The organism is Variovorax sp. CCNWLW186 (assembly GCF_037203865.1).
Lineage (GTDB): Bacteria > Pseudomonadota > Gammaproteobacteria > Burkholderiales > Burkholderiaceae_C > Variovorax.
In genome coordinates, this window is the sequence record NZ_JBBCBO010000006.1 from 167,993 (window position 1) to 225,663 (window position 57,671).

The 57,671-nt window shown below is 65.9% G+C and carries 46 protein-coding genes and 1 tRNA gene (2 of these 47 running past the window's edge); 20 read left to right on the forward strand and 27 right to left on the reverse strand.

Annotated features, from left to right (window positions below; genetic code table 11):
• Both V9K97_RS09990 and V9K97_RS09995 read right to left on the reverse strand, forming a co-directional pair.
• A protein-coding gene (locus tag V9K97_RS09990) for an amino acid adenylation domain-containing protein (protein WP_337317799.1) crosses the window boundary here: on the reverse strand, positions 1-2,202 show its 5' end (the start). The gene continues 2,808 nt to the left of window position 1, outside the view; only the first 2,202 of its 5,010 coding nucleotides appear in the window; the start codon lies at positions 2,200-2,202; its stop codon lies beyond the left edge, outside the window.
• Positions 2,199-9,512: an amino acid adenylation domain-containing protein gene (locus V9K97_RS09995; protein WP_337317801.1), complete on the reverse strand. Its 7,314-nt coding sequence runs from the start codon at positions 9,510-9,512 to the stop codon at positions 2,199-2,201. Before V9K97_RS09995 ends, V9K97_RS09990 begins: the two co-directional genes overlap by 4 nt.
• Before the next feature lie 821 nt (positions 9,513-10,333).
• Between V9K97_RS09995 and V9K97_RS10000 the strand changes: the two genes are divergently transcribed.
• A complete protein-coding gene (locus tag V9K97_RS10000) occupies positions 10,334-11,221 on the forward strand; it encodes a class I SAM-dependent methyltransferase (RefSeq protein ID WP_258507285.1) in 888 nt (295 codons plus the stop codon).
• A 35-nt stretch (positions 11,222-11,256) separates the two neighbouring features.
• Positions 11,257-12,024 carry a TIGR04325 family methyltransferase gene (locus V9K97_RS10005; protein WP_337317803.1) on the forward strand — a complete coding sequence of 256 codons (768 nt, stop codon included), beginning with the start codon at positions 11,257-11,259 and terminating at the stop codon, positions 12,022-12,024.
• A gap of 38 nt (positions 12,025-12,062) precedes the next feature.
• Here the strand turns inward: V9K97_RS10005 and V9K97_RS10010 are convergent, their stop codons facing one another.
• From V9K97_RS10010 to V9K97_RS10025, 4 genes are all read right to left on the reverse strand, one after another.
• The gene (locus V9K97_RS10010) at positions 12,063-13,295 is read right to left on the reverse strand and encodes an acyl-CoA dehydrogenase family protein (protein WP_337317805.1); all 1,233 of its coding nucleotides are present in this window, start codon (positions 13,293-13,295) and stop codon (positions 12,063-12,065) included.
• A 289-nt stretch (positions 13,296-13,584) separates the two neighbouring features.
• Positions 13,585-13,658: transfer RNA gene (locus tag V9K97_RS10015), tRNA-Gly, on the reverse strand.
• A gap of 74 nt (positions 13,659-13,732) precedes the next feature.
• The gene (locus V9K97_RS10020) at positions 13,733-13,981 is read right to left on the reverse strand and encodes a hypothetical protein (protein WP_258507139.1); all 249 of its coding nucleotides are present in this window, start codon (positions 13,979-13,981) and stop codon (positions 13,733-13,735) included.
• 186 nt (positions 13,982-14,167) lie between these two features.
• Positions 14,168-14,689 (reverse strand): DUF1579 domain-containing protein, encoded by a 522-nt coding sequence (locus V9K97_RS10025; protein WP_258507138.1) that lies wholly within the window; start codon positions 14,687-14,689, stop codon positions 14,168-14,170.
• A 177-nt stretch (positions 14,690-14,866) separates the two neighbouring features.
• Here V9K97_RS10025 and V9K97_RS10030 point away from each other — a divergent pair, with 177 nt between their 5' ends.
• A complete protein-coding gene (locus tag V9K97_RS10030) occupies positions 14,867-15,232 on the forward strand; it encodes a hypothetical protein (protein WP_337317808.1) in 366 nt (121 codons plus the stop codon).
• A gap of 99 nt (positions 15,233-15,331) precedes the next feature.
• Positions 15,332-15,631 (forward strand): hypothetical protein, encoded by a 300-nt coding sequence (locus tag V9K97_RS10035; protein WP_337317810.1) that lies wholly within the window; start codon positions 15,332-15,334, stop codon positions 15,629-15,631.
• Positions 15,632-15,652: 21 nt separating this feature from the next.
• Here the strand turns inward: V9K97_RS10035 and V9K97_RS10040 are convergent, their stop codons facing one another.
• Together V9K97_RS10040 and V9K97_RS10045 are read right to left on the reverse strand one after the other, a co-directional pair.
• On the reverse strand, positions 15,653-16,051 hold the full coding sequence (locus V9K97_RS10040) for a hypothetical protein (RefSeq protein WP_258507134.1): 399 nt from the start codon (positions 16,049-16,051) through the stop codon (positions 15,653-15,655).
• 93 nt (positions 16,052-16,144) lie between these two features.
• Positions 16,145-16,966 carry a ferritin-like domain-containing protein gene (locus tag V9K97_RS10045; protein WP_337317812.1) on the reverse strand — a complete coding sequence of 274 codons (822 nt, stop codon included), beginning with the start codon at positions 16,964-16,966 and terminating at the stop codon, positions 16,145-16,147.
• Positions 16,967-17,223: 257 nt separating this feature from the next.
• Here V9K97_RS10045 and alaS point away from each other — a divergent pair, with 257 nt between their 5' ends.
• The 4 genes from alaS (at position 17,224) to V9K97_RS10065 (ending at position 24,207) form a co-directional block, all read left to right on the forward strand.
• The gene (alaS, locus tag V9K97_RS10050) at positions 17,224-19,848 is read left to right on the forward strand and encodes an alanine--tRNA ligase (RefSeq protein ID WP_337317814.1); all 2,625 of its coding nucleotides are present in this window, start codon (positions 17,224-17,226) and stop codon (positions 19,846-19,848) included.
• The gene (locus V9K97_RS10055; RefSeq protein WP_258507128.1) at positions 19,848-20,879 is read left to right on the forward strand and encodes a 2-dehydropantoate 2-reductase; all 1,032 of its coding nucleotides are present in this window, start codon (positions 19,848-19,850) and stop codon (positions 20,877-20,879) included. The genes alaS and V9K97_RS10055 overlap by 1 nt, the downstream gene beginning before the upstream one ends.
• A 687-nt stretch (positions 20,880-21,566) precedes the next feature.
• On the forward strand, positions 21,567-23,786 hold the full coding sequence (locus V9K97_RS10060) for a M1 family metallopeptidase (RefSeq protein WP_337317816.1): 2,220 nt from the start codon (positions 21,567-21,569) through the stop codon (positions 23,784-23,786).
• Between the two features lie 10 nt (positions 23,787-23,796).
• The gene (locus V9K97_RS10065) at positions 23,797-24,207 is read left to right on the forward strand and encodes a hypothetical protein (protein ID WP_258507124.1); all 411 of its coding nucleotides are present in this window, start codon (positions 23,797-23,799) and stop codon (positions 24,205-24,207) included.
• 324 nt (positions 24,208-24,531) lie between these two features.
• Here the strand turns inward: V9K97_RS10065 and V9K97_RS10070 are convergent, their stop codons facing one another.
• Both V9K97_RS10070 and V9K97_RS10075 read right to left on the reverse strand, forming a co-directional pair.
• Complete coding sequence (locus V9K97_RS10070) at positions 24,532-25,296, reverse strand: transporter substrate-binding domain-containing protein (protein WP_337317818.1); 765 nt, start codon at positions 25,294-25,296, stop codon at positions 24,532-24,534.
• Positions 25,297-25,353: 57 nt separating this feature from the next.
• On the reverse strand, positions 25,354-26,172 hold the full coding sequence (locus V9K97_RS10075; RefSeq protein ID WP_337317820.1) for a substrate-binding domain-containing protein: 819 nt from the start codon (positions 26,170-26,172) through the stop codon (positions 25,354-25,356).
• A gap of 203 nt (positions 26,173-26,375) precedes the next feature.
• Here V9K97_RS10075 and V9K97_RS10080 point away from each other — a divergent pair, with 203 nt between their 5' ends.
• A complete protein-coding gene (locus V9K97_RS10080; RefSeq protein WP_337317821.1) occupies positions 26,376-26,849 on the forward strand; it encodes a hypothetical protein in 474 nt (157 codons plus the stop codon).
• Positions 26,850-26,896: 47 nt separating this feature from the next.
• Here the strand turns inward: V9K97_RS10080 and V9K97_RS10085 are convergent, their stop codons facing one another.
• On the reverse strand, positions 26,897-27,802 hold the full coding sequence (locus V9K97_RS10085) for a response regulator transcription factor (protein ID WP_337317823.1): 906 nt from the start codon (positions 27,800-27,802) through the stop codon (positions 26,897-26,899).
• On the reverse strand, positions 27,780-31,172 hold the full coding sequence (locus V9K97_RS10090; protein ID WP_337317825.1) for a hybrid sensor histidine kinase/response regulator: 3,393 nt from the start codon (positions 31,170-31,172) through the stop codon (positions 27,780-27,782). The genes V9K97_RS10085 and V9K97_RS10090 overlap by 23 nt, the downstream gene beginning before the upstream one ends.
• 252 nt (positions 31,173-31,424) lie before the next feature.
• On the opposite strand from V9K97_RS10090, the gene urtA reads away from it, so the two are divergent.
• The 8 genes from urtA (at position 31,425) to V9K97_RS10130 (ending at position 38,940) form a co-directional block, all read left to right on the forward strand.
• Entirely contained in the window at positions 31,425-32,690 is a 1,266-nt protein-coding gene (gene urtA / locus V9K97_RS10095) for an urea ABC transporter substrate-binding protein (RefSeq protein ID WP_337296421.1), read from the forward strand.
• Between the two features lie 140 nt (positions 32,691-32,830).
• Entirely contained in the window at positions 32,831-33,745 is a 915-nt protein-coding gene (gene urtB, locus V9K97_RS10100; RefSeq protein WP_126746926.1) for an urea ABC transporter permease subunit UrtB, read from the forward strand.
• Between the two features lie 34 nt (positions 33,746-33,779).
• Positions 33,780-34,976, forward strand: a complete 1,197-nt coding sequence (gene urtC, locus V9K97_RS10105) for an urea ABC transporter permease subunit UrtC (protein WP_337317893.1) — start codon at positions 33,780-33,782, stop codon at positions 34,974-34,976.
• Positions 34,977-34,990: 14 nt separating this feature from the next.
• Positions 34,991-35,734, forward strand: a complete 744-nt coding sequence (gene urtD / locus V9K97_RS10110) for an urea ABC transporter ATP-binding protein UrtD (protein ID WP_157614443.1) — start codon at positions 34,991-34,993, stop codon at positions 35,732-35,734.
• A gap of 380 nt (positions 35,735-36,114) precedes the next feature.
• Positions 36,115-36,804 carry an urea ABC transporter ATP-binding subunit UrtE gene (urtE, locus tag V9K97_RS10115; protein ID WP_337298560.1) on the forward strand — a complete coding sequence of 230 codons (690 nt, stop codon included), beginning with the start codon at positions 36,115-36,117 and terminating at the stop codon, positions 36,802-36,804.
• Positions 36,805-36,845: 41 nt separating this feature from the next.
• On the forward strand, positions 36,846-38,078 hold the full coding sequence (gene fmdA / locus V9K97_RS10120) for a formamidase (RefSeq protein ID WP_258507103.1): 1,233 nt from the start codon (positions 36,846-36,848) through the stop codon (positions 38,076-38,078).
• Between the two features lie 7 nt (positions 38,079-38,085).
• Entirely contained in the window at positions 38,086-38,430 is a 345-nt protein-coding gene (locus V9K97_RS10125) for an FmdB family zinc ribbon protein (RefSeq protein WP_258507096.1), read from the forward strand.
• Between the two features lie 159 nt (positions 38,431-38,589).
• Positions 38,590-38,940: an alpha/beta hydrolase gene (locus tag V9K97_RS10130; RefSeq protein WP_337298557.1), complete on the forward strand. Its 351-nt coding sequence runs from the start codon at positions 38,590-38,592 to the stop codon at positions 38,938-38,940.
• A 90-nt stretch (positions 38,941-39,030) separates the two neighbouring features.
• Here V9K97_RS10130 and V9K97_RS10135 read toward each other — a convergent pair whose 3' ends face one another.
• The 10 genes from V9K97_RS10135 to V9K97_RS10180 all read right to left on the reverse strand — a co-directional run bounded on the left by V9K97_RS10135 (position 39,031) and on the right by V9K97_RS10180 (position 50,257).
• Positions 39,031-41,307 (reverse strand): glycoside hydrolase family 3 N-terminal domain-containing protein, encoded by a 2,277-nt coding sequence (locus V9K97_RS10135; RefSeq protein WP_337317828.1) that lies wholly within the window; start codon positions 41,305-41,307, stop codon positions 39,031-39,033.
• Between the two features lie 58 nt (positions 41,308-41,365).
• Positions 41,366-42,316, reverse strand: coding sequence for a D-2-hydroxyacid dehydrogenase (locus V9K97_RS10140; protein WP_443303064.1), 951 nt, complete (start codon positions 42,314-42,316; stop codon positions 41,366-41,368).
• Positions 42,317-42,362: 46 nt separating this feature from the next.
• On the reverse strand, positions 42,363-43,382 hold the full coding sequence (locus V9K97_RS10145; RefSeq protein WP_337317832.1) for a Bug family tripartite tricarboxylate transporter substrate binding protein: 1,020 nt from the start codon (positions 43,380-43,382) through the stop codon (positions 42,363-42,365).
• A 42-nt stretch (positions 43,383-43,424) separates the two neighbouring features.
• On the reverse strand, positions 43,425-44,213 hold the full coding sequence (locus tag V9K97_RS10150; protein WP_337317834.1) for a class II aldolase/adducin family protein: 789 nt from the start codon (positions 44,211-44,213) through the stop codon (positions 43,425-43,427).
• Positions 44,214-44,253: 40 nt separating this feature from the next.
• Positions 44,254-45,480, reverse strand: a complete 1,227-nt coding sequence (gene tcuB / locus V9K97_RS10155; protein WP_337317835.1) for a tricarballylate utilization 4Fe-4S protein TcuB — start codon at positions 45,478-45,480, stop codon at positions 44,254-44,256.
• Entirely contained in the window at positions 45,464-46,891 is a 1,428-nt protein-coding gene (tcuA, locus tag V9K97_RS10160) for an FAD-dependent tricarballylate dehydrogenase TcuA (protein WP_337317837.1), read from the reverse strand. Before tcuA ends, tcuB begins: the two co-directional genes overlap by 17 nt.
• Before the next feature lie 77 nt (positions 46,892-46,968).
• Positions 46,969-47,895: a LysR family transcriptional regulator gene (locus V9K97_RS10165; RefSeq protein WP_337317839.1), complete on the reverse strand. Its 927-nt coding sequence runs from the start codon at positions 47,893-47,895 to the stop codon at positions 46,969-46,971.
• Between the two features lie 7 nt (positions 47,896-47,902).
• Positions 47,903-48,781, reverse strand: coding sequence for a bile acid:sodium symporter family protein (locus tag V9K97_RS10170; RefSeq protein WP_337317841.1), 879 nt, complete (start codon positions 48,779-48,781; stop codon positions 47,903-47,905).
• A 96-nt stretch (positions 48,782-48,877) separates the two neighbouring features.
• Positions 48,878-49,645 (reverse strand): class II aldolase/adducin family protein, encoded by a 768-nt coding sequence (locus V9K97_RS10175; RefSeq protein ID WP_157614430.1) that lies wholly within the window; start codon positions 49,643-49,645, stop codon positions 48,878-48,880.
• Positions 49,646-49,666: 21 nt separating this feature from the next.
• Positions 49,667-50,257: an HD domain-containing protein gene (locus V9K97_RS10180; protein ID WP_337317842.1), complete on the reverse strand. Its 591-nt coding sequence runs from the start codon at positions 50,255-50,257 to the stop codon at positions 49,667-49,669.
• Positions 50,258-50,356: 99 nt separating this feature from the next.
• On the opposite strand from V9K97_RS10180, the gene V9K97_RS10185 reads away from it, so the two are divergent.
• Complete coding sequence (locus V9K97_RS10185; protein ID WP_258507067.1) at positions 50,357-51,076, forward strand: Crp/Fnr family transcriptional regulator; 720 nt, start codon at positions 50,357-50,359, stop codon at positions 51,074-51,076.
• Positions 51,077-51,107: 31 nt separating this feature from the next.
• Here V9K97_RS10185 and V9K97_RS10190 read toward each other — a convergent pair whose 3' ends face one another.
• On the reverse strand, positions 51,108-52,265 hold the full coding sequence (locus V9K97_RS10190; protein WP_337317844.1) for an ABC transporter substrate-binding protein: 1,158 nt from the start codon (positions 52,263-52,265) through the stop codon (positions 51,108-51,110).
• A 171-nt stretch (positions 52,266-52,436) separates the two neighbouring features.
• Between V9K97_RS10190 and V9K97_RS10195 the strand changes: the two genes are divergently transcribed.
• Positions 52,437-53,021, forward strand: a complete 585-nt coding sequence (locus V9K97_RS10195; RefSeq protein ID WP_337317846.1) for a hypothetical protein — start codon at positions 52,437-52,439, stop codon at positions 53,019-53,021.
• 85 nt (positions 53,022-53,106) lie between these two features.
• Here V9K97_RS10195 and trmB read toward each other — a convergent pair whose 3' ends face one another.
• The 4 genes from trmB to V9K97_RS10215 all read right to left on the reverse strand — a co-directional run bounded on the left by trmB (position 53,107) and on the right by V9K97_RS10215 (position 56,906).
• Positions 53,107-53,844 carry a tRNA (guanosine(46)-N7)-methyltransferase TrmB gene (trmB, locus tag V9K97_RS10200; protein ID WP_258507045.1) on the reverse strand — a complete coding sequence of 246 codons (738 nt, stop codon included), beginning with the start codon at positions 53,842-53,844 and terminating at the stop codon, positions 53,107-53,109.
• Positions 53,844-54,767 (reverse strand): tRNA glutamyl-Q(34) synthetase GluQRS, encoded by a 924-nt coding sequence (gluQRS, locus tag V9K97_RS10205; RefSeq protein WP_337317847.1) that lies wholly within the window; start codon positions 54,765-54,767, stop codon positions 53,844-53,846. Before gluQRS ends, trmB begins: the two co-directional genes overlap by 1 nt.
• A gap of 7 nt (positions 54,768-54,774) precedes the next feature.
• Complete coding sequence (locus tag V9K97_RS10210; protein WP_258507022.1) at positions 54,775-55,866, reverse strand: NAD(P)/FAD-dependent oxidoreductase; 1,092 nt, start codon at positions 55,864-55,866, stop codon at positions 54,775-54,777.
• An 86-nt stretch (positions 55,867-55,952) separates the two neighbouring features.
• Complete coding sequence (locus V9K97_RS10215) at positions 55,953-56,906, reverse strand: LysR family transcriptional regulator (protein WP_126749998.1); 954 nt, start codon at positions 56,904-56,906, stop codon at positions 55,953-55,955.
• A gap of 177 nt (positions 56,907-57,083) precedes the next feature.
• Here V9K97_RS10215 and V9K97_RS10220 point away from each other — a divergent pair, with 177 nt between their 5' ends.
• A protein-coding gene (locus tag V9K97_RS10220) for a pirin family protein (protein ID WP_337317850.1) crosses the window boundary here: on the forward strand, positions 57,084-57,671 show its 5' portion. 114 nt of this gene lie beyond the right edge of the window; 588 of the gene's 702 nt are visible here — the first part of the coding sequence; the start codon lies at positions 57,084-57,086; its stop codon lies beyond the right edge, outside the window.

A 57,671-nucleotide genomic window follows, 5' to 3' on the forward strand; every position in this document is an offset into this window, starting at 1 on the left:
CGGCCATTGGGCGTCGAGCAGCAGCTGCCACATGCCGGGCGTGGCCTGCAGGAAATTGATCTGCTCTTCCTGGAGCAGCGTGCTCAGGCGCACGCCGTCCATGGCCAGCTCGCGCTGCACCATCACGATCTCGGCGCCCACGGCCAGCGGCAGCAGCAGGTCGGGCACCGCCATGTCGAACGACAGCGTGGTCACCGCGGCAATGCGGTCGCTGGCGTTCATGCCGGACTTCCTCTGCATCCACTGCAGCAGGTTGGCCACCGATGCGTGCCGCGCGGAGACGCCCTTGGGCAGGCCGGTGGAGCCGGAGGTGTAGATCACATAGGCAGGGTCGTCCGGGCCGGCGTCGTCGTCGCTCGCGGGCAGGGGATCGCCGGAGGCCTGTTGCCAGGCGCTGTCGCGGTCGATCTCGAACACCTGTTCGCCCGCGCCCTCGCGCCAGCTGCGCGGCGCCGCGGCAATGTCCGAGGAGGTCAGCAGCAGGCTGAGGCCGGCATCCTTGGCGTAGTGGTCGAGCCGCGCCTGCGGAAAGGCGGGGTCGAGCGGCACGTAGGCGGCGCCCGCCTTCAGCACCGCGACCATTGCAAGCACCATCTCGAGGCTGCGCTCCAGGCACAGGCCCACATGGTGGCCGCGCCGCACGCCGCGCTCGCGCAATGCACGCGCGAGCCGGTTGGACTGCGCGTCGAGTTCGGCATAGGTGAAGATTCGCGCGCCGTCGCGCACGGCAGGGCGGTCAGGCTGCAGAGGCACGCGGGCCAGGAAACGTGCGAGCGCATGCGGCGCGCCTTCCAGCGGGGTGGGCGGTGGCTGCAACGCGATGAGCTCTTGCGCGCCTTCAGGCGAAAGCACCTCGAGCCGGCCGACGGTTTCGCCCGGATTGCGCGCGGCCGAGCGGAGCACGCACTCGAACATGTCGAGCCAGCGCTGCACGCTGGCCTCGTCGAACAGGTCGGCGTTGTATTGCGCCTCCATCTGCAGCCCGCCGTCGAGCGGGCGCAAGTTCAGGAAGAGCTCGAAGTTCTCGTACTGGCGGGGGATGGTGTCCTGCGTGACGTCCAGGCCGGTGAAGGCCTGCGTGCTGCTGGCCACGTCGGGGTCGACGTTGAACACCACGCTCACCAGCGGCAGGCGGCTCGGGTCGCGCTGCAGCGCAAGCTTGCCCAGCAGTGCGCCGTAGGTGAGCGCCTGGTGGTCGAAGGCATCGAGCACGGCGGTGCTGCATTCGCCCAGCAATGCGTCGAAGCGCATCTGGCCGTGCGCGGCAAGGCGCAGCGGCAGCAGGTTGACGCAGTGGCCCACCAGGTCGGGCATGTCGCGCGCGATCTGGCCCGACGCCGGAATGCCGACCACGATGTCGTCCTGCCCGGTAAGGCGGTGCAACGTGGAGACAAAGCCGGTGAGCAGGCCCGCGAACAGGCTGGCGCCGGTCTTAGCGCTCATCGAGCGCAGCGTGGTCACCAGGCGGCGGTCGAGCAGCCGCTCGGCGCGGCGCGAGCTGAAGGTGCGCGTGGCGGGGCGCAGGTGGTCGAGCGGCAGCTCGATCACGGGCAGGGTTCCGCCGGGAAAGCGCTCCAGCCAGTAGTCCACATGCACCTGCATGTCGGGATGCGCGGCTTCGGCGGCTTCTTCCGCGGCAAAGGCCGCATAGGTCGGCGCCGGCTTGAGCCGCAGGCCGTTGCCGGTTTGCTCTGCATACAGATGGCCGAGCTGCTCGGTAATGACCACCCACGACCAGCCGTCGCAGACCACGTGGTGCGCCGACATGACGAGTTCATGCTCGGCATCGCCAAGCCGGTACAGCACGGCGCGGAACAGCGGGCCTTGCTCCAGCGAGAAAGGCGTGCACACCGCGGTGTCGTGCGCCGTCTTCAGCGCCTGTGCCCGGGCTTCGGGCGAGAGGCCGCTCAGGTCCTTTTGCTCCATTGGGTCTTCGGGCGGCTGGCCGACCAGCATGCAGGTGCCGTCGGGCGAGACCGTGGCGCGCAGCGACTGGTGGCGCGCGACGAGGCGTGCCACGGCACGCGCCATGGCATCGCGGTCGAGCGGCCCGCGAAAGCGCAGCAGCACCGATTCGTTGTACGAGAGCGAGGCTTCGGTGCTCATCGTTGCGCCGAGCCAGACTTCGCGCTGCGATTCAGTCGTCGGAATGACGCATTCGATAAGGCCCGCGGCGGCGGGGGGGCGAAGAACGGCGTTCATGCTGTGGCCTTTCCATTGATCAGATGGCTGGGGGAAGAGGTGGTGTCGGGCACGTACCAGAAGGGCTGGCCATCGATGTCGCGAGCGAGAACGGAGCCGTCTTCTTCCTCGGCCTTGCGGTAGTCGAAGCCGGTGATGACCGTTGCGCGGCGCGGCAGGAATCCGGATTCCTGCATCTCGGCCACGGATTCCTTGAATGCGCGCTGTATGGTCTCGATGTCCTCGGCGCTGTGCGCGCTCGTGAGGAAGCACGGGAAGTTGTCCAGGATGTGCACGCCGCGGCTGCGCATCATTGCGAACAGCAGGTCCTGCAGCGGGTGGTCTTCGAGCCAGCTCACGCGCCAGAGCGAAGCGAAGTGCCTGATGGCGATGGGCGCGCCCACCTCGGCGCACCACGCAGTGAGCTCCTCGGCCATCGTGCCCGTGCTGGTGCTGAGGCCGATCTGCAGCGCGGGGCCAGCCTCTTTCAGATAGGTGAGCGATGCCTTGGCCGCGGCCAGCGCGAGCGGGTGCCGCACGAAGGTGCCGGCAAAGTAGGTCACGCCCACGCCGGGAATGGAGTCGTCGCCGTACTGCCAGGCGCCGCCGTCGAGCGCGTCCATGAACTCGCGCTTGCCGGCAATCACGCCGACCGGGAAGCCGCCGCCGATCACCTTGCCGTAGGTGGCAAGGTCGGCGCGTATGCCGAACAGTTCCTGCGCGCCGCCCAGCCCGACGCGAAAGCCCGTGATGACCTCGTCGAAGATCAGGCAGCTGCCGCTCTGCGCGGTGATGGCACGCACTTCTTCCAGGAACTCGCGCGGCTGGAAGTCGGGGCGGCGGCTTTGCACCGGCTCGGCCAGCACGGCGGCGAGGTCTTCGGCGTTCTCGCGGATGAAGGCCAGCGCCTCGGGCGTGCCGTAGTCCAGCACGCGGATGTCGCCGAACATGCCGCTCATCACACCGGGCGCGGCCGAGAGGCCCTTGCCGCCCTTGCCGGCGCGAACCAGCACTTCGTCGAAGGTGCCGTGGTAGGAGCCGGTGAACACCACCACGGTGCTGCGCCCGGTGACCGTGCGCGCGATGCGCAGCGCCGCCATGACCGCTTCGGAGCCGGTGTTGCACAGCGCCGCGCGGTCGCTGCCCGTGAGCTCGCAGATGAGCGCCGTGACTTCGGCGGCCAGCGGATGCTGCGGGCCGATCTCATAGCCCTCGTCGAGCTGCCGGCGCACGGCTTCCTGCACGAAGTCGGGCTGCCAGCCGAACATGTTCATGCCGAAGCCGTTGAGCGCATCGACGTATTCGTTGCCGTCCAGGTCCCAGAGCTTCGACCCCTTGGAGCGCTCGATGACGATCTGGTAGGTGATCTCCTTGGTGATCGGGCGAAAGCCGTTGACCACGCGCGGGTCGGCCATGTGGGGGCGGTTGGCTTCGGTGAACTGCTTGCTCTTTTGCGTGCGCGCCACGTAGCGGCGCATGAAGGCCGCAAGCCGCGCCTTTTGCCGGCCGCTCGGCTCGGCGGTGCGCTGCGTGTGGATGCGTGCGATGGCGCCGAAAGCCTTCGTCACGTCGTAGCGCACCGGCTCCTTGGCTGCGGCGGGTTCGTCGGCATTGGGCAGCGCGGGCGAGGCCGGCATTGCCTGTGCCACGGTTGCCTGCATGGCGGGCTGGGCCGCCTGTTGCACCGTCTGGGTAGCTGCTTCCTGGGACAGATCCGCCCCGGCGCCCGACAGCAGCGCGAGCTGCTGCCGCATCAATTCCATTTGCTGCGTAACCAGTTGTACAAGCGGTGTGGCGCCGATTCCGCTGGCTTGCAGCGGCGTGAAAAGGGGCGACGGATGCACGGCGGCCGGCACAGTGATTGCCGTTGCCGCAGGGGCAAAAACGGTTGCGCTCACCGGAGCCGCTACCGGAGCAGCCGCTACTGCAGCTACGGGTTCGGCCGGCAGGCTTTCCCGCAGGAATGCGCCGAGCGCGTCGAGGCTGCGGTAGTTCTCCATGAGCTGGCGGAAGCTCAGGTTCACCTTGAAGCGCTTCTTGATCTGCGTGGCGACCTGGGTCAGCGTGAGCGAGTCCAGCCCGAGTTCGCTGAAGGCGGCGTTCCCTTCCGCCTGGGCCATGTCGATGCCGGAGATGTCTTCGAACAAGGACCGCAGCCGCGCGTCCAGCGAGGCCTCCGACGAAGCGGATGCGGAAGAAACAGGTAGCGGGGGCGCTGCAGCAACTGTCACGGTCTTCTCCAAAACGGGGGGTGGTACGAAAAGGGCGGGCACGGGCGGCGCGGCTTCCGGCAAGGTGGCCGGCTTTGCCGCGGGGGCCGCGATGTCGACCCAGAAACGCTTGCGCTCGAACGGATAGGTGGGCAGGCGAACCCGCTGGGCGCCGGTGCGCACCGCGAGCCGCGACAACTCGACATCGGCGCCGCATGTCCAGAGGCGCGCCAGCGCCAGGCGCAGGGTGCGGGCCTCGTCGGCCGCGTCGCCGTGCAGCAGCGGCATCACTTCGCCGGCGCCGTGCTGGCGCACCAGCGTGGTCAGTGCGTTGCGCGGGCCGACCTCGACGAAGAGCGGCCGCGTCGTGTGTTCCATGACGTTGCGCACGGCCGGTGAAAAGTGAACGGTGCCGCGCAGGTGGCGGGCCCAGTAGCTGGCACTGGTGGCCTCGGCGTCTTCGAGCAGCCGGCCGGTGAGCGTCGAATAGATCGGAATCGTCGGCGGATGCAGTGCCACTTCACTGACCAGCGCTTCGAAGGGCTCGACTGCGCCGTCCATCATTGCGCTGTGGAATGCGTGCGATGTCTGCAGCGGGCGGCTCGGAATGTCTTCTTCCTGCAGCGAGGCCTGCAGCGCCGCAATGGCCTCGAAGGGGCCGGCGGCCACGCAGGCGGTCGGGCCGTTGTCCGCGGCAAGAGATAGCGAATCGCCGAGCCTGGCCGTGAGCTGTTCGGCACCCAGGCGCACCGACAGCATTGCCCCCGCGGGTTGGGCTTGCATGAGCGCGCCGCGGCGGGCGACGAGCCGTGCGGCGTCTTCGAGCCGCATGACGCCCGCGAGCACCGCAGCCACGAACTCGCCCACGCTGTGGCCGATCAGCGCATGCGGCCGCGCACCCAGCGAGAGCAGCCTGCGTGCCAGCGCGTATTCGAGCGCAAACATGGCAGGCTGCGTCACGGCGGTGGGCGACAGCGCATCGGCTTCGCCTTCGAACATGCGCTCGCGCAAATCGAAGTCGAGCGCGCTGCCGAAGGCTTTCACGCAAGCATCGAAGGCGGCCGCGAAGACGGGATCGTTCGCATGCAGGTTCTTGCCCATGCCGGCGTACTGCGCGCCCTGGCCGGGAAACATCAGCACCAGCTGCGGCGCGCGCGAATCGATGTGGCCGCTGACGCGCCATGCACCGTCGCTGCCACGCAGCGCGGCAACGGCTTCGGCCGCATCGCTGGCCACCACGGCGCGGCGGAAGGCGTGTGCCTTGCGACCGACGCCCAGCGTATAGGCCACATCGGCCAGCGCCAGCCCGGGCGTTGCATCGAGATGCGCCGCCAGCTGCTCCGCGGCCATTGCGAGTGCGGCCTCCGAGCGGGCTGAAAGCGGCAGCACCTGCGGGCCGACCGCGATTGGCGAAGCGGGGCGCGGGGGCGCCTCTTCGACGATGACATGCGCGTTGGTGCCGCCTACGCCGAAGGAGCTGACGCCCGCGCGGCGCGGCTCCGCGGCACGCGGCCACGGCTGAAGGCTTGGCGTCACGTAGAAGGGCGTGCGCGAGAAGTCGATGGACGGGTTCGGCGCGGTGAAGTGCGCTGTCGGCGGAATCACTTCGTGGTGCAGCGAAAGCGCCGCCTTGATGAGCCCGGCCGCGCCCGCGGCCGTGACCATATGGCCCACGTTGCTCTTGAGCGAACCGAGCGCGCAGAAGCCCAGCGCATCGGTGTGTTCGCCATAGGCACAGGTCAGTGCCTCGACTTCGATCGGGTCGCCCATCGGCGTGGCGGTGCCGTGCGCCTCCACGTAGGAGATGCTGCGCGCCTCCACATCGGCCGCCGCCAGCGCGGCGCGGATCACGGCGGCCTGGCCGTCCACGCTGGGCGCGGTAAAGCTCGCCTTCGCACCGCCGTCGTTGTTGACCGCGGCGCTGCGCAGCACCGCGTAGATGGTGTCGCCGTCGGCCTGTGCGTCGGCCAGGCGCTTCAGCAGCACCACCGCGGCGCCATCGCTGAACACGGTGCCCTGGGCCTGCGCATCGAAGCTGCGCGTGCGGCCGTCGGGCGAGAGCATCGAGCCCTCCTGGTAGAGGTAGCCGCTGCGCGTGGGGCAGGTAACGGACGCGCCGCCCGCCAGCGCCATGTAGCACTGGCCCGTGCGCAGCGCATGAAAGGCATGCGCCACGGCCACCAGCGATGTCGAGCAGGCGGTGTGCACGCTCACCGCGGGGCCGGTGAGGTTGAGCCGGTTGGCCACTCGCGTGGTGATGTAGTCCTTCTCGTTGGCCAGCATCACCTGGAACTCGCCCACCGCCTCGATGAGGTCGGGCCGCGTGCTGACGTGGCGCTGGAAGTAGCTGGCGTTGTACATGCCGGCATACACGCCCACGGGGCCGGGGGCGGCGTCGGGCACATAGCCGGCTCGCTCCAGGCACTCCCAGCAGATCTCGAGGAACACGCGCTGCTGCGGGTCCATCAGTGCCGCTTCCTTCGGGCCGATGCCGAAGAAGGCGGCGTCGAAGTTCTCGATGCCTTCGATCACGCCGCGGGCGCGCACATAGGCTGGGTCGGCGCGCAAGGCCTCGGACACGCCGGCGTCGAGCGTCTCGTCGTCGAAGAAGCTGATGGTGTCGCGGCCGGCAACCAGGTTGTCCCAGAACTGCTCGACATCCGCGGCGCCCGGAAAGCGGCCCGCGGTGGCGACCAGCGCCACGGCATCTTGCAAGTCGGTGCCTGCCTGAGCGTGGGGTGCGCGTGGGCGATCGATGGCTGTGGGCGCGGCATCACCTGCGGGCGCCAGCTGAGCCGCCATTGCGGCCGGCGTCGGATAGCGGAAGAAGAGATTGGTCGAAAGCGGCTGTGCGCTGTCCCGCTGCAGATCGGCCAGCACCTGCAGCACGCGCATCGAATCGCCGCCGAGGTCAAAGAAGTTGTCGTTGCGGCCGACCTTGGCGATGCGCAGCGCGCGCGCAAAGGCTTCGCACACGCGCTGCTCGGTGGCGTTGCGCGCTTCCTCGAACGGCTGTGCAAGATCCGGCCGCTCGCCGGCCGGTTCAGGCAGGGCCTTGCGGTCGAGCTTGCCGTTGGCGGTAACCGGCAGCTGATCGAGCCAGACCTGTGCGGAGGGCAGCAAGGCCGCGGGCAGGCGGGCCGCGAGGTGCGCGCGCAGCTCCTCCCACGAGAGCTTTTCCTGCGAACGCGCGACAAGGTAGGCGACAAGGCTCAGTTGCCCGTCGGCATCGGGCCGCGCGACGACGGCGCAGCTCTTCACCGCCGGATGGGCGAGGATGGCCGCTTCCACCTCGCCGGTTTCGATGCGGTGGCCGTGGATCTTGACCTGCCCGTCGCGCCGGCCGATGAACTCGAGGGTGCCGTCGGGCAGCCAGCGCGCAAGGTCGCCCGTGCGGTAGAGGCGCTCGCCCGGCGCGCCGAAGGGGTCGGGCACGAAGCGTTCTTCGGTCAGCGCGGGTTGCCCCAGATAGCCGCGCGCCAGTCCGTGTCCGCCAATGCAGAGCTCGCCCACCAGGCCCGTGGGAAGCAGGGCCATCGTGGGGCTCAGCACGCGCAGCACCGTGTCGTTGATGGGCCGCCCGAGCGGCACCGAGCGCAGGTCGGCGGGCAGCGCGGCAGGAATGCGGTAGGTGGCCGCGAAGGTGGTGCATTCGGTGGGGCCGTAGCCGTTGCTCAACGCGATCTGCGGAAGCGCGGCCAACGCGCGCCGCACATGCGGCACCGAAAGAGCTTCGCCGCCGGTAAGCAGGTGCCGCAGGCCGGAGAGGTGCGCCGGGTTGTCGTCGATCACCGCGTTGAACAGCGCCGCCGTCAGCCAGGCGGTGTGCACGTTGTGGCGTGCAATGGTGCGGGCGAGGCCGGCGCCCGTGGGTACGCGCTCGTCGTGAATGACGCAGCAGCCGCCATTGAGCAGCGGGCCCCAGACTTCGAGCGTGGAGGCATCGAAGCCGAGCGGCGCGGCATGCAGCATCGCGCGGCCGGGAGCCAGCTCGACATAGCCCGCATCGATCACCAGGCGAAGGATTGCGCGATGGCAGATCTCGATGCCCTTGGGCGTGCCGGTCGAGCCAGAGGTGTACATGACGTACGCCACCGATTCGCCGTCGATGGCGGGGGCTTCCCACGACGCAGGCGCACTGCCTTCACCGCCGTCAGGCACTTCTGCCGACTCGTCGAGCACCAGCACGGCCATCGACTCGGGCGCGAGATGGCGATGCGCGGGCGCGGCGATTGTGAGCCGCGCGTTCGCCTCGCCCAGCATGTAGGCAATCCGCTCGGCCGGAAAGTCCGTCGGCACCGGCACATAGGCGGCGCCCGCCTTGAGAACACCCAGTTGGGCCACCACCGCCGCCATCGAACGATCGAGCAGTAGCCCGACGGCGTCGCCTGCGTGCACACCCGTTTGCTGCAGGCGTTGGGCGAGCCGGCCGGAGCGGCGCTCGAGCTCGCTGTAGCTCATCTGCGTATCGCCTTCGGCAAGGGCCGGCGCATCTGGCGTGGCGGCGGCCTGGCGGCTGAACATTTGCGCCACATTGAGTTGGCGGTTCAGCGTGGCAGGCGGCGTGTTCCATGCGATGAGCTGTTGCTCGCGGTCAGCCGCGGGCAGGGTGCGGATGTCGCCCAGCGGTGCGTCGGGGCGGCAGAGCAGGTCGACGGCCGTGTCGGCGATTGCGGCCAGCAATTGCTCGATGGATGCGGCGTCCAGAAGACCTGCTGCGGCGTCGGCGCGAAGGCGCGGCGCGTCGGATGCGGCGTTCAGCCAGAGGTGAAGGGGTGCCTGGAGCGTGGGGGCGACGGTCTCGGCGCGGAGCCAGAGAAAGCTGGGCGAGGACTCGGGCGTGTCTGTGCCGGGTGCTTCAGCGGCCTGGCGCCGCTTCTGGTCGAGCGTGGCGAGCCATGCGCCCGCCGGCTGCGCGGGATCGAGGGTTTCGGCAAGCGCGGTGTGCCGTGCGGCTGCTTGCGATCCGTGCGCCGAGGCTTCGTGCAGGACCGTTTGTTGCGCGCCGAGCCAGCGGGCCTGCAACAGGAGCCAGGCTGCTGCAAACGGGGTGTCCGGCAATTGACCGGCGGCTGCAGTCCATTGGCTCCAATGCCGCACATTTTTCGGTGCAAGTGCCATTGAACCGCCAATTCGTTCTGCCGTTGCCGAGCTGGGCAGCGAAACGAACAGGTCGCCCAGTGAGAGCGGGGGGACTTCGAATTGCGCCGAAAATACCGAATGAAATTTCATGGAAAAGCTCGAATGAGTAATATCTGCTAATACATTGAATACGGAAAAATTGCATTAAGTAAGAATAAAAGGAGGTAGTACGTTTGGTCATATTTCGGAGGCAATCCTAGGGTGTTTGACGCAAACGGTGGGAGCAAATGTTGGTCAAGTTACACTCCGGAATCATTTGTTACATAGACGTACTACCTGATATCGCCCAAACAGGGTAGCTAATCACTCGATTCAAGTAGGTAACTCGCTATCGAGGGTGCGCTGTGGTTCCCGGTCTGCGTGAAAACAGTGGCCGTGATCTGCTCACGGGGGAACCAATGTAAAAATTCCGTGGCCTTGGCGCATGAGCGATGTGCCCCCTTTCAGGGGAGACAATCGCCCCGTTTCCCTCGGGCGGACCCATGACAAAGCGCCTGCATGGCGCGGCGGGCTGCGGTCAAAAGAGGGAGAGGGGATACTGGCGTTGCACCGGGGGCCAAGTGATTACAGTTCGGCCTTGATCGCAGCGGCGCTGCCCCGAATCGGTGCCTGCAAGTGGCGCGAACGCGACGCGAAAATATCGAGAACTAAGGATGTATGGATAAACAGGGTAAACGGCCCCTGTTATTAATCATCCGAGCTTGTAACCAAGTTAAAAAATCCCGTCATGGAATCCGAGTTCATGTAATTCTTGAGCAATAACTTGTCTCAAGATTGTCGCAACTTTTGAAGGATTCCAAATGTTCCGGGACATCTTATTGCCAAATGCAAAATTGAAGCAATCCGGGGTCTACTACGAGTCTGGATTGGAGCGAAAAACCGAAGCCATTACCGCCAACGCCACTTATTTTGGCAATCCGCAGTGGGCCCAGGAGTACCTCGATTTTTGCCATCGAGATGCGCATTTCAGGAGCCGATGGCTCGCGGCGGCCGGCGACTGGACGGACAAGGTTGTCATCGACCTGGGCTGCGGACCCGGGAACATCTTTGCCACCGTGGGCGGAAAGCCGCGGCTTCTCGTGGGCGTCGATGTCGCCCCCGGCTCGCTGGAACTGGCGGCAAAACTGGGCTATACGGCGGTGCTGGCCGATGCGGCCTACACGCCTTTTCGCTCGCACGTGGCGGACATCGTCGCCATCAATGCGTCGCTGCACCATTGCGACGACATGGCTGCGGTGCTGCGCGAGGGCGCCCGGCTCGTCAAGCCGCACGGCCTTTTGGTGACCGACCACGATCCGCAGCTTACCGCGTGGGACTACAAGGGCATCGCCAAGCTCATGTGGGATGCGCGGCTGTGGGTTTACCGGGCCATCCGGCATGGCTTTCACAAAACCGGCAGCCAGCAGTCGTGGGGCCTAAGGACCGAAGTCCATCACCAGCCCGGTGACGGCGTCACGAAGGAGTTCTTCAAGTCGACACTGGAGCCGCTCGGCTTCGATGTGCACGTTTATCCGCACAACCACCAGATCGGCGCCGAAGCGCTGAGCGGCGTTGTGGGGCCCGCGCAATGGAAGTACCGTCTGGGCAATGTGCTGTCCGGCCGGCGCCCGTCCGCACCTACCAGCGCGTTGTCATTGATGTGCGTAGCCAAGCGCCGCGGCGATGCGCCAAACATGGCGGCGGAATAAAGCCGTTTTCACAACAACAAAGAGGAGACCGACCCATGCTTTCAACCCTGATGCCGCTGACACCGAGCGACTACGAGCGCAAATTTTTGGCCAACCAGGACGAGAACCTTTTCATGGGTTCGTTCGAGAGTTTTGCCGCCGCCGAAGCAGGCGCACCTCCTTCGAAGGCGGTGGGCTACGACAACGCCGAAGCGGCCTGGGAAATCTACAGCCACCAGATTTATTTCTACGACTATCCGGGTCTTTTCTGGCTCTCCAGGTCCATCGACGCGGGCATGTCGCGCGTGTTCGACCTGGGCGGGCACGTGGGCATCAAGTACTACGCGTTTCGCCGCGTGATGCCTTACCCCGACAACCTGCGCTGGACCGTTTGCGATGTTCCGGGTGTGGTGCAAACTGGGCGCGAGCTGGCCGTGCGGCGCGAGGCGACCGCGCAGTTGAGCTTTACCACCAACTACGAAGATGCGAGCGGCTGCGACGTGCTGTATGCATCGGGCAGCCTGCAGTACTTGCCCGTACAGATCTCCAAGATCATTGCGTCGCTTGCAGTGAAGCCCAAGCGCATCGTGCTGAACACGACCGCCGTTCACCCCGAGCGCACCATCTACACGCTCAACAGCATCGGCTTTGCGGTGTGCCCCTACCGCATCCAGCACGACGAGGAGTTGTGGGCCGAGTTGAGAAACGCCGGATACAAGCGGCGCGATGCCTGGCGCAATGAAGGCAAGCCCATCGAAGTGCCGTTTGTCGAGGGCGGGGACAAACCGTATTACGCGGGGTGCTGCTTCGACCTTGCCGGGTAGGGGCGGGAGAGGGCTATTCGCTAGCGCTCTCGCCGTTGTCAGCGTGTGTAGCGCGCGAGCTCGTGCTTGGCGATCGCGTTGCGGTGCACTTCATCCGGGCCATCGGCCATGCGCAGGTGGCGGGCGTAGGCCCAGAAGTTCACCAGCAGCGTGTCCTGGCTCAAGCCCATGGCACCGAAGGCCTGCATCGCGTCGTCGATCACCTGGATGCAGTTGTTGGGCGCAATCACCTTGATCATCGCGATCTCCTGCGCTGCCACCTTGTTGCCCACCGTGTCCATGCGCCAGGCTGCGTGCAGCACCATCCAGCGCGTCTGGTCGATCAGCATGCGGCTCTTGGCAATGCGTTCGCGCCACACGCCCTGTTCGGAAAGCGGCTTGCCGAAGGCCACGCGCGACACCACGCGTTCGCACATCATCTCCAGCGCCGACTCGGCCATGCCGATCATGCGCATGCAGTGGTGAATGCGTCCCGGCCCGAGGCGACCCTGCGCAATTTCGAAGCCGCGGCCCTCGCCCAGCAGAATGTTGTCGACCGGCACGCGCACGTTCTCGAACAGCACCTCCGGATGGCCGAACGGCGCATCGAAGTGATTGACCAGCGCCATGTCTCGCAGCACCGTGATGCCGGGCGTGTCGGCGGGCACGATGATCATCGACTGCTGCCGATGGCGATCGGCGTTGTCGGGATCCGTCTTGCCCATCAGTATGAACAGCTTGCAGCGCTCGTTCATTGCCCCAGTGATGTACCACTTGCGCCCGTTGATCACGTATTCGTTGCCCTCGCGCCGGATGCTGCACGCGATGTTGGTGGCATCCGAAGAGGCCACTGCCGGTTCGGTCATTGCAAAGGCGGAGCGGATCTGCCCGTCGAGCAGCGGCTGCAGCCAGCGCGCCTTCTGCTCGGCCGAACCATAACGCTCGATCACCTCGGTATTGCCGGTGTCCGGCGCACTGCAGTTGAACGCTTCCGCGCTCCAGTAGCGGCGCCCCATGATCTCGCACAGCGGTGCGTACTCCAGGTTCGTCAAACCCGCACCGTGCGCCGTCTCGGGCAGGAACAGGTTCCACAGGCCCGCCGCGTGGGCCTTTTCTTTCAGTTCTTCCAGCAGCGGCAAGCCGGTGTAGAAGCCGCCGTTCTTCTGCGCGTTGAGGTACGACTGATGCGCCTCTTCGGCCTGGCGCTTCTCGTTCGGGTAGATGTGCGCATCCATGAAGGCAAGCAGGCGCGTGCGCAGATCCTGGACCTTGGGCGTGTAGGCGAATTCCATGAGAGACGTCTTTCGAGGGGCGTTGGGAGTGCCTCGATGGTGCCCGGCTGCGGGCTGGGCGGCTGTCTCCTGCATGACGGGGCGTACGGGTCGGAGGAGCAGCGCGGAATGCGCTGCTTTCTCTCGAAGGGCCGCATGTTGCGCATGGCCCGGGCCTAGCGAATGCTTGCGATGCAGGTGGGATGAACTGCAGGGGTCTTGCACAGCACTGCTTGGCATGGGCGTGCTGTAAATGCGGCTGGCGAAGCGCCTCTTACTCGCGCGGAGTTTCAGCTATTTGCGCAGCGCTTGGAGCGGGTGAAGGGAATCGAACCCTCGTATGAAGCTTGGGAAGCTGCCGTTCTACCATTGAACTACACCCGCATCTGGCAACCCGTTGATTTCTACGAGTTATCAAGCTGAGTGCGTGATTCTACAGACGGAAGTTGGATACCCGGTCAACCGGTCCCTTCCTCACGAAATCGGGCATCTCCCATCTTTGCGAGTTCAGTGAAGCCGGCCTCCGTGATGCGAAGCACCGTGGCAGCGCGTGATGTGGCATAGCGAACCGTGGACTCCAGGGCCTGGATCTCAGCTTCGATCAGACCGGTAGCCAAAAGGACCGAGACGTGCCTGACGTCCTCCGGATTGGCGACACGAACCGGAAGCCGCGCATGCAGCAGCCGCATCAAGAACGAGAGGGGCATTCGAGTCTCCGAGTGCCGGCGCTTGTTCTTCGGTCTGCCAGGAAATGCCGGCCATTTCTGGTCGGCGGAATGTAGCTACAAGTGCAACTCGGTCGCCACTACTTGCTTATAAGTTAGAACCATTTCTGAGAAATATTTCACACTTACTGCTGGGCTGGCCTTCTTTGCCTTCGGTCTGAGTGCCATTTAACTTGAGTCGGATGACGATGCAGGCACCCGCCTGTAGTTCACCTCGACCGCAAGCGCTTCCTCCCCGCCCGGCGTGATGTTGAACATGCGAATGTCCAGGTGTTCCGCGCCAGGCTGCGACACCTCGGTGCGCCAGCCCCAGCGTTCCCCGCCCGTGCCGGTGCCGTAGCTGCCCAGCGCGCCGAAGCGCCCGTCCTCCACTCGGCCGGTGCTGAACATGATCGACGTGCCAGTGCCGAAGCTCTCGCCCCAGGCGCACTCGAAGGTGTCTTCATCGAGGTGGTAGCCCCAGAGCGCGACACCCTCGAAAGGCTCGCCGCTGCAACGGCCTTCGTACTCGTGCAGCAGGAACCGGCCGCGGCCGACGAGGCGGATGGTGCCGCGCTGTACCGATTCATCAGCCGGTTTGCCGGGCTCGAACCAGAGCCGGAAGCGGCCTTCCCAGTTGCCGGCCATCGCAGCCAGCCGGTGATGCATTCCGCCAGACGCGGCGGATCGTTCGAACGCTTCTTTGGTCATGAGGCCTCTCGTGAGCGGGGTGCTGCCGCGGGAGATGTCGGGTTCATGGCTCGGCATGGTGCGCCACCCGCGCAAACCCGACTTTTTTGCCCAACTAATGTAGACACCGTCACATTGCCTCAAAACAATCCGGCACCCTCAGGTTCAACAAAAAGCATTCGTTGAGGGGATCAAGAAATGCACCTGCTCTTCTTGCTGCGGCTCCAGCATGTGGAGTTGCCTGCCGAGATCGTGAGGCCCGAAGAAATCAAGCATGTTTCGGTTCTCAAGGCCACTGGCTTGGTAGAAGCGGAAATTGCACCGGCCATCGACCCATCCGGCAAGTTCAACATGGCGCGGACCGCCATCGTCACGGCAATCACCGAAGACGGCATCGCCGAGATCATGAAGTTGCGCACCGAACGGATGCGGCCCGCAACCACATGGCGGGCGGTCAGGCGCCGCCGAAAACAATGCATCCGATGCGGCGCTCCCCATCAGCCGAACGCTCCGGTTTGCAGCTGCTGCCCGGCACCTGAGTCGGAATCCGGCGCGCCGATCTGACTGACCGGAAGGCCGGAAGAGGGCCTGAAGAATGCCGAAGTAGCGAGAAACCGCGCTCGTCCGACACGGTGCGGCTTGCGCATCGCCGACGATCCGGCGATGTCAACGCTCCGGAGCATTGCCGTCACCGTCGTCGAAGTGGAAGAGGGCGCCTATCGCTGGCGCTTGGTCGAGCTTGGCGACGAGGAGCTGGGGCAAAGCTGGAGCGTGCTGCGACAGCAGCCGCGAGCGATGAAGACCTACAAGGCCGCGATGGCGGCGGGCCTGGTCGAGCTGCAGAAGATGATCGAAGACCTCGACCTGGGGCCTCGGGAGCAAGAAGAGCCCGGCCTGGCGAAACCAGCGAAGAAGAGCGGACCGGTGTTCGGGTTCGGCTTCGGGCTGCCGAAGCTCGGCTGAAGGGCAAAAGAAGCCGAGTCTTCAAACAGGGCCGTACAGCGCCCTGATGTGCCGGCCCGCATTGGCCGAGGCCGAATCGCCGTAGCCGTCACCCACCGCAGCGCACAGTTCGGCAATGCCGTGGGCGAACTCGATGTGCATCTGGTCGAGCCGTTCACCCGGCTTGATGATGCCGACCTCGGCCGCCAGCGCGGTGAAATTGGTCTCGGGGTCGCGGACCAGCTGCTCGGGCTCGGGCGTGTTTTCGAAATGCTGGCGCGCCACGTCGGCGGGTTGCCGATCGCCCACCACCCGCACCAGGCTGAGGCCCTGGTCGATCAAAAATTCATGATCGGCCCGCCCACCGGCCAGCCGCGTCCATTCGGCGGCGAACAGCGACGCCCATTCGAGGCGGGCATTTCTTGGGGCAAATTCAGGCATCTCGCTAAATCCAGCAAAGTACCTCTAAAGTATACATCTGCGTTCTTGGAATTTGTGAGCGAATTCACCCCTTGCAGCTGGCCGCCAGCCTCATCAACGCAGGAAAACGTGCTCCATGAACTGCCTGATGGGGTACTGGATCATGGTTTGCACCCCGGCCGGCAGTTCCAGCGGGCGCATCAGCATCTTGAGGGTGGCGCCGGCGCTCAGGTTGGTGCGCACGGTGCTGCTCAGGCGGGCGCTCAGCTGCTGGACAAAGGCGGTGTCGCCGGCGCGCTCGGGCGACCGGGTGCGCACCACGTGGCGAATGGCGCAGTCGGCGTCTTCGCTTTTCAGCTCCAGCGTGCGCCGGCCGATGGTGCCCAGCACGCGAAAGCGGCTGAGCCGCTCCTCATCGCGGTAGCGGCGAAAAAAGCGGTAGAAATGCTTGTAGTGGCTCACCTCGTCGGCCGCAATGCGGCTGGCCAGGTCGCGCAGCACCGGTTCGTCCGTGCTGCGCGCCATGGCGCGGTAGTAGGTGGCGGTGCCGGTTTCGACCACGCAGCGCGCTGTCATTTCGAGCCCGCGCGTGGGAGCAAGCAGCTCCACTTTGCAGTAGGTGGCGTATTCCTCGAGAAAGCCGCGGTAGGCGGCTTCCCAATCGAATTCCGGCCACACATGCGCCACATAGGCGCGCAAGGCCTTGCCGTGCTGCAGTTCCTCGGCCTCCCAGTGGTGGGTGAGCCAGTCGGTCACCTCGTTGTCGCCGCGAAAAAAATCGACCAGGTTCTGGGTGTACAGGTCAGAGCCGCTTTCAATGAAAGAGGCGGAAGCGACGAGGTAGAAAAGATTCTCATCCCGGCGAACTTCGTCGCGCGCAATGCGCGAAAACTCCAGATCCTCGATCTTCCAGTGTGGCGCCTCATGACCTGCCATGCATGCTCCTTGATTCACGTCGGGATGAAAACAGCCATTGGGACGAAGCCGAACGCATTTGGTTCTCCCCGGGCCCAGCCCATCGTAGCGGCGCTCCCCACGGCCAGCTGACTGCGGCCCCGGCAAGGCGCGGGGCGGTAGCCAAACCTATAATCGTTTGTTCAAGCAAATCAAGCAGTTAGGTCGGTTCGACGCAGTGGGTTCGACGAGAGGGTCGCCATCGCCAGGCCGCCCTCGACAGAAGACGAAATCCAAAGATGAGCCAGCCCACATTCACGGTCGCGGACATCCGCAAGACCTTTCTCGATTTCTTCGCCTCCAAGGGCCACACGGTGGTGGCCTCGAGTTCGCTGGTGCCGGGCAACGACCCGACGCTGATGTTCACGAACTCGGGCATGGTTCAGTTCAAGGACGTGTTCCTGGGCGAGGACAAACGGCCCTACGTGCGCGCCGCCTCGGTACAGGCGTGCCTGCGCGCCGGCGGCAAGCACAACGACCTGGAGAACGTGGGCTACACCGCGCGCCACCACACCTTCTTCGAAATGCTGGGCAACTGGAGCTTCGGCGACTACTTCAAGCGCGAATCGCTCAAGTGGGCCTTCGAGCTGCTGACCGAGGTGTACAAGCTGCCGGCCGAAAAGCTCTGGGCCACGGTCTACATCGAAGACGACGAGGCCTACGACATCTGGACGAAAGAAATCGGCCTGCCGCCGGAGCGCGTGGTGCGCATCGGCGACAACAAGGGCGGCCGCTACATGTCCGACAACTTCTGGATGATGGCCGACACGGGCCCCTGCGGCCCGTGCTCCGAGATCTTCTACGACCACGGCCCCGAGATCCCCGGCGGCCCGCCCGGCAGCCCCGATGAAGACGGTGACCGCTACATCGAGATCTGGAACAACGTGTTCATGCAGTTCGACATGCAGCCCGACGGCTCGGTCAAGAAGCTGCCGGCGCCCTGCGTCGACACGGGCATGGGCCTGGAGCGGCTCGCTGCCATCCTGCAGCACGTGCACAGCAATTACGAAATCGACATCTTCGACGCGCTCATCAAGGCCGCTGGCCGCGAGACCGGCACGCAAGACCTGTCGAACAACTCGCTGCGCGTGATTGCCGACCATATACGCGCCACTTCGTTCCTGGTGGCCGACGGCGTCATTCCGTCGAACGAAGGCCGCGGCTATGTGCAGCGCCGCATCGTGCGCCGCGCCATTCGCCATGGCTACAAGCTCGGCCAGAAGAAGCCGTTCTTCCACAAGCTGGTGCCTGACCTGGTCAAGCTGATGGGCGACGCATACCCCAAGCTGGTGGCCGATGAAAAGCGCATCACCGAGACGCTGAAGGCGGAGGAAGAGCGCTTCTTCGAAACGCTCGCCAACGGCATGGAAATTCTCGACGCGGCGCTTGCCAACGGCGCCAAGACGCTGCCGGGCGACGTGGCCTTCAAGCTGCACGACACCTACGGCTTTCCGCTCGACCTGTCGGCCGACGTGTGCCGCGAGCGCGGCGTGAGCGTGGACGAGGCCGGCTTCAACGCCGCCATGGAAAAGCAGAAGGCCGCGGGCCGTGCGGCCGGCAAGTTCAAGATGGACCGCAACGTCGAATACGGCGGCGCGGGCAACGTCTTCACCGGCTACGAACACCTCGAAGAAACCGCCAAGGTGGTGGCGCTGTACTTCGAAGGCGCGGCCGTGCAAGAGCTGAAAGAAGGCCAGCCGGGCATCGTGGTGCTCGACACCACGCCGTTCTATTCGGAGAGCGGCGGCCAGGTCGGCGACCAGGGCGTGCTGGTGGCCGAAGGCGTGCAGTTCGGCGTCGAAGACACGCAGAAGATCAAGGCCGACGTGTTCGGCCACCATGGCACGCAAACGCAGGGCACGCTGAAAGTGGGCGACACGGTCAAGGCCGCGGTCGACACCGCGCGCCGCGCGGCCACCATGCGCAACCACTCGGTCACCCACCTGATGCACAAGGCCCTGCGCGAAGTGCTGGGCACGCACGTGCAGCAGAAGGGTTCGCTGGTCGATGCCGACAAGACGCGCTTCGACTTTGCGCACAACGCGGCCGTCACGCACGACCAGATCCTGGAGATCGAAAAGCGCGTGAATGCCGAGATTCTGGCCAACACCGAGACGCACGCCCGCGTGATGGACATGGAGTCGGCCCAGAAGACCGGCGCCATGATGCTGTTCGGCGAAAAGTACGGCGAGAGCGTGCGCGTGCTCGACATCGGCACCAGCCGTGAGCTTTGCGGCGGCACGCATGTGGGCCGCACGGGCGACATCGGCATTTTCAAGATCGTGAGCGAAGGTGGCGTGGCTGCCGGCGTGCGCCGTATCGAAGCGGTTACGGGCGCCAATGCACTCAGCTACCTGCAAGACCTCGAATCGACCGTGCAGAGCGTGGCCGCCACGCTCAAGTCGCCCACCGCCGAGCTGCAGGGCCGGCTCACGCAGGTGCTGGAGCAGGTGAGGGCGCTGGAGCGCGAAGTGGGCGCGCTCAAGGGCAAGCTCGCTTCGTCCAAGGGCGATGAACTCGTGTCGCAGGCCATCGACGTGAACGGCATCAAGGTGCTGGCCGCCAAGCTCGACGGCGCCGACGCCAAGACGCTGCGCGACACCATGGACAAGCTCAAGGACAAGCTCAAGACCGCGGTGATCGTGCTGGCCGCGGCCGACGGCGCCAAGGTGCAGGTGGCCGCGGGCGTGACCAACGACACCGTGGGCAAGGTCAAGGCCGGCGAGCTGGTCAACTTTGTTGCGCAGCAAGTGGGCGGCAAGGGCGGCGGCAAGGCCGACATGGCCATGGCCGGCGGCACCGATGCCGCGGGCCTGCCCGCAGCGCTCCAGTCGGTGCAAGCCTGGGTGGCGGAACGCACCTGATGGCCGCCACCGAGGTGCTCGGCTCCCCTCCCGGCGAAGTGCTGGTGATGGGGGCGGGCACCATCGGTTGCTTCATCGGCGGCAGCCTTGCCGCGGCCGGTGTTCCGGTTACTTTTGTCGGCCGCCCGCGCGTGCTGCAAAGCCTTGCGGCGCACGGCCTTGCGCTCAGCGATCTGGAAGGCGGCTCGCACCGCTTGCCTGCTGCCAGCCTGCGCCTGAGTGACCAGGTGCCTGTCGGTGCCACGCCGGCGCTGGTTCTGTTGTGCGTGAAGAGCGGAGCCACGGCCGAGGCGGCCGCCGAGCTTGCCTTTGCGCTGCCCGCGGGCACCACGGTCGTCTCGCTGCAGAACGGCATTTCCAATTGCAAAGAGGCATCGAAGGCCGGCCCCACGCTCGGCTTGCTGCCCGGCATGGTGCCCTACAACGTGGCGGAAACGGGGCCGGGCGCCTTCCACCGGGGCACGGCAGGGCGGCTGGCCGCAAAGGACGACGCGGCTCTGCGGCCCTGGCTGCCGGTGTTCGAGCGTGCCGGCATTCCCCTCGACCTGTACGCCGACCTGCTGCCCGTGCAATGGGGCAAGCTGCTGCTCAATCTCAACAATCCCGTCAACGCGCTCTCGGGCCTGCCGCTGCGCGATGAGCTGCTGCAGCGCGGCTACCGGTGCTGCTTTGCCGCGCTGATCGATGAGGCGCTGGGTGTGCTCGGCAGCGCCGGCATTGCGCCCGCACAGGTGGCCGCGGTACCGGCGCGGCGGCTCTCAACAGTGCTGCGGCTGCCCGACTGGCTGTTTCGCATCGTTGCGGCGCGCATGCTGCGCATCGATGCCAATGCACGCTCCAGCATGGCGGACGACCTGGCACTCGGGCGGCGCACCGAAATCGATGCGCTCAGCGGCGAGGTCGTGCGGCTTGCGCACGACCAGGACATGGAAGCGCCGCGCAACGCAAGGATGTCGGCGTTGCTCGAAGAGTGGCCGCGGCAGCCCAGGCGCTGGACTGCACGGCAATTGCAAGACGCGCTCTGGCTTTAACGCCGCAATGAATGCATGCATCTGTGGCTGCATGGTCACATGGCATGCGCCGGTTTTCGCCGCCGGCCAAGCGCGTTCAAAAAGAAGAAGGAACCATCTTCGTAGTGCATTGCTTGCATGCGTTCAATGACTCCCTTTGTCGTATGGCGCGCGAACATTTTGAGAGGGAAAAGTTCCGTACTTCGTTGACGCTGTTGCATTCGATCAGCTAAAAATGTTCGCACTTCCAAGGAGGGAGAGCGCACGTGAAGCCATTCATAACAGCCCACAAGAAATTGCCGTCGCAACTCCGATTTCACGCCTTCGCGGCAAGTGAATATGCAGTCGAGCGCGAGATAGAACACACCGCCAGCCACGCCGCTGAAAACGCAGCGTTGACGCGCGCGCGCTAGGCCACCTTCTCGAGCATTCAGGCTCGGCCCGCACAGCCTTCCATCGCCCTCGCGCATCGACGGGAATGGAACCCCTCGCTCCCCGCATCCTGGGACCACCTGCCTGACCGCGGTGTGGCTCGGCGTTGCTCGCGTTTTCCTGCGAACGTTTCGTTCGCCGGGAGGGCGCGGTGCTGCCTGCTCGTTCGATGTTCAGTTCCATTCCATTCCATTCATCACCGCGCGCGCTCGCGCACGGCCGGCTATCCGCCGGTACATGCGGGGCGGTGCCTGTCTTTACCAAGAGGCGATCATCATGAAGAAACTTGTCAAGCCAGTCGTCAACAACCTTGCCATTACCGCCGTGACTCTTGCCGCGCTGGCAGCCTGCGGCGGCGGAGGAGGCGGCGGCGAATCCTCCTTGGGAGGCACAGCACTGAGTGCCCCGGGGCCATCGGCAGACAGTGCGGCGTCGCCCAAGGCGCCCGACGACGGACCCGCTCTCGCGCCCGAAGCGGCGCTGGCCCAGGTCGACCGCTCCGTGAAGCCGATGGAGTTGCCCGATACCGTCTGGCCCATCAACTACAAGCTCTGGTTCAGGCCCGATGCCGCGCTCAAGACCTTTGTGGGGCGCGGCGACGTGGAGATAGAAGTGCTCAAGCCGGTAGACGCCATCGTGGTGGCCGCGCACAACCTGAAGTTTGCCAACGGCCGCACCACCTTGCGCAAGCTGTCGAATCCCTCCGAGGTGATTGCGCTGGTGCCCACGCCCCAGACGCTGGGCGACTTCGTACAGCTGCGGCGCAACGACGGGCAGATTGCCAAGGGCAAGTACCTGCTGCACATGGAGTGGGACGGCAAGATCCAGTTCTCCGACGCGGAGTACTGCCCGCCCGACGAGATGGCGCGCAACCCGTTCTGCTCGGCGGCAACCGGCATCTTCAAGGTGGGCCTTTCCACGCCCGAGGGCGTGAGCAGCGATGCCATCGTGACGCAGGGCGAAACCAACTTTGCGCGGCAATGGTTCCCGGGTTGGGACGAGCCGGCGTTTCGCCATACCTTCGAGATTTCCGCCGAGGTGCCGGGCGACTGGCAAACGGTGTCGAATGCCGCGCAGAAGTCGGCCGTCAAGCTGCCCGACGGCTACCAGCAGGTGGCATTCGAGAAGACGCCTTCCATGCCGATGTATCTGGCCTTCTTCGGCGGCGGCAAGTTCGACATTCTTTCGGACACCTTCAAGAACCCGCTGGACGGCAGCGAGATGCCGCTGCGCTGGTTCACGCCGCCGGGCCGTTCCACCTGGGCCACCTTTGCCATGGAGTGGACCAAGGTGGCCATGGACTACTACTACAACTACACCGGCATTCCGTTGCCGTTCAAGAAGTTCGACACCGTGGCGGCCAACGACAGCTACGACAACAAGCCGAACACCGGCTTCGGCGGCATGGAGAACTGGGGCTCGATCTTCGAGTTTGCCGACCGCGTGCTCACCAAGCCGGGCGACACGCCCACGCTGTATTCGGTGACGGTGGTCACGCACGAAATTGCGCACCAGTGGTTCGGCGACCTGGTCACGCTCGACTGGTGGGACAACGTGTGGCTCAACGAATCGTTCGCGCGCTGGTTCGACCGCCGCACCACGATCAAGTTTCACCCGAACTACTACAGCTTCTCCGACTACGTGCTCGACAAGCACAGCGTGATCGTTGCCGACCTGAAGGACACGGCGGTGCCGGTGCAGCGCAACCTCAACGACGCGGGTTCGTTCGGCTTCATCAGCCCTTCGATCTTCGTCTACAACAAGGGCAGCCACGTGCTGGAGATGGTGCAGAACTACATCGGCGAAGAAGCGATGCAGAAGGGCTTGCAGATCTACTTGAAGGACTATGCGTTCGGCAATGCCACGCCCTCGCGGCTGTGGAACTCCATCGAGAAAGCCAGTGGCGGCAAGAGGGTGGCCGACATTGGCGACAGCTTCATCCGGCAGACCGGCGTGCCGCTTTTGACGGTGGACGCGCAATGCGCGGGCGACCGCACCTTCGTGTCGATCGCCCAGGAGCCGTTCCCCAACCAGAACGCCTATCCGGCGTCGTCGTGGACCATTCCGGTGACGCTGGCCTATGGCGATGCGATGGAGCAGCGCAAGACCTTTGTCATGGCGACCAGCACCACGCAGCTGGAGCTTCCGGGCTGCACCGCGGTGCTTGCCGGGCCGACCGGGCAGGACTACTACGTGAGCAACTACAGCACGCAGTCGTGGAGCGACTTGCTGGCGAAGGCGCAGAACTTTGCCGACAACAAGCCGCTGCTGCTCAACATCGAGCGGGACGCATTCCGGCTGCTGTCGGTGGGGCGCATCACGCAGGGGCAGTACGACCAGATCAAGGGCGTGATCAACCTGCCATCGACACTCCTGGCCAAGACGGAGGCAAGCCAGCAGAAGATGATGGCGCAGGATGCCGGCGGCAAGGAAGACTACCCGCATGCGCTGCGCTACCAGGGCAGCCTGAAGCTGCGCGAGAACCAGAAGCGCTGAGGGGCACGCCATGAAGAGAACATTAAGCTACCTTGCGGTCGGCGTGTCTGCACTGCTGTTGTTGTCAGGCTGCGGCGCGGGCGGTGGACCGGAGGCGGAGCTGGTCGGCGTCTATGCCGTGAAGAAGAACGGCGCGCTGAAAGAGCTGGTGAAGATCGAGCGGCAGGGCGGCCGCTACATCATGCGCGACAAGGTTCGAACGCCCGAGTGGAGCGAACCCAAGATGCAGATGCAGCCGGTGACGCGCGAGGCCTGGCGCAGGATCACCACCGACACCGAGAACACCGCCTTCGTCGGCGTGTCGAGCGACCAGCTTGCCATCTTCAAGGTGCCGCCGGGGTGGCAGAAGAACAGCTTCAAGACCGAGACAGGCTATTTCCTGTTCTATTCGCAGGGGCCGGTGGAGGCGTACAAGCTGTAATGCGGCGCTTGCGCTTGCGTTGAAGGGAGAGGGCGCGGGTTCGGGTTCATTCAGGGCGGGCACCCGCCGACGGGGTACCTTTCTCCGCGAATGTCCCCCGGCCTGCGGCCTCCTCCTTTATTTCGCTGCGCAAGGCACCCCGCCAGCGGGTGCGTTGTAAGGAGCGGTCGTTGATCAGCGGTACACCACGGGCGCGTCCCAGTGCACAGGGCATCGGGTGCTCCGCGCAGCGAAATAAAGGAGGAGGCCGAAGGCCGGGGGACATTCGCGGAGGGGAGTACCCGGTGGCCTTTGCACAAGCCCTGAACAACAGCGCTAAAAAAACTACAGAGCCGCTCCAGTGGAGGCAGGCGCCACGATCGCACCTTCGATGCGATGGCGCGCCAGTGCATCGGCGACAAAGCTGCTGGCCTTCATCTCCTCGACAAAAGCCGCCAGCAGCGCCTGCGCCTCGGCACCGCGGATCTCGGGCGTGCCCATGGCCTGCTGGATCACCATGAAGCGGCCGGGCAGCACGCGCACGCCTGGTTCGCGCTGTGCCTCGCCTTCGAGCAGCTGGCGAATGCCGGCCGCCACTTCGACCGCACCCGAGCGCAGTGCCGCCAACGCGGCGGCCGCGCCCTGGAGCCGGACGATCTCGGCCTCTTTGATCTCGCGCGTGAGGAACAGGTCATAGGCGCTGCCCGCACCGACCGAAATGCGATGACCCGCGCGATCGACTTGCTCATTGCCGGTGAGCTTCGACGATTCGCGCACGAGGTAGCTGCCTTCGATCAGCACATAGGGCGCGGTGAAGAACAACCCTTCGCTGCGCGCCGGGTCGATGGCGAAGAAGCCGATGTCGGCCTTCTCGTTCTTCACCGCATCGACCGACGCCGCCGCCTTTTCGAACACCACGAGCTCCACGCCCACGCCAAGCCGCCGTGCGAACTCGCGTGCGAGATCGATCGAGACGCCCACCGGTTCGCCCGTAGCCGCGTCCTTGTTCGCAAGAATCGGGTTGCCCAGGTTGATTGACGCGCGCAGCGTGCCGCCGGGCGCGAAGGCGGAAACAAGAGCGGGTGCAATGGCGTGTTGCGGCTGGGTCATGGCGTCCATCGTTGCAGGAAGATGATGTACGCCAGTTTACTGACCCGCTTCGATGCGTCAGCGTGCCGTTATCGGCTCCAGTCCGGTCTTTGCGATGGTCGGCGCTGCCGCGGGCGCGTTGAGGTAGCGAATGAGCTGGCGTGCCGCATCGGGCTGCTTCGATGCCGTGGCCACGCCGGCCGAGAACACCGTGACGCGCTGAACCTCCGCGGGCAGCGGGCCGATGTAGTCGATGCCCTCGATGGGGAGCAGCTCGCTCACCTGCTGCAAGCCCAGCGCCGCATCGCCGCGTGCCACCACGGTGCCCACGCGCTCGCTCAGGATGCGCTTGCTCTTGGGCTTGACCTGGTCTTCGATGCCGAGCTTCTTGAGCAGCTCCGTCTCGTAGTAGGTGCCGCTTGCACTGGCCGAGTAGGCGATGGAAGGTGCCGCCAGCAGCGTGCGCTTGAGCGCGTCCACGGTCGAGATGTCGGGCTTGGGCGCACCCTTGCGCACCGCAAAGCCGATGGACGAGCGCACCAGGTCGACCTGGCTCCCCGGCACCACCTTGCCTTGCGCCACCAGCGCGTCGAGCGCGGGCCGCGCGAGGATCACCACGTCGGCCGGTTCGTTGCGCGAGAGCCGGCTCGGAATCGAATCTTCCGCGTTGCCCATGGAGGCGCCATACGCGGTCTTGACCGTGCGGCCGCTGCTGCGCTCGAAGCCCGGGCGAAGGTCGTTGTACGCGGCCGTGAAGCCGCCCGAGGTCATCACGTGGATGTCGCCGCCGGCGGGTGCCTGGCCGCCGAGGCTGCCGCATCCGGCAAGAACGGCCGCAGCCGCCAGCAGGGCAGTGCGGCGGGTCAGGCGATTCAACGAGAAAGGCTGGGTCTTCATGGTGTCTCCTGAGTGGTTCAGGTTCATCGTAGGCAGCAAGGCTGTCAATCAGCCTTCAGCACCTTCGGGGTAAGTACCGAGGTGGGCGCCTGGCCGGCGGCTTCGACCGACTGGACCGGCCCGCCATGATGACTTTTGACTACATGAGCGGCTTTCAGCCTCGTCTAGCTTGGCCTTGTCGAAGCATCAACAAGGAGATTGCGATGAAGCTGAAACAACGTATTACACCGGCCCTGGTGGCAATCGTCATGGGCGCCTGCGTCGCACCGCTTGCCTTGGCTGCGGGCGGCGGCGGCGGGGGTGGTGGCGGCGGCGGGGGTGGTGGCGGCGGCGGTGGCGGAGGTTCGGGCGGTGGCAGCGGAAGCGGCGGCGGCAGTGCCGGCGTAGGCGCGGCCGCAGGTGCGAACGGCAACGGCGCAGGCGCGACCAGCGGCTCCAATGCATCGGCCAATGCCGCAACGCCCGCGACACCCGCAACGCCTGCCACTCCGGGCACCGGCACAACAGCCACCACGCCGGCCACGCCTGCAACACCGGCTACGCCGTCGCCGCAGTCTTCTTCGTCTACGTCATCGACGATGTCCGCGACGCCCGCGACACCGGCCGTGCCGGCTTCCAAGTCGGGCAGCACCACCACGACGCCTGCGGTGCCCGCAACGCCGGCGCCCAAGAGGTAGCCTGCTGCAAACAGGGGCCGGCAATGCGATGGCGCTGCCGGCCTTTTTCAAGCGAGCTGCCCGCTCGCCAACGCCGCAGCGGCGGCGCGCGTCTCGACGCCAAGCTTCTCGAAGATGTGCTCGAGGTGCTTGTTGACCGTGCGCGGGCTGGTGCCGAGGATTTCGCCGATGTCGCGGTTGGTCTTGCCCTTCGCAAGCCACGACAGCACCTCGGTCTCTCGCGGCGTCAGGGCCGCTTCGGCAAGGCGCGCCGAAGGCGCACCGCCGGCACCTTCGCGCTGCACGGCAAAGAGAAGCATTGTTTCGCCGAGCGCCGCGGCGCCCAGGTTGCGCACCGACAGCCGCGTGCCGGCCGCGGTCATGACGGTTATTGCGGCGCTGGGCACAAGAACCGGGTTCAGCGAAGCGGGAAGCAGGCCCGGTGCCGGCGGCGCATCCATCGCGTGCAGCCATAGCGCGGCCTGGGGCGAGCGCCACGCGACGCGACCGTGCGCATCGACAAAGACCACGCCCATGCCGGCCACGTCGACAGCGTCGCGCGCCATGCGCGTGATGCGTGCATTGCGCGTATGCGTGTGCAGCCGCGCGAGCACTTCCTGCGCGCGAATGGGTTTCACCACGTAGTCGACTCCGCCGCACTCGAAGCCTTCGACCACATGCGCCGTTTCCGAAAGCCCCGTCATGAACAGCACGGGAATGTGCGCGAGCGCCGCATTGGCCTTGATGCGCCGGCAGGTCTCGAAGCCCGAAAGGCCGGGCATCATGCCGTCGAGCAGGATGGCGTCGGGCACCACCAGTTCCAGGCGCTGCAGCGCGGCCTCGCCATCGGCGGCAACCAGCACGGTGTAGCCGCTCGACTCGAGCGTGTCGCACAGCATGCCCAGGCTGCTGGGGGCGTCGTCCACCACCAGCACCACGGGGCGTTCGGCTTCAAGGGGCGAGGGTGTTTGCATCTTCTGCGAGTGCCTTGCGGAGATTGTCGAGATCGAAACGCGTGACCATGCCGCGCAGCCAGGTGCAGGTCACGGCGGCCGGCGGAGACGCCGCGGCGAGCCGGTCGAGCACCTGGTGCAGCCCGCGCACGTGGCCCATCTGCACCAGCCGCATCAGTTCGGCACGGTCGTCTTCGGAAAGGGCCAGCTGATCGGGCCGCACCGAAACATCGACCGTCGGCGGCATGGCGTCGTTGAGCGCCAGCCATTCCAGTCCGAGGTGGCGCTCCAGCGTGGCAATCAGCTCCGATTCGATGACCGGCTTGCCCACGAAGGCCTGGCAGCCCGCGGCGCGCAGCAGCTCGCTCTGGTTCTCGAACATGTTGGCCGAGACGATGATGATCGGAATGCGGTCGAAGCCCGAGGCGCGCACCAGCGCCGCGGTCTGCCAGCCGTCCATGTCGTCCATGGTGAGGTCCAGGAGAATCGCGCTGGGCAGGTTTTCGCGCAGGCTGTCGAGGCACTCGGTGCCGCTCGCGGCCTCGCGCACCTCGAAGCCCAGCGGCACCAGCATGCCGGCCAACATCTGCCGCTGCACCGGCTGGTCGTCGACCACCAGCAGCGTGCGGCGCTCGCCGATGTAGCCCGACACCAGCCGCCGCAATGCGCCGGCCTTTGCCTGCGGGCCGGGGTCGGCCACTTCGCGCAGGTACACCCGCACGCTGAAGGTGCTGCCCGCGGGCGAGGTGGCGGCAAGGGCCAGTTCGCCGCCCATCAGGGACGTAAGAAGGCCGGTGATGGTGAGGCCAAGGCCCGTGCCCGGCTCGCCGCGCCGGCGCCCCGCGGCCCCGCGTTCGAACGGCAGGAAGATGCGCTGGTGGTCCTGCGGCGCCACGCCGATGCCGGTGTCGACCACGTCGAAGCGCAGCACTTCGCGCCGTGCATCCACATGCAGCGTGACCGTGCCGCTGTCGGTAAAGCGCACCGCATTGGCCAGCAGGTTGATGAGAATCTGCCGCAGCCGCTTGACGTCGGCATGCACCCAGGGCGGCAGCCGGCCGCTGTGGGTGTACACGAAGGCCAGGCCCTTGTTCTCGGCCTGCGGCCGCACCATGTGCACCACCTCGTCCAGGAAGGCGGGCAGCGCGAGCGGCGCGGGCTCCAGCTGCAGGCGGCCCGCCTCGATGCGCGCCAGGTCGAGCAGCCCGTCAATCAGGCCCAGCATGTGCTCGCCGCTGCGCTGGATGGTTTGCACCGCTTCGCGCGGCGGCGCCACGGCCTCGCCCTTGAGCAGGATCTGCGAGTAGCCCAGGATGCTGTTGAGCGGCGTTCGCAGTTCATGCGTCATGCCGGCCACGTAGCGGGTCTTGGCCTGGTTGGCCGCCTCGGCGGCTTCCTTGGCGGTCTGTAGCGCGGCATCGGTGCGCTGGTGCGCCTCGATCTCGACGGTGAGCAGGTGGTTGTGGCGGTTCGATTCTTCTTGCGCCATTTGCCGGCTCTCGCTGCCCAGCACGATCCACCACGCGGCCACCGCCGCCACCAGCGAGAGCAGCGCAAACACCTTGAGAAAGGCGCTGCGCAAGGCGGGGTCCATGGCATCGGAGCCCGTGATGGTTTCTTGCGCATACACCACGCCCATCACCGTGGCCAGCAGCGCCACCAGCGAGGTTGCCACCATCAGGTAGTGCGCCACGCGAAAGTTGAGCCGGCCCGACAGCGCCGGCGGCAGCAGCGCCTTGAGCCAGCCGCTCATCTGCTCGGCCGCGCGCGAGTCGGTCTTGCAACGGTCGTGGCAGCGCGATTCGAGCGTGCAGCACAGTGAACAGATCGGTGCGCTGTAGGCGGGGCAATGCGCCATGTCTTCGGACTCGAAGCTGTTGTCGCACACCGAGCACTTGACCATCTGCCCCGGTGTCCAGCGTCGGATGTCGGTGCGCGCCAGGTAGTAGCGCCCGCGCGTGCGCCAGGCGAGCAGCGGTGAAACGACCAGCGCCGTTGCCAGCGCGATGAAGGGGGAGAACGCGCGGGCCCACTGGCCCAGCACGCCGGAGTAGGCCAGCATGGCGAGCGTGGCAGCCACTAGCATCGCACCCAGGCCGACCGGGTTGATGTCGTACAGGTGCGCGCGCTTGAACTCGATGGTGCGAGGGCTCCAGCCCAGCGGTTTGTTGATGACCAGATCGGCCACCAGTGCACCGACCCATGCGATGGCGATGTTGCTGTAGAAGCCCAGCACGTGCTCCAGCGCCGCGAACACGCCCAACGTCATCAGCAGAATGGCGATGACCACGTTGAACACCAGCCACACCACGCGCCCCGGGTGGCTGTGCGTCAGCCGCGCGAAGAAGTTCGACCACGCCAGCGAGCCCGCATAGGCATTGGTGAGGTTGATCTTCATCTGCGACACCACCACGAACAGCGTGGTGATTGCCAGCACCCAGGCCGGGTCGCGCAGCACGTACGAAAAGCCCGTGAGGTACATCAGCGTGGGCTCGATGGCGTGCTTGCCCGGAATCTCGTGCTGCAGCGCCAGAAAAGCCAGGAAAGCGCCGCCCATCATCTTGAGCATGCCCGGCACGATCCAGCCCGGCCCCGCCACCAGCACCGCGGCCCACCAGCGGCCCCGGTTGGCGGCCGTTTTCTCGGGCAGAAAGCGCAGGTAGTCGACCTGCTCGCCGATCTGCACCACCAGCGAGAACGCCACGGTGGCGGCGGCGCCGAACATCAGCGGGTCGAAGCCGCTGCTGTCGGAGGTGCGGCCCACCAGGCCGGTGAAGTCGGCATACAGCTCGGGCTTTTTCACCAGTACCGCGATGAAGGGGCAGACGAACAGCACGATCCAGATCGGCTGCGTCCATAGCTGCAGGCCCGAGATGAGCGTGATGCCGCGCATGACCAGCGGCACGATCACGATCGACGAGAGCAGGTAGAGCAGCGGCAGCGGCCAGTCGAGGTACAGCTGCAGCGCCAGCGCGAGGATGGCCGCCTCCAGCGCGAAGAAGATGAAGGTAAAGCTCGCGTAGATCAGCGAGGTGAGGGTGGAGCCCAGGTAGCCGAAGCCCGCGCCGCGCGTGAGCAGGTCCATGTCCACGCCGTGCTTGGCCGCGTAGTACGAAATCGGCAGGCCCGTGAGAAAGGTGATAAGCCCCACCACCAGGATGGCCCACAGCGCGTTCGAGAAACCGTAGTTCAGTGCGATGGCCCCGCCAATGGCTTCCAGCGCCAGGAACGAGGTGGCGCCGAAGGCCGCATTGGCAACGCGGAACTCCGACCATTTGCGAAAGCTGCGCGGCGTGTAGCGCAGCGCGTAGTCCTCCAGCGTTTCGTTCGCCACCCACGCGTTGTAGTCGCGGCGGATGCGAAAGATCTTCTGGCCGGTGACGGGTTGCATGGTGGGGTCTTGCGGCAAGGGCGAGGGCGGCGGCATGGAAGGCAGCAGAGCAAGAAGCGCTCCCTGCGTGCGTTGCACCCTTTGCGCGGCTTGCAAGTCTGCAGGCCCGGGGGCTCGTGGCCGCTACGTTGAATGACGTATTCGCGGCGGCGCAAGTGATTTCTAAAGTACCAGCCATGGTGCTCGAGGCACCGTCCGATGCACTGTGATGGTGCGCGGCCAGTTCATTTTTCAACCCGCCTGGAGTTCCTGATGTCGCGTGATTCCGATCCTTCTCTCGATGCCCTGGCATTGCGCCGCCGCCGTTTGCTGCAGGGCGCCGCCGCGCTGCCCGTGATGGGCCTGAGCGGCCTGAGCTTCGGCCAGTCGCAGTTCCCCACCGCCAAGGTCAACACCACCAAGCTCGCGGTGACCGACACCGAAGTGACGGTGGGCCAGCTGCACTCGTCGTCCGGCACCATGGCCATTTCGGAGACCGGCTCCATCCAGGCCGAGCAGCTCGCCATCGACCAGATCAACGCGATGGGCGGCATCCTCGGCCGCAAGATCAAGGTCATCAAGGAAGACGGTGCTTCCGACTGGCCGACGTTTGCCGAAAAGTCGAAGAAGCTCTTGGTCAACGACCACTGCGCCGCCGTCTTCGGCTGCTGGACCAGCGCCTCGCGCAAGGCCGTGCTGCCGGTGTTCGAAAAAGAGAACGGCCTCTTGTACTACCCGACCTTCTACGAAGGCCTGGAGCAGAGCAAGAACGTGATCTACACGGGCCAGGAAGCCACGCAGCAGATCATCTGGGGCCTGGACTGGGGCGCGAAGGAGAAGAAGGCCAAGACCTTCTTCCTCGTCGGCTCCGACTACATCTGGCCGCGCACCTCGATGAAGATCGCGCGCAAGCACATCGAGAACTTCCAGAAGGGGTCGGTCAAGGGCGAGGAGTACTACCCGCTGGGCCACACCAACTTCAATTCGCTGATCAACAAGATCAAGGTCGCCAAGCCCGACTGCATCTTCGCGGCGGTGGTGGGCGGCTCGAACGTGGCCTTCTACAAGCAGCTCAAGGCCGCGGGCATCACGGGCGACAAGCAGTTCTTGCTGACGCTGGCCGTCACCGAAGACGAGATGACCGGCGTAGGCGGCGAAAACTTCGCTGGCTTCTATTCGTCGATGAAGTACTTCCAGTCGCTGGACAACCCGAACAACAAGAAGTTCGTGGAGGCCTTCAAGGGCAAGTACGGCAAGGACGCGGTGATCGGCGACGTTACCCAGGCGGGCTACCTGGGGCCGTGGCTCTGGAAAGCGGCTGTGGAAAAGGCCGGCAGCTTCGACGTGGACAAGGTCGTGGCCAGCTCGCCGGGCATCGAACTGAAGACCGCGCCCGAAGGCTACGTGAAGCTGGACGCGAACCACCACCTGTGGAGCAAGGCACGCATCGGGCAGGGGCAGCTGGACGGGACGTTCAAGGTGGTGGCGGAGTCGAGCGAGCTGATCAAGCCGGATCCGTTTCCGAAGGGCTATCAGTAAGTCTTTGCCTTTCTCCCTCCCCCGCTGGGGGAGGGCAGGGGTGGGGGCAAGCGGCGTTGCCACTGGGCACGCCCTGCCTGCCCCCATCCCAACCTTCCCCCAGAGGGGGAAGGAGCCAACAGCCAACACAGGAATCCTTCATGACTCTGTCGGACATGATGAACATCGGCCTCATGCAGGGCTTCGCGGGGCTGAGCCTCTTCGCGGTGCTGCTGCTCATGGGCCTGGGGCTCGCGATCATCTTCGGCCAGATGGGCGTCATCAACATGGCGCATGGCGAGTTCATGACCATCGGCGCCTATTCGATCTACCTGGCCGCGCGCGTCACCGAAAGCCTGGCGCCGGCTTTCATGCCGTACTACTTTCCGATCGCGATCGGCCTGGCCTTCGTGTTCGCCTTCATCGTCGGATGGATCGTGGAGTGGGTGCTCATTCGGCACCTCTACAAGCGCCCGCTCGACACGCTGCTCGCCACCTGGGGCGTGAGCCTGGGGCTGCAGCAGCTCTTTCGCACCTTCATCGGCCCGAAGGAAGTGAGCCCCACGCTGCCCGAGTGGCTCATGGGCTCGTGGACGCCGCATGAAGGCCTCGACATTCCGATCAACGGACTCTTTGTGCTGGCGCTCACCGCGCTGGTCACGGGCGGTGTGCTCGTCGCGCTGCACAAGAGCCGCTGGGGCCTGCGCGTGCGCGCCACCGTGGCCAACCGCACCATGGCCAACGCGACCGGCATCGACACCATGAAGACCGACCGCCTGACCTTCGCCATCGGCTGCGGCATTGCGGGCATGGCGGGCGCGGCCTTCACCACCATCGGCTCGACGGGGCCGACCTCGGGCTCGCTCTACATCGTCGATGCCTTCCTGGTCGTCACTTTCGGCGGCGCCGCCAGCCTGTTGGGCACGGTGGTCTCGGCCTTCGGCATTGCGCAGACGCAATCGATCTCGGAATTCTTCATGACCGGCTCGATGGCCAAGGTGCTGACGCTTTCGCTGATCGTGCTCATCTTGATGATGCGTCCGCAAGGCTTGTTCGCCGTGAAAGTCCGCCGCTGATGAACCCGCTTCCTTCCTGGAGAACGTTCCGATGATGAATTTCATCAAGGCCTCGATCCTGCGCTATCAGCTGGGCAGCCTCTTGCTGCTGGTGTTGCTGCTGGCGGTGGTGCTGCCGCTGTCGCTCGACATCTTTCGCCTGAACCTCGTGGGCAAGTACCTCACCTACGCCTTCGTCGCCGTGGGGCTTGTGATGGTGTGGGGCTACGGAGGTGTGCTCAGCCTGGGGCAGGGCGTGTTCTTCGGCATCGGCGGCTATGCGATGGCGATGTTTTTGAAGCTCGAAGCCTCGGACCCGATCACGACCAAGATCCAGTCGACGCCAGGCATTCCGGACTTCATGGACTGGAACCAGATCACCGAGCTGCCCATGCTGTGGCTGCCGTTCAAGAGCCTGCCCCTGAGCTTGGCGCTGGTGGTGCTGGCGCCGATGGCGCTGGCCTGGCTCGTGAGCTTTGCGATGTTCAAGCGCCGCGTGGGCGGCGTGTACTTTGCCATCATCACGCAGGCGGTGGCGCTGATCTGCACCGTGCTCATCATCGGCCAGCAGGGCTACACGGGCGGCGTCAACGGCATGACCGACCTGAAGACGATGCTGGGCTGGGACACGCGCACCGACGGCGCCAAGTACATCCTCTACTACGTGTGCGTGGGCCTGCTGGTCGCCAGCATCGTGCTGTGCCGCTGGATCCAGACCAGCAAGCTCGGCACGTTGCTGCTGGCCATGCGCGACAAGGAAGACCGGGTGCGCTTCTCGGGCTACGACGTGTCGAACTTCAAGGTCTTCATCTTCTGCCTTGCGGCCGGGCTCTCGGGCATTGGAGGCGCAATGTTCGCGCTGCAGGTGGGCTTCATGTCGCCGAGCTTCGTGGGCATCGTGCCCTCTATCGAGATGGTGATCTTCTGCGCGGTGGGCGGCCGCATGAGCCTGGTGGGTGCCGTGTACGGCGCGCTCCTGGTGAATGCGGGCAAGACGCTGTTCTCCGAAAGCTTTCCGGACCTGTGGCTGTTCCTGATGGCCGGTCTCTTCATCGGCGTGACGATGGCTTTTCCGATGGGCCTGGCCGGCCTGTGGGACGAAAAAATCAGGCCCTGGTGGAAGGGGCGCCGCCAGGCGTTGCGCGAAGCCGCAGTAAAGCCGCCGGCCGCCACCTTACCCACGCAACCACAACCCTCCGCACCGCAGACCGAACCGGCATTGCCAGACGGCATCGGCAGCCAGCGCGCCTAACCGGAGCCCATGACATGAGCAACACCGACTTCGCGCTCGCCGTGGAAGACCTCACCGTCTCCTTCGACGGCTTCAAGGCCATCGACGACCTGACGCTCTACATCGACAAGAACGAACTGCGCGTGATCATCGGCCCCAACGGCGCCGGCAAGACCACGCTGCTCGACCTGATCTGCGGCAAGACGCGGGCAAGCGGCGGCAGCATCAAGTTCAAGAACACCGAGCTCACAAAAATGGCCGAGCACAAGCGTGTGCGTCTGGGCATCGGCCGCAAGTTCCAGACGCCGTCGATCTACGAGAACCTGAGCGTCTTCCAGAACCTGGAGGTGTCTTTCCCGAAGGGCCGTTCGGTGCTGGGTGCGCTGGCCTTCAAGTGCGATGACGAGGTCAAGGCCAAGGTGCAGGCGGTGGCCGAAGACATCGGCCTTGCCGACAAGCTGCGCACCGAGGCGGGCCTGCTCAGCCACGGCCAGAAGCAGTGGCTGGAGATCGGCATGCTGCTGATGCAGGAACCCGAACTGCTGATGCTCGACGAGCCCATTGCAGGCATGAGCGCGAGAGAGCGCGAACTCACGGCCGACCTGCTCAAGCGCATTTGCCAGAACCGCGCGGTGATCGTCATCGAGCACGACATGGCGTTTGTGAAGCAGATTGCGCACAAGGTCACAGTGATGCACCAGGGAAAGATCCTGGCCGAGGGGCCTATGGAGAAGGTGCAGGCGGACCCGAAGGTCATCGACGTTTATCTGGGGCACTGATGGCTTGCTGTTCTGTTCGCCGCGTTGTGCGTTTGGTGCTTTGTTCGGGGCGCTGCCGTTCAGGGCGCGCACCCGCCGACGGGGTACCTTTCTCCGCGAATGTCCCCCGGCCTGCGGCCTCCTCCTTTATTTCGCTGCGCAAGGCACCCCGCCAGCGGGTGCGTGATTCAGAGTGGTCGTTGATCGGCGGTGCACCCAGAGCGTGCCCCGGTGCACAGGGCATCGGGTGCTCCCCGCAGCGAAATAAAGGAGGAGGGGCGCAGCCCCGGGGGACATTCGCGGAGGGGAGTACCCGGTGGCCTTTGCACAAGCCCTGAACAACAGCGCCAACAACAACAGCGCCAACAACAAACACCCCAGGAAGTGACATGAGCAACATCATGCTGAAGGTCGATGACCTGCACGTAGCCTACGGCCAGAGCGAAGCCCTGCACGGCATCTCCTTCGAAGGCCATGCCAACGAAACAATAGCCATCATGGGCCGCAACGGCATGGGCAAGACCACGCTGTTCAAGAGCCTCATGGGCGTGCTGCCGCTGAAGAGTGGCCGCATCGAAGTGGCGGGGCAGGACGTGTCGCGCGACGAGAGCTTCAAGCGCGTGGCCAAGGGCATTGCCTACGTGCCGCAGGGCCGCATGATCTTTCCGACATTGACCGTCGAAGAGAACATCCAGACCGGCCTCGAGAACTCGAAGACCAGACGCATTCCCGAAGAAATTTACGCGCTGTTCCCCGTGCTCTGGGACATGAAGCGCCGCAAGGGCGGAAACCTCTCCGGCGGCCAGCAACAGCAGCTTGCCATTGCGCGCGCCCTCGTTACCGACCCCAAAGTCTTGCTGCTCGACGAGCCCACAGAGGGTATCCAGCCTTCGATCATCAAGGACATCGCCAAGGCCCTCAACGAGATCCGCAAGCTGCGCGGCATCACCATCGTCGTGTCCGAGCAGGTGCTGAGCTTTGCGATGGATGTGGCCGACCGGCTCTTCGTGATCGAGGGCGGCCGGCTTGTGCACGAGACCGCGCGCGACAAGACCGATGTCGATCACATCAAGGCCTACCTCTCCGTATGACCTTCTTCGTTTAACCACAACCCAACCAGGAGCCACTGCAAATGACGGACACGCTGATCAAGGTCGACCTGACCAAGCCGCCCACCGAGAACGAGATGATCCACAACCGCTGGCATCCGGACATTCCGATGGCCTGCTGGGTCAACCCGGGCGACGACTTCATTCTCGAGACCTTCGACTGGACCGGTGGCTTCATCAAGAACAACGACAGCGCCGACGACGTGCGCGACATCGACCTGAGCACCGTGCACTACCTCTCGGGCCCTGTGGGCGTGAAGGGCGCAGAGCCTGGCGACCTGCTGGTGGTCGACCTGCTCGACATCGGTGCCAAGCAGGACAGCCTCTGGGGCTTCAACGGCTTCTTCTCGAAGAAGAACGGCGGCGGCTTCTTAACCGATCATTTTCCCGAAGCGCAGAAATCCATCTGGGACTTCAAGGGCATGTTCACCAGTTCCCGCCATGTGCCGGGCGTCAACTTTGCCGGCCTCATCCATCCCGGCCTGATTGGCTGCCTGCCCGACAAGCCCATGCTCGACATGTGGAACGAGCGCGAAGGCAAGCTCATTGCCACCGACCCTGACCGCGTGCCCGGCCTTGCCAACCCGCCGTTCGCAGGCACTGCCCACATGGGCAAGATGACCGGCGAGGCCCGCGCCAAGGCCGCGGCCGAAGGTGCGCGCACCGTGCCGCCGCGCGAGCACGGCGGCAACTGCGACATCAAGGACCTTTCGCGCGGCTCCAAGGTTTTCTTCCCTGTGTATGTCGATGGCGCTGGCCTCAGCGTGGGCGACCTGCACTTCAGCCAGGGCGACGGCGAGATCACCTTCTGCGGCGCGATTGAGATGGCCGGGTGGGTGCACATGAAGGTCACGCTCATCAAGGGCGGCATGGCCAAGTACGGCATCAAGAACCCGATCTTCAAGCCAAGCGTGATCACGCCGCAGTACAACGACTACCTCATCTTCGAAGGCATCTCCGTCGACGAGGCCGGCAAGCAGTACTACCTGGACGTGAACGTGGCTTACCGCCAGGCCTGCCTCAACGCCATCGAGTACCTGAAGAAATTCGGCTACTCGGGCGCACAGGCGTATTCGATCTTGGGCACCGCGCCCGTGCAGGGCCACATCAGCGGCGTGGTCGATGTGCCCAACTCTTGCGCCACGCTCTGGCTGCCCACGCAGATCTTCGACTTCGACATCAATCCGAATGCCGCGGGCCCGGTGAAGATGATCGACGGCAGCATCGACATGCCGCTCTCGCACGACCTGGTCTGACGCGCCCATGCCTACCTACGACTACGCCTGCGGCCAATGCGGCGGCTTCGAGGCGCTGCGGCCCTCGGGCCAGCGCGACGAGCCTGCCGCTTGCCCCGATTGCGGATGCGCGTCGCCGCGCGTGCTCTCGGCCGCACCGCGGCTTGCGTTGATGGCATCGGGTACGCGCCGTGCCATGGAGACCAACGAGCGTGCAAGGCATGAGCCCGGCAGCTCGCGCGACTACGCGCGCTTTAAGCATCCGGCGGGCTGCGGATGCTGCTCGGGGTCGTCGCGGCGCAGCGCGACGGTGACGGCGCCCAACGGTGCGAAGTCGGCGCCGTCGAAGCGGCCGTGGATGATTTCGCACTAATCCTGCGCTAAGACTGCGAAGCAGATGGTGAGGCAGTGACGCCTTGGCATCTGCCGGATTGTTTCAATCTCGTGAACGCCGTGATTCGTTTTGCGGCGTTTTTTCATGGGTGTTCGGGATCAAACTTCATCTCACCAACCAACCCATTAGGAGATTGAAATGAATGCCTCGAAGATCCTCGCTGCCGCTGCTCTCTCGCTCCTGGCTGCTGCCGGTGCCCAAGCAGAAACCTATGAAGGCGTGCTGACCGTGAACTCGGGCGTTTCGCGCTCCGAAGTTGCGCCGCAAGCCGTTGCCGCCGCTCGCGCCGGCAACCAATACAGCGAAGGCGCCAGCGCCGGCGCACAACCCTTCACCTCGACCGCCGACCGCTCCGTGATCCAGGCTGAAGCCGTTGCCAAGGCACACGACCCGCTGGCCAGCCTCGACCGCCGCGCCTTCTACCGCGACGAAGTGCCGCAAGCCTACAAGAAGCCCAGCGTGTCGTTCACGCGCCAAGCTGGCCTGTAAACCGATCTCTCGCTGATCAGTGCGATGAAGAACGGGCCCTCGACGGGGCCCGTTTTCCGTTGCTGTAGAAGCTGGGCTGCACGGCGTCCATCACTCCCGCGTCAGCGCAAAGCTCTTTCGTATGCCGCCGGTCGCCGAAGGCGCGACCCACAGATCGAACTCGCCGGGTTCGACGGTCGGCTTCATGTCGCGGCCGATGAACTGCAGGTCTTCCGCACCGAGCGTGAACTCGACCACCTTCGATGCGCCGGGCTCGATGCGCACCTTGCGAAAGTTCTTGAGCTCGCGCACGGGCCGCGTCACGCTTGCGGCGCGCTCGGCGGTGTACAGCTGTACCACTTCCTCGGCCTCGCGCTGGCCGGTGTTGGTCACGGTCGCTCGCACACGCAGGGTGCTGCCAAGCGGCAACCTGTCGCGGCTGAGTTCAACGCCGTCGTAGCGCACCGGTGCATAGCCGATGCCGTACCCGAAGGGATAGAGCGCCTGGTTCGTGGTGTCCACGTACCGGGTCTTGAAAGCCATGGCCTGGTCGTTGTCGGGCAACGGGCGGCCGGTGCGCTTCTGGCCATAATAGAAGGGCACCTGCCCCGAGGTTTGCGGAAAGCTCACCGGCAGCCGGCCCGACGGATTGAAGTCGCCGAACACCACGTCGGCAATGGCGGCCCCGGTTTGCACGCCCAGAAACCAGGTGACCAAGATCGCGTCGGCATTGCGCACCGCGCCTCGCAACGCCATCGCACGGCCGTTGCTCAGCAGCACGACCACGGGCTTGCCGGTTGCGGCCACCGCTTCGGCCAACTCTTGCTGCGCCTGGGGAAGGCCGATGTCGGTGCGCGAGCGGGCCTCGCCTGACATGAGCTGACCTTCGCCGACGGCGAGCACGACCACGTCGGCATTGCGTGCCGCCGCCACCGCGGCCTCGATGCCGCCTGCCAGCGGCGAGTCGATGCCCGAGCCGCGCACCACCGTCAATGCTGCGGGGTCGCGCAGCGCGGCACGCAGGCCGTCTTCGATGCCCACGGGGGCCGATTGCCCCGGGAACAGGCTCCAGGCGCCAAGCAGGTCTTGCGTGCCGGAGGCGAAGGGGCCGATCAGCGCAATCTTCTTGCCGGACTTGGGCAGCGGCAGCACTGCACGTTCGTTTCTCAGCATCACGATGGAACGGCGCGCGTCCTCGCGGGCCAGCGCAATGTGCGCGGGGTTTTCGGGGCGGGCCTGCGCCGGTGGGCCGTCGAGTCCCCGAAAGGGCTGGTCGAACAGGCCGAGCTTCTGCTTGACCCACAGCACGCGGCGCACCGCATCGTCCAGTCGCGCCATCGGCACTTCGCCCGAGGCCACGAGCTCGGGCAGGTAGCGCATGTAGAGGCCGCTCTGCATGCTGACATCGGTGCCGGCCAGGAACGACTGCTTGGCTGCCTCCCGCCCGTTGGCAGCGTAGCCGTGGGCAATCAGCTCCTCGTCGGCGGTGTAGTCTGAAACCACGAAGCCCTTGAACTTCCACTCGTCGCGCAGCACGCCCGTCAGCAGCGCGGGATTGGCAATCGACGGAATGCCGGAGATTTCGTTGAACGCGCTCATCACCGAGAGTGCGCCCGCGTCCAGCGCGGCGCGGAATGGCGGCAGGTACACCTGGCGCAGCGTGCGTTCGGAAATATCGGTGGCTGCGTAGTCGAGCCCGCCCTCGGCGGCGCCGTAGGCCGCAAAGTGCTTGGGCGTGGCCAGCAATGCATCGGCGCGCGAGAGGTCGCTGCCCTGGAAGCCGCGCACGCGCGCGGCCGCGAACAGGTTGGCCAGGTACACGTCTTCGCCCGCGCCCTCGATGCCGCGGCCCCAGCGTGCATCGCGGGCAATGTCCACCATGGGCGCAAAGGTCCAGCGGAAGCCGTCGGCACTGGCTTCCACCGCCGCCGCGCGCGCGGTGCGCTCGGCCAGTTCGGGCTCCCAGCTGGCGGCCTCTGCCAGCGGCATGGGGAAGATGGTGCGAAAGCCGTGGATCACGTCGGCGCCGTAGAGCAGCGGAATGCCCAGGCGCGATTCGCGCACGGCCACCTCTTGCAGTACGCGCTTGCGCTCCAGTCCCTGGTTGTTGAAAAGGCCTGTGAGCCGACCGGCGCGCACGTCGTCGATCTCTTGCTGCGCATTGCGCTGGCCAGCTTGCGGGTTGCCGGGAATGTTGGTGTCGGCGGGGCCGTAGAGGCTGAGCTGGCCCACTTTTTCCTCGACCGTCATGCGGGCGACGAGCGAATCGATACGAGCGTCCACGCCTTGCAGGCCCTCGGTGGTGGCCGGGGCGGCATGGGAGGCGGGGGAGGAAAGAAAACAGGCCAGGCCCAGCAGGGCCGCCATGGCGGGGGTTCGAACGTGCATGGCCCGCCATTCTCACGCCAAAGCCTGACCGCACGGCATGGTCGGTCTTTTGGAGCTGTTACACCCGGTTTAACAGCGGCTGTCCCTCGGTCCATCGGCGCAGGTTGTCCAGGAAGATGGCGGCCACCCGCATCTCATTGCCGTCGGAGTGGCCCGCGGTGTGCGGCGTGACGATCACATTGGGCATGTCCCACAGGGGCGATTCGGCCGGCAGCGGCTCGTGGGCGAACACGTCGAGGTAGGCGCCGGCCAGTGCACCGCGCCGCAATGCGTCGATGAGCGGGGGTTCTTCCGCCACTTCGCCGCGCGCTACGTTCACCAGGCGCACGCCGGCGGGCAAGCGCGCGAGCGCGGCCGCATCGATGAGCCCGCGCGTGCGCTCGGTCAACGGGCAGCACAGCACGAGCCAGTCGGCCCGCGGCAGTACCTCACCGATGCGCTCGTAGCTCACCGTTTCGGATGCGGGCGGCTCGGCCGCGCCGTCGGTGCTTCGAACGGCGACCACGTGCAGGCCCAGTGCCGCAAGCAGCGAGGCCATGCCTCGGCCAATGGGGCCCCAGCCGACGATGACTGCGGTCTGCCCCGCAAGGTCGCGCGGCAGCCCGCTGCCCACGAGCGGCGCCCAGCTCCGGTTGCGCTGCGCCGCCAGCAGCTGCGGAAAGCAGCGTGCCAGCATCAGCACGCCAGCCAGCGCGGTCTGCACCACCACACCTGCGTTGGCGCCGGACGATGTCGTCACGGCTACGCCGCGCGCAATGAGGTCGCCATACACCGGTCGGTCAGCGCCCGACGAATGGGCATGCACCCATTTCAACGAAGGCGCGCTGCGCAGCGCATCGTGAAAGCGCTGGGTGTGCGGCAGCACCGCGTGCTTGGTCGAAAGGCCGGTGACGTCGCGCGAGACGAAGGCCACATCGGCATCGTCGCCAATGTTTGCCAGCACATACGGCTTGCCGCCGAGTGCCGCCTGCAGGCCGCCCCCGGCATGGCGCGCAGCCTCGGGCGACATGAGAATGCGCAGCGGCTGCATCGGTGTCTTCACGTGCGAGGCCGGGTCACTCGGCCGTGGCGCCCGATTCGCGCACGATGAGCTTCCACTTCTCGTACTCGCGCCGCGTGAACTGCCCAAACTGCGCGGGTGTACCTCCAACCGGGTCGGCACCCTCGCGCACCATCTGTGCGCTCAGCGATGGCAGCGTGTCGTTTACGGCTTTGTTGAGCAGCGCAATCACGGGCTCGGGCGTTCCCTTGGGCGCGAAGAATCCGAACCACGAGCCCGCAGAAAAATCCGGAAAGCCTTTCTCGGCCACCGTGGGCACATCGGGCAGCGAGCGCGAGCGCTGCAGGCTGCTGACTGCAATGGCGCGAAGCTTGCCGCCCTTGATGTGGGAGATGACCGAGGGAATGGTCGCGAACATGAACTGCACCCGGCCTGCGATCAGGTCGTTCAGCGCATTGGCGCCCTTGTAGGGTATGTGCAGCGTCTCGGCGCCGATGCGCTTGCTGAGCATGAAGCTCGACAGGTGCGACGACGTGCCCACGCCCGTGGAGCCGTAGTTCAGCTTATTGGGGTTGGCCTTGGCGTAGGCGATGAATTCTTCCATCGTCTTGGCGGGCACCGCGGGGTTCACCACCAGCACGTTGGGCACGTCGGCAATCTGCACCACCGGCACCAGGTCGGTGAGCGGGTCGTAGGGCAGGTTCTTGTAGAGCGTCTGGTTCACGGCCATGGGGCCGACCGAATTGACGATGAGCGTGTAGCCGTCCGCCGGTGCGCGCACCACGAATTCGGTGCCGATGTTGCCTCCACCGCCGGGCTTGTTGTCGATGACGAAGGGCTGGCCGAGCTTCTCGGACATCTGCTGCGTGACCGCACGCGCCAGGATGTCGGTGGTGCCGCCGGCGGTGAAGGCCACGACCACGCGAACCGGCTTAGAGGGGTACGCCGCCTGCGCTTCGGCACGGTGCGCCGTGACCAGGCCGCCGGTGAACAGGGCCAGTGCCGCAATGCCCGCGAGACTGCGGCACCGCAGGGCGATTGAATCAACGGATGATGAAAGCTTGTCTCGTGTCATTTTCTAGTTCCTCTGATGGGATGGTTTGATGCGCGGGGGCCGTCAGTCGCGAAAGCCCGGGTCCATGCGGTCCAGCTTGCGCAGCAGCGCGGGCCATTCCATAAGCCCGTAGGGGCGGCGCGTCCCGGGCTGGTAGTTGTTCCAGGTTTCTTCCAGGATGTGCTGCGGCACCTTCATCAAGGGCGTGTTGCACGACATGGCACCGATCTGCGCGCGGCAGGCCAGTTCGAGCCGGTGCATCCAGTTGAAGGCCTCGCCCACGCTGCGGCCCACCACCAGCGCGCCGTGGTTGCGGAAGATCACTGCTTCGCCCTGGCCCAGGTCGGCCAGCAGCGACGCCTGTTCCTCGGTGTTGAGCACCACGCCCTGGTAGTCGTGATAGCCGATCTTCAGGAAGCGCATGGCGGTCTGCGTGAGCGGCAGCAGGCCGCATTCGAGCGAGGACACCGCCATCGACGCCCAGCTGTGCGTGTGGATCACGCACGCCACGTCGGGCCGCGCGGCATGCACCGCGCTGTGGATCACGTAGCCGGCCTTGTTGATGCCGTAGTCCAGCTCGCCGAAGTCTGGCTTCGAGAGGATGTTGCCGTCCTGGTCGACCTTGATGAGGCTCGACGCGGTGATCTCCTCGTACATCATTCCGTAGGGGTTGATGAGAAAGGCGCCTTTCTCGCCCGGCACGTGCGAGGAGATGTGGTTGGCCATCATGTCCGACATGCCGTACAGGTCGACGAGGCGGTAGCAGGCCGCAAGGTCGACGCGGGCCTGCCACTCGGCTTCGGAGCAACGGCCCTTCATGGAAGGAATGTGGAGTACGCCGGGTGTGTTCATCGTGGTGTTTTCCTTTCGGAGGCTTCGATACAGAAGGAGCTCAGTCGCCGCCCAGCTGCAAGCGGCTGGGCAGGCGTTTTTCAATCGCGAACTTCAGCAGCGCCGCCGAGCGGAAGATGCCGTGCGCGAACTTGCCGTAGGGCAGCGTCAGGAAGAGCGCCATGACCACGCCCAGGTGCACCGCGAGCAGCAGCGCCATGAAGGCGGTGTCGCGCCAGGCGAGCAGCGCAAGGCCCGTCAGGCTGGTGAGCAGCAGCAGCGCGATGAAGCCGCGGTCCATCGGCCGCTGCGCAATGTCGCCGTGCGCGGCATTGCGCCGCAGGTTCATCCACAGCAGCCCGACCGGGCCGACCACCAGGCCGATGCCGCCGGCAGTGCCCAGCAGCACCGGCAGGCTGGTGAGCGCATAGGGCGCTTGCAGGCCGAGAAGGTAGTGGTACAGCGTTGCAACGCAGGTGGAGGCAAAGCACAGCACGAAGCCGTAGAAGGTGAAGTGGTGAAAGCGCCTGCGCCAGAGCGTGAAGCGGTCGTCCTCGTTGTTGCAGCCCTGGCCGTGGCCGCCGTCCAGGTACTTGAGTCGCAGCACGTCGTGCGCCGCCTCGGCGCTTGCCGCGGCGCGCACGCCGGCCACTTCGGCGGGCGCGCCTTCCTGTGCCGGCGACACCTCGCGCCAGAACCGGCGCGTGCCCATTCCCAGCGCGAACACCACCAGGCCGAACACCGCGCCGAACACCAGCGCCAGGAAGTTGTGCGGAAAGATCGCGTAGAAATTGCCCGCGAGCGGCTCATGCAGCAGCGATCCCGTCATTGCCACGGCCAACACAAGGAACAGCGCGAGGCCGGCGGCCAGTGCGAGCGCCACGGTCAAGCCGGCCTTCTTGTAGAGCGCGCCCATCGCGGGCGGCCACGCATAGTCGTGGTACGTCTGCATGCGCACCTGCGCCATGGCTTGCGGCACGTTCACCGCGAACTCGTGCGGCGGCGCATATTGGCAGGCATGCAGGCAGGAGCCGCAGTTGTGGCACAGGTTGGCAAGGTAGTGCGTGTCGGCCTTGCCGAAATCGAGCCGCCGCGTCATTGCGGGAAACACGGCGCAAAAGCCTTCGCAATAGCGGCAGGCATTGCAGATCTGCAGGATGCGCGCCACCTCGCCCTCGCTCGCAGTCAGGGGCAGGGCGGGGCGAATCGGAATCACGCGCGGCGAGGCGCTGCCGATGCCGTCTGCATCCGCACGGGCGCGCGCGACGAGGTCAGTGAGCTGCTGCAAGGGCGGCCTCCGGGGAATTCTTCGAAAGGTTCTTTGCCGCGTGCGCAGCCTGCGTGCCGGCGATGCGGCCGAAGGCCGTGCCGATGCTCATGCCCACGCCGGCCGTGTAGCCCTTCCCCAGCACGTTGCCGGCCATCATTTCTCCGGCCACGAAGAGGTTGGCGCTGGGCCGGCCGCCGAAGCGCACTGCGGCCGTCTCGTCCACCTTCAGGCCGAGATAGGTGAAGGTGATGCCGGGCCGCACGGGGTAGGCGTAGAAGGGTGCCGTGTCCAGCGGGCGCGCCCAGTGGGTCTTTGCGGGCGCGATGCCTTCGGTATGACAGTCGTCCAGGGCGGTGTGGTCGAAGTGGCCGACGCGGCAGGCAGCGTTGTAGTCCTGCACGGTGCGCTCGAACGCGGCTTCGTCCAGGCCGATCTTCCGCGCGAGTTCGCCGAGCGTGTTTGCCTGCGTGCCGGTGAACACCGGCGGCATGAAGCGGCCGACGGCCTTCTGGTCGATGACCGACCAGGCGATCTGCCCCGGTTGCTGCGCCACCAGCCGCCCCCAGATCGCATAGCGCTTGGGCCAGAAGTCTTCGCCCTCGTCGTAGAAGCGCTGCGCCTCGCGGTTGACCACCACGCCGAGCGACACGCAGTCGATGCGCGTGCAGATGCCGCCGTCGTACAGCGGCGCGCGCGCATCGATGGCCACCATGTGTCCCTGCGACGGATCGCCGATGCTGTCGGCGCCCGCTTCGATCATGTGCTTGAGCAGCACGCCCTGGTTGAAGCGCGTGCCGCGGATCAGGAAGTTGTCGGCCGGCCACTCGCCGCGCTCGTTCTGGCCCCAGGCTTCGCGCAGCCATTCGCGGTTCGACTCGAAGCCGCCCGAGGCCAGCACGCAGCTCCTGGCTTCGATGCGTTCCCCGGCTTCGGTGCGCACGGCCACGAAGCGGTCGCCGTCGAGTTCCACCGAGGCCACGGGCGTGTCGTAGCGGATCTGCACGCCCAGCTTTTGGGCGCTGCGGAAATAGGCGTTCACCAGCGCCTTGCCGCCGCCCATGAAGAAGGCATTGGTGCGCGCCACGTGCAGCGCACCCGAAAGCGGCGGCTGAAAGTGCACGCCGTGGCTGCGCATCCAGTCGCGGCAGTTGGAAGAGGCGCGAATCACCAGGCGCGCCAGGTGCTCGTCGGTGAGGCCGCCGGTCACCTTCAGCAGGTCTTGCCAGTACTCCTCTTCAGGGTAGGCGTCGATCAGCACGTCCTGCGGCGCGTCGTGCATGCAGCGCAGGTTGCGGGTGTGCTGCGAGTTGCCGCCGCGCCACTCCTTGGGCGAGGCTTCGAGCAGCAGCACCGAAGCGCCGGCCTCGCGCGCCATCAGCGCGGCGCACAGCGCGGCATTGCCGCCGCCGACGACCAGAACATCTATCACTCGTGGGTCTCCTTGCAATGCAGGAGACTTTAGGGAGCTGGGCCTTCACGCGAAAGGCCGAAAGAGGCAACGGGTGTTCAGTTTTCGAGAAGACTGGCGCCGGTCCAGCGGCCTTCGCGCACCAGGGCGCGGGCGGTGTCCGCAAGCACCACCCGGGCGGCGAGTGCGGCGGGCGAAAGCTCGTCGTCAGAGAGGCTGACGAGCAGGTTGCGGCGGCCCACATGCGCATCGCTGATCTGCGTGAGCTGCAGGTCGTCGCGGTCGTGCCGGGCCGTGGCGGCGCCGGGTTGAATGGTCGCGCCGTGGCCTGCGCGCACCGCGTCCATCAGCAGTGCGAGGCCGTCCACCTCGGCGACGATGCGCGGCGAAATGCGGGCGCGCGCAAACGCCGCCATCAGCGTGGCGCGCAAGCCGTGGCTGCCGCTGGGCAGGATGAGTGGCACATCGGCCAGTTGCGACAGGCGCACCTTGGTGCCCGTGGGGCGCCCGTCCAGCGTCGGCGATGCGATCACGAACAGCTTTTCAGCCAGCAGCGGCAGCACGCTCCAGCGCCGCGGCGTGTCGGTCTGGAACAGCACGGCCAGGTCGAGCTGGCGTGCATGCAGCATCGTCGTGAGGTGGCCCGACAGCGCCTCGACCATGTGCAGCCGCACCTCGGGGTAGCGCTCCTGCATGGCGCGCATCAGCGGCACGCCGAGCACCGTGGCCGTGGTGGGCGCCAGGCCCACGCTCACGTGGCCCGAGAGGCGCGCCTGCTGCGCCGCGCGCACGGCGTCGTCGGCATGCCGCAGCGTGAGCTGCGCCTGGTGCAAGAAGGCCAGGCCGGCATCGGTGGGCGTGACGCCGGTCGAGCTGCGCTGCAGCAGCCGCGTCGAAAGCTCGCTCTCGAGCCGGCTGATCTGCTGGCTCAGCGCCGACGTGACCACGCCCAACTCGACGGCCGCGCGGCCCATGCTGCGGAGTTCGCAGACCTTGACGAAGTAACGCAGTTGCCTCAGTTCCATGCCCGCATCATCGCGCAGGCACGGCCTCCGGTTGCCGCTTGCGCAGCAGCAACCAGCCGAACAGCGGGGCGGTGATGTACATCACCACCGAATAGATCGCGGCCGGCAGCGCGAGCTGAAAGCTGCCCAGCACGCTCACCGCGATGAAGATGGCCAGGGTGGAGTTGTGGATGCCGATCTCGTAGCTGATGGCGGTGGCAAGCGCCTTGTCCAGGCCCGCGGCCCGGCTCAGGTAATAGCCCGCCAGCAGGCTCAGCAGGTTGAACAGCAGCACCGGCAGGCCGATTTCGGCGAAGGTGGCCGTGATGGTCTTCCATTCGTTCGCAATGGCCAGCACCGTGACCACCGCGAGCACCACGGCGCTGAAGATCTTGGTCGGCTTTTCCATGCGCGCCGCGAAGCCGGGCTTGCGCGAGGCCACGAACATGCCGATGGCCACCGGCACCAGCACGATGGCGATCACCTCCACCAGCTTGCGCGTTTGCAGCGGCACCACCTGGCCGCCTTGCGCAAAGTGCCCGATGGCCCAGTTGGCGATAAGCGGCAACGTGACGATCGACAGCAGCGTGTTCACCGCCGTGAGCGAGATGTTCATGGCCACGTTGCCACCGAACAGGTGCGAGAACAGGTTGGCCGAAATGCCGCCCGGCGAAGCCGCGAGCAGCATGAGCCCGATGGCGAACACCGGCGACAGACCGAAGCCGACGATGATGGCGTAGCAGGCCAGCGGCAGGCCGACGACCTGCAGCACGAGCGCAATGGTCACCGCCTTGGGGTGCTTGAAAAGCCGTCGAAAGTCTTCCAGCGAGAGCGAAAGCCCGAGCCCGAACATCACCAGCGCCAGTGCGCCGAACAGAAACCGGGTCACGATGAGCGTAGCGTCCATGCCTTGTTGTCTCCTCTTTCTGGTTCTTCTAAAAAAATGGCTGCCGGCACCTGTCGCGCAGGCACTGGCAGCCGTGCAAACCGGAATCGGCGCGTCTTATTGCTTGTAGCTGTCGTCGATGCGGTCGAGCTTGCGAATGAGCGAAGGCCAGACGAACTGCCCGCCCAGGCCGCCCGTCTGCACCTTCATCGCCTGGCCCACGCCTTCGACGATCTTCGGGTTCACCTGCGTGAGTTCGCCGCCGCCCGACTGCGCTGCAATCTGGATCTGGCAAGTGTTCTCGAAGGTGTACATCGAAAGGAACGCGTCTGCAATGGTCTTGCCGCAAGTCAGCAGGCCGTGGTTGCGCAGCATCAGGAAATTGGCATTGCCCATGTCGGCCTGCAGGCGCGGCTTTTCGTCGTCGCGGAAGGCCACGCCTTCGTAGTCGTGATAGGCGAGAGAGGCCAGCACGAAGGTCGATTGCTGGCTGATGGGCAGCACGCCGTTTTTCTGCGCGCTCACGGCGATGCCGGCCTTGGTGTGGGTGTGCAGCACGCACTGGATGTCTTCGCGCGCGGCATGCACGGCGCTGTGGATCACGAAGCCGGCCGGGTTGACGGGGTAGGGCGACTCGATGATCTTGTTGCACTGCTGGTCGACCTTGACCAGGCTGGACGCGGTGATCTCGTCGAACATCAGGCCGTAGGGGTTGATGAGGAAGTGGTGCTCGGGCCCGGGAATGCGCGCGCTGATGTGCGTGAACACCAGGTCGCTCCAGCCGTAGAGCGCCACCAGTCGGTAGCAGGCGGCAAGGTCGACGCGCAGCTGCCACTCTTCGGCGGACACGAGCTTCTGGATTTCGGATTGGGAGTTTGCGTTCATGGGGGTTTCCTTTGTCGGGTGTCAGGCGGCGGCCGGCTCTTGCATCGCGGCCTTGTAGATGCTCTGCTTGGGTTGCGCCATCAGGCGCTGCAGCATGGGTTCGAATTCGCTGATGGGCAGCGTCTCGGCCTTGGGGTCGAAGGCCGGGTTGTCGTACAGCGCGCAGAACTCGGCCGTGCGCTCGTAGTGCGGGTGGCTCCTGAAGTTGTTGCGCATGTCGCGGTCCAGGCCGATGTGGTGAAAGAAGTAGTGGCCCTGGAAGATGCCGTGGTGCTGCACCATCCAGTGGTTGGCCTCGCTCACGAAGGGCTTCAGGATTGCGGCCGCGATATCGGGGTGGTTGAAGCTGCCGAGCGTGTCGCCAATGTCGTGCAGCAGCGCGCACACCACGTATTCCTCGTCGCGGCCGTCGCGCAGCGCGCGGGTCGCGGTTTGCAGCGAATGGGTGTAGCGGTCGACCGGAAAGCCGCCGTAGTCGCCTTCGAGGATCTGCAGGTGCCTGATCACGCGCGCGGGCAGGCCGCCTGCAAATTGCCTGAACTCGCCGCCGATCAGTTGCCAGTCTTCGCGCGTGCTCTGCTGCATGCTGGTGAAACTCGCCCGTTCGCTCATCTTGTGGTCTCCATTCTTGTGGGGTGCCGGCCACTGTAGACCCGTGCTTGACGTGCAACTGTCAAGGATTTGACAATGCAGGGGTCTGGAAAACCCCCGATGCCCGCTCCCAAGCCGCGCCTTTCCGCTTCGCACCTGGCTGCGATGGAGCGCAATCCGTGGTTCACGAGCATTCCGCGGCCGCAGCGCGAGGCCCTGCTTGGCGCGGCCGAACTCATTCATTTGCGGCGCGGTGCCATGGTGTTTCGCCAGGGCGATCCGGTGCATGCGGCAGGCGGCGGCTTCTATGGCCTGGTGGCCGGCACCATCAAGATATCGTCGCTGCGGCAGGACGGGCGCGAGGCCATCCTTGCGGTGCTCGAGGCCGGCAACTGGTTTGGCGAGATCACGCTGCTCGACGGCTCGCCGCGCACGCACGATGCCACTGCGCTGGAGCCGCTCGATCTGCTGGTGGTGCCGCCCGAGGCTTTCGCCCAGCAGATGCGCGACGTTGTCTTTGCCAACGCCATTGCCATGATGCTGGCCGCAAGGGTGCGCATGCTCTACGGGCTGACCGAAGATGCCACGCTGCGCAGCCTGCGCGCACGCGTGGCGCACCGCCTGCTGGTGCTGGCGCGCGGCGATGCCACGCAATCGGTGCAATTGCGCCGCACGCTGATGCTGCCGCAGGAAGCGCTGGCCATGATGCTCGGCGTCACGCGCCAGACGCTCTCGAAGGAGCTCAACGCGCTGGCGCGCGACGAGGTGATTTCGCTGAGCTACGGGCGCATCGAGCTTCTTTCGGTCGATGCGCTGCAGGCGCTGGTGCGCAGCGGCTAGCCCGGCGCATTCAGCGCGTGTTCAGGCGTATTCAGCGCAAGACGCGGCCGTCCGCCGAGATGCTGATCAGGTCGATGTTTCGCGAGGGATCGCGCAGGCCGGGCCGCAAGTTGATGCGGAAGCCGCCCACGTCGTAGTCGGTCATGGCCGTCATCACGCGCTGCAGGCTGGCAGTGGTGAAGCTGCGTCCCGCGCGCCGCACCGCTTCGCCCACCACCTTGGCGGCAATGAACCCTTCCAGGCCTTCGTACGAAGGCGTCTGGTCGGAGTTGTCGACGGCGGCGCGGTATTCCTTGACGATGGGAATGGCCGAAGGCCGGGGCGACGGCACCACCTGCGAGATGACGATGCCGCCGATGTCCTTGCCGAGTTCGGCGTAGAGCGGATCGATGCCCACGATCGAGAACGCCATGAAGCTGCCCGTGTAGCCGCTCTTGCGCAGCTTGCGGATGGCGTTGGCCGTGGTGCCCGAGAGCGACACCAGCACGATGGCCTGGGGCGTCTGCTGCAGCACGGTCTTGAGCGCTGCGTCGAGCTTGTCGCCACCCATGGGAACCATGGCCGTGGCCACCAGCGGCGGCACCTTGAGCTCGGTGACGGCCTGCTGCACGGCGGCCAGGCCCGCGCGGCCCATGGCGTCGTCGTCGCCCACCAGCGCGATGCGCGTCTGCCCCACAGTGGCGCACTGGCGCACGATCTTCAGGGCTTCGTCGATCATGCCGGGGCGCACGTGAAACACATTGGGATGGCTCGCCTCGCGCAGCGAATCGGCTGCGGCAAAGGGCGCGAACAGCAAGTTGCCCTGCTGCGCGGCAACACTGGCGCCGGCATCGCTGCTTGCGGTGCCCACAAAGCCGAACAGCATGTCGGCCTTGTCCGCGCCCAGCAGCGTGCGGGCGTTGGCTGCGGCACGGGTGGCGTCGTAGCCGTCGTCGAGTTGCAGCAGCTTGAGCTGGAGCCCGCTGGCCGCGTTGCGCTCGTTGAACTCGCCCACGGCCAGCCGGCTGCCGGCCGCAAAGGCCAGGCCGATCTCGCCGGCCGCGCCCGTCAGCGGCACCGACTGGCCCAGCAGCACGACACGCGCGCCGGCGGGCGCCTTGGTGGATTGCGAGAGCGCGGGGAGAGAAAGGCCGCCGCCCAGCAGCAGTGCGCCGGACGTCTTCAGTACTTGCCTGCGAGAGCTGTTCATTTGCCACCCTTTGTCAAAACTAGTAAAAAAGTGTAGCAATTTCGGTGCCTGCCGGGAAGGGAGCTGACCCGCGGTGAAGCCGGCATTCACCTGGGCGATCTGCTTGCGATACTCCAGCTCCAGGGGTTCATTCCCTTTTCCGTTCATCAGACGCATTACGTTTCCCCTGCCGTGGACAAAGCCTACAAATCAATCTGGGTTGCGCAAGTGAAGGCCGACATGCGCGGGCATCTTCCTTCGTTCCGCAGCGTCACGGTGCCGAAGGAGCACCCGGATCGTGGAATCTTCGTCGGCACGATGTTGTACCGAAACGCAGTGCGACCCGGCCTGGTGGTTTGGCTCGAATGGCAGCCGGGGCAGGGCGTGGAGCGCTGCTTCAATGTGCGCCTGGGATGGAGTCCATCGGTAGAGCGGCTTCCGTGTCTTCAGGGGCACGATCGAAGAATTTATTCGCTTCGGGGGCCGGATCCGATGTTTGAAGCCGCGGCTCTCGATCTGGAGCAGATAGAAGGCAAGTCCGCGATCGGCCACATGCCGATTGCCAGCCCTTGGGACCAGTTGCTGGCTGTCAAGGCGACTGCTCCGAAGGCGCAGATGGATGCAGCCATTAAGAAAGCCTATGGCGAGTCGCTTGCGCTCAGCGAGGAGGAGAGGGCGGTTGCAGTGTCCCGCGCGGTCACCAACGCGTTCGATCGTGTGCAGGCGGTGCTGCCGCGGTTCCTGTCAGCCGCGGCAATCGGAGAAAGTGCCGCCTGAGACCTGAGACCTGAGACCTGAGACCTGAGACCTGAGACCTGAGACCTGAGACCTGAGACCTGAGAGTTGGGTTCCCGGCAACGCCTCAGGCGCGCCGGAAGACCAGGTCCCATACGCCGTGGCCCAGCTTGAGGCCGCGGTTCTCGAACTTGGTCAGCGGCCGGTACTCCGGCTTGGGCGCATAGGCGTCGGCCGTGTTGCGCAGCAGAGGTTCCGCCGAGAGCACTTCGAGCATCTGCTCGGCGTAAGGCTGCCAGTCGGTGGCGCAATGGATGTAGCCGCCCGGGCGCAGGTGCTCGGCAAGTTTCTTCACGAACTCGGGCTGGATCAGCCGGCGCTTGTTGTGGCGCTTCTTGTGCCACGGGTCGGGAAAGAACACATGCACGCCGGCCAGTGAATCGGGCTGCAGCATGTGGTCGAGCACGTCGACCGCGTCGTGCGCGCAAATGCGGATGTTGCTGATCGACTGCTCGCCGATGCGCTTGAGCAGTGCGCCCACGCCGGGCTCATGCACTTCGCAGCAAAGAAAGTTGGTCTCGGGCATCACCGTGGCAATGTGCGCGGTGGCTTCGCCCATGCCGAAGCCGATTTCGAGCACTGTAGGCGCGGCGCGGCCGCCGAAGGCCGCGGTCAGGTCGAGCGGCTCGGGCTTGTAGGGCAAGAGGAAGAGCGGGCCCAGCTCGGCAAAGGCGCGGGCCTGGCCTTCGGTGGTGCGGCCGGCGCGCTTCACGAAGCTCTTGAGGCGACGGTGCAGCGGATGCGGTTGGTCGGCCGCGTCGTCGCTCGGCGGGGAATCGTTGGGCACGGTGTCGGGAAAGGTCATTACGGGCGGGAATTGTAGAGACCGCTCCATTCGGGCACCCAACCGGCCAGTGCCGCGGCGCATGAGCTGCCCCGCGCCGCGCCCAGGCCGAGCACGCGCGCGGCGGCGCCGAGCGAGGCCAGCGCGGCCTCGGGCGTGCCGGTGTCGATGGGGGTGGCGCCGTTCTGCTTGGAGAGCTTGTCGCCGTCGGCGCCGCGCACCAAAGGGGTATGCAGGTAACTTGGCGTGGGCATGCCGAGCGCGCGTTGCAGCAGGATCTGGCGCGCGGTGTTGTCCGCCAGGTCTTCGCCGCGCACCACGTCGGTCACGCCTTGCTCCGCGTCGTCGACCACCACCGCCAGTTGATAGGCCCACGGGCCGTCGGCGCGGCGCAGCACGAAGTCGCCGACCTCGCGGCTGACGTGCTGGCACTGGCGGCCGAGGCGGCGGTCGGTCCAGCAGAGCTCGCCCGACGGAAGCGCCGGTTGTTGGGCTTCGAATTTTTCCGTGGCAAAGCGCCACGCCCGCGCGGGCTTGCCGTGCAGGCCATTGCGGCAAGTACCGGGATAGACCCGCTCTCCATGTCGCGTGTGCGGCCGGCCGAGCCGGACCAGCGCCTCGTCGATGTCCTTGCGCGAACAGCCGCAGGGATAGGCGAGGCCGAGGGCCTGCAGCCGGGCAAGCGCCGCTTCGTAATGCGCGGTGCGCTGCGTCTGCCACACCGGCGCTTCGTCCGGCAGCAGGGCGCAGTCGGCCAGTTGCCGAAGGATGTGCTCGCCCATGCCGGGCAGGCAGCGCTCGGTGTCCGCGTCTTCGATGCGGATCAGCCAGCGCGCCTGCGGTCCGCGGGCGCGCACGTCGAGCCAGCTTGCGAGCGCGGCAACCAGCGAGCCGGCGTGCAGCGGGCCGGTGGGCGAGGGCGCGAAACGGCCGGTCTCACGCATCCGCGGATCAGATCACTGCAAGCGCCAGCGAGAGGCCCGAGAGGAAAGCGTCTTCCACCCGGTGGCCGGTGCACCAGTCGCCGGCCACGCCGATGCGGGCCTTGGCGTCCCACAGGTGGCTCTTGCCCACGGGGACTTGCGTCTGGGCTTCGGTCCAGCAGCGTGCCTGGGCATGCGTGGGCGCGGCATGGATGCCGGTGATTTCGGAGAAGGCGCGCAGCAGCTTGGCTTCGACGCGAGCGGCATCGTCGCGCAGGTGTTCTTGCGACCAGGTGGCGCTGGCCTGCAGCGTCCAGCGCTCGACGCGTTCGCGTCCGGGCTTGGACGACTCGCGCGCGAGCCACGCCACGCGGTGATGCGTGCTGCGCGCCGCATTCCATTGCGGGCCGAGGTGCGACATGTTGGCCTGGTTGGCCTGCGGAAAGGCGATCATCAGCGTCCAGCAGGGCGCGATGCGCACGGGCTCGATCTTCTGGCTGATGCTGGCCGAGAGCTTGCCGTCGCCCAAGAGCGCACGCGTGCGCGAGGGCGGCACTGCCAGCAGCACGGCATCGAAGCCCGAGTACACATGCTGCGAATCGTCCGCGCCTGCGGTGCGCAGTTGCCAGCGCTTCGGATCGAGCGCGTCGGGTTCGATCTGCGTGACCTGCGTGCCGGTCACGAGGTTGCCGCCCAGCGGCGCGGCCCAGTAGGCCACCAGCGCATCCATGCCGGGCTGGGCGACCCAGTGCGATTCGCGGCCCGGCAATGCCGCCTCGGCCACACGGCCGTGCGCGTCGAGCACGCGCACGAGGTTGGCGCTCCAGGGGCGGCAAAGGCTGGGCGTGGCTTCGAGTGCCAGCGCAAAGCGGGCGTCGCGCACGGTGAAATATTGGGCGCCGCTGTCGAAGCGGCCGAAGGCGGTGTCGATGCTCGCCATGCGCCCGCCGGGCGCGGCCTCGCGTTCGAAGACAGTGACCTTGTGGCCGGCCTGCACCAGTGTGCGTGCGCAGGCCACGCCGGCAATGCCGGCGCCCACGACGGCGTAGTGGCGCGGGGCGGCGGGGGTTCGGTGGCGGTCGGTGGCCTTTGCCTTCTTGGCAGTTGCGCGAGTGGTCATGAGGGACTCTTTTCTTGTGTACGGGAAACGATGGATGTGGTCGCACTCTACAACGGTCTGGGAGCGGGGCCTCCGACCAGGCGGCCTTAGCGGCCGCGGTGCCGCTCGAGCAGCGCGCGCCGCGTGGCCTCGTGGTCGAACTGCGCTAGCCACCATTCGAGCGCGCGCCCCGGCCCGCCCGCGCTGCGCACGCGCCAGGCGCAATGCATGGTCGCGAGCGGCGGCTGGCGTTCGGTTTTTCGCTCGACGAGGTGTCCGGCTTCGATGTAGGGACGCGCCATGGGCTCGGGCAGAAAGCCGCCGCCCAGGCCGTGCAGTTGCGCGTTGAGCTTGGCATGCATGCTCGGCACCGTGAGCACGTCTTGTCCGCCGACCAGGTTGACCGTCATGCTGGGCCCGCTGCGCACCGAGTCGGCAGCGGCCACTGCACGGTGCTGGCGCAGCACCGCATCGGTCAATGGCTCGGGCAGGCGCGCAAGCGGATGGTGGGGCGCCACGGCATACACAAAGCACAGCTCGCCGATCGGCCGGCTGCGGATGCCGGTGGCGGTGAAGGCGAGGCTTGCCGCGTCGAGCACGGCACCGATGGCGAGGTCGGCCTCGCCGCTGGTCAATGCCTCGATGGTGCCGAGCAGCGTTTCATCGCGCAGCTTGAGCCGCGTGGGCGGATTCAGCGCGAAGAAGGCGGTGGCCAGGTCGAGCAGCGGATCGCGTGCAATCACGCTGTCGACCGCGATGGTGAGCATCGGCTCCCAGCCGGTGGCAACGCGCTTCACGCGGTTGGCCACGGCATCGATCTCGCCGAGCAGCCGCGCCGCCTCGCGCAGCAGTTCGGCGCCCGCTTCGGTGATGCGAGCCTGGCGCGCGCTGCGGTCGAACAGCAGTACGTCCAGCGCGTCTTCGATCTGGCGCACGCGGTAGCTGAGCGCGCTGGGCACCAGGTTGAGCGCGCGCGCCGCGCCCGCAAAGCTGCCGGTGCTTGCCACGGTCTGCAGCATGGCGAGCGCGTCGGGGGTCAATACGTCTCTGGCGCTGGGCATTTCGGGTCCGTCGAGTGCTCGGTCGATTGATCAAATAATTTGAATGATGCCATCAAAACCGGGCGCTTTTGAGGGAGGGGTGCGGACCTAAAGTTCTTCACATCCGCTGCGCATCCGGCGCGGCATACGAAAGAAGGCCCGAGCATCCCCGACGGGAAGGGCCGCAGGAGTTTGACGATGTTGCAAGTCCGTAAATCACAGGAACGCGGTTATGCCGACCATGGCTGGCTGCGCTCGTTCCACAGCTTTTCTTTTGCCGGCTACTACGACCCGGCCCACATGGGCTTCGGCAACCTGCGGGTGATCAACGAAGACCGCGTGGCCGCCGGTGCCGGCTTTGGCACCCACGGCCACAAGGACATGGAAATCATCAGCTACGTGCTCTCGGGTGAACTGGCGCACAAGGACAGCATGGGCAACGTGGAATCGATTCCGCCGGGCGACGTGCAGCGCATGAGCGCGGGCCGCGGCGTAATGCACAGCGAGTTCAACCACAAGGCCGACGAGACCACGCACTTCCTGCAGATCTGGATCGAGCCGAACGTGCGCGGCATTGCGCCCGGCTACGAGCAGAAGAAGTTCAGCAATGACGAAAAGCGCGGCAAGCTGCGCCTGGTGGCATCGCCCGACGGTGCCGATGGCTCAGTGACGGTGCACGCCGATGCGCGCCTGTTCGCCGGCCTTCTGGATGGCGACGAAAAAGCCAGCCTGTCGCTCGATCCGCAGCGCAAGAGCTATGTGCACCTGGTGCGCGGCGAGCTCGAC

Coding starts and splice junctions, on each gene's coding strand:
- V9K97_RS09995 (WP_337317801.1), bottom strand. CDS start 9,512: ATGGCACTTGCACCGAAAAATGTGCGGCATTGGAGCCAATGGACTGCA.
- V9K97_RS10000 (WP_258507285.1), top strand. CDS start 10,334: ATGTTCCGGGACATCTTATTGCCAAATGCAAAATTGAAGCAATCCGGG.
- V9K97_RS10005 (WP_337317803.1), top strand. CDS start 11,257: ATGCTTTCAACCCTGATGCCGCTGACACCGAGCGACTACGAGCGCAAA.
- V9K97_RS10010 (WP_337317805.1), bottom strand. CDS start 13,295: ATGGAATTCGCCTACACGCCCAAGGTCCAGGATCTGCGCACGCGCCTG.
- V9K97_RS10020 (WP_258507139.1), bottom strand. CDS start 13,981: ATGCCCCTCTCGTTCTTGATGCGGCTGCTGCATGCGCGGCTTCCGGTT.
- V9K97_RS10025 (WP_258507138.1), bottom strand. CDS start 14,689: ATGACCAAAGAAGCGTTCGAACGATCCGCCGCGTCTGGCGGAATGCAT.
- V9K97_RS10030 (WP_337317808.1), top strand. CDS start 14,867: ATGCACCTGCTCTTCTTGCTGCGGCTCCAGCATGTGGAGTTGCCTGCC.
- V9K97_RS10035 (WP_337317810.1), top strand. CDS start 15,332: ATGTCAACGCTCCGGAGCATTGCCGTCACCGTCGTCGAAGTGGAAGAG.
- V9K97_RS10040 (WP_258507134.1), bottom strand. CDS start 16,051: ATGCCTGAATTTGCCCCAAGAAATGCCCGCCTCGAATGGGCGTCGCTG.
- V9K97_RS10045 (WP_337317812.1), bottom strand. CDS start 16,966: ATGGCAGGTCATGAGGCGCCACACTGGAAGATCGAGGATCTGGAGTTT.
- alaS (WP_337317814.1), top strand. CDS start 17,224: ATGAGCCAGCCCACATTCACGGTCGCGGACATCCGCAAGACCTTTCTC.
- V9K97_RS10055 (WP_258507128.1), top strand. CDS start 19,848: ATGGCCGCCACCGAGGTGCTCGGCTCCCCTCCCGGCGAAGTGCTGGTG.
- V9K97_RS10060 (WP_337317816.1), top strand. CDS start 21,567: ATGAAGAAACTTGTCAAGCCAGTCGTCAACAACCTTGCCATTACCGCC.
- V9K97_RS10065 (WP_258507124.1), top strand. CDS start 23,797: ATGAAGAGAACATTAAGCTACCTTGCGGTCGGCGTGTCTGCACTGCTG.
- V9K97_RS10070 (WP_337317818.1), bottom strand. CDS start 25,296: ATGACCCAGCCGCAACACGCCATTGCACCCGCTCTTGTTTCCGCCTTC.
- V9K97_RS10075 (WP_337317820.1), bottom strand. CDS start 26,172: ATGAAGACCCAGCCTTTCTCGTTGAATCGCCTGACCCGCCGCACTGCC.
- V9K97_RS10080 (WP_337317821.1), top strand. CDS start 26,376: ATGAAGCTGAAACAACGTATTACACCGGCCCTGGTGGCAATCGTCATG.
- V9K97_RS10085 (WP_337317823.1), bottom strand. CDS start 27,802: ATGCAAACACCCTCGCCCCTTGAAGCCGAACGCCCCGTGGTGCTGGTG.
- V9K97_RS10090 (WP_337317825.1), bottom strand. CDS start 31,172: ATGCAACCCGTCACCGGCCAGAAGATCTTTCGCATCCGCCGCGACTAC.
- urtA (WP_337296421.1), top strand. CDS start 31,425: ATGTCGCGTGATTCCGATCCTTCTCTCGATGCCCTGGCATTGCGCCGC.
- urtB (WP_126746926.1), top strand. CDS start 32,831: ATGACTCTGTCGGACATGATGAACATCGGCCTCATGCAGGGCTTCGCG.
- urtC (WP_337317893.1), top strand. CDS start 33,780: ATGAATTTCATCAAGGCCTCGATCCTGCGCTATCAGCTGGGCAGCCTC.
- urtD (WP_157614443.1), top strand. CDS start 34,991: ATGAGCAACACCGACTTCGCGCTCGCCGTGGAAGACCTCACCGTCTCC.
- urtE (WP_337298560.1), top strand. CDS start 36,115: ATGCTGAAGGTCGATGACCTGCACGTAGCCTACGGCCAGAGCGAAGCC.
- fmdA (WP_258507103.1), top strand. CDS start 36,846: ATGACGGACACGCTGATCAAGGTCGACCTGACCAAGCCGCCCACCGAG.
- V9K97_RS10125 (WP_258507096.1), top strand. CDS start 38,086: ATGCCTACCTACGACTACGCCTGCGGCCAATGCGGCGGCTTCGAGGCG.
- V9K97_RS10130 (WP_337298557.1), top strand. CDS start 38,590: ATGAATGCCTCGAAGATCCTCGCTGCCGCTGCTCTCTCGCTCCTGGCT.
- V9K97_RS10135 (WP_337317828.1), bottom strand. CDS start 41,307: ATGCACGTTCGAACCCCCGCCATGGCGGCCCTGCTGGGCCTGGCCTGT.
- V9K97_RS10140 (WP_443303064.1), bottom strand. CDS start 42,316: ATGTCGCCCGAGGCTGCGCGCCATGCCGGGGGCGGCCTGCAGGCGGCA.
- V9K97_RS10145 (WP_337317832.1), bottom strand. CDS start 43,382: ATGACACGAGACAAGCTTTCATCATCCGTTGATTCAATCGCCCTGCGG.
- V9K97_RS10150 (WP_337317834.1), bottom strand. CDS start 44,213: ATGAACACACCCGGCGTACTCCACATTCCTTCCATGAAGGGCCGTTGC.
- V9K97_RS10165 (WP_337317839.1), bottom strand. CDS start 47,895: ATGGAACTGAGGCAACTGCGTTACTTCGTCAAGGTCTGCGAACTCCGC.
- V9K97_RS10170 (WP_337317841.1), bottom strand. CDS start 48,781: ATGGACGCTACGCTCATCGTGACCCGGTTTCTGTTCGGCGCACTGGCG.
- V9K97_RS10175 (WP_157614430.1), bottom strand. CDS start 49,645: ATGAACGCAAACTCCCAATCCGAAATCCAGAAGCTCGTGTCCGCCGAA.
- V9K97_RS10180 (WP_337317842.1), bottom strand. CDS start 50,257: ATGAGCGAACGGGCGAGTTTCACCAGCATGCAGCAGAGCACGCGCGAA.
- V9K97_RS10185 (WP_258507067.1), top strand. CDS start 50,357: ATGCCCGCTCCCAAGCCGCGCCTTTCCGCTTCGCACCTGGCTGCGATG.
- V9K97_RS10190 (WP_337317844.1), bottom strand. CDS start 52,265: ATGAACAGCTCTCGCAGGCAAGTACTGAAGACGTCCGGCGCACTGCTG.
- trmB (WP_258507045.1), bottom strand. CDS start 53,844: ATGACCTTTCCCGACACCGTGCCCAACGATTCCCCGCCGAGCGACGAC.
- gluQRS (WP_337317847.1), bottom strand. CDS start 54,767: ATGCGTGAGACCGGCCGTTTCGCGCCCTCGCCCACCGGCCCGCTGCAC.
- V9K97_RS10210 (WP_258507022.1), bottom strand. CDS start 55,866: ATGACCACTCGCGCAACTGCCAAGAAGGCAAAGGCCACCGACCGCCAC.
- V9K97_RS10215 (WP_126749998.1), bottom strand. CDS start 56,906: ATGCCCAGCGCCAGAGACGTATTGACCCCCGACGCGCTCGCCATGCTG.